Genomic DNA, 57671 nt, shown 5'->3' on the forward strand with positions numbered 1-57671 from the left:
TCTTCTTCCGTGCCCAGGTAGATGTCTTCCCAGCGATCCGCCCAGAGTTTTTCCCAGTAACGGCTGCGACGGCCATTCTCGAAAATATGAATGCTGGAACGGTGGCCATGGGCGATGCGCTGGCAATTGCCGTCGTGTTTTTTCAGGCCGTGAGAATAGTGATAGAAGGGCGCGGTGCCAGTATCCTCTTCGCGTAGTACCACGCGTACTTCCGCCACATTCTCCGGTACCACGGTCTGGATCAGATCCATCAGGTGCAAGGTCAGGCTGGCCTTGGATACTTCCGGGCCGGGCATCAGCAACAGGCTCTGGCTGGGGGCGACCATGCGGATGGTGCCGCCCCGGTACGCCCATTCCAGGCTGGTGTCGCTATCGCGTTCGGCGATTTTGGCTTGGTCATTGTCAACGGGTACCAGCAGGCGGTGATCGACGCTGTCATCAATGATCTGCTTGATCCGTTTCTTAATGTGACCAAAATCGAAGACCATGCCCTGATCATCCAGGTCGCCACTCAGTTCCAGGTCCACCAGCCACGACTCCCCCACCATGCCGCGCTTGGGGTGCAGGTAGGAAAAATCGGCGACGGTTAAATTTTCGACAAAAAGAGTGGCCATGCTGATCCGGTTGATAATGATGGGTTTGGACAGGTGCTATAATGCCATTATTCTGGGCTGCCGCTAAGGTGCAGACCGCCTACAGTGGATATTTTACGCGCAGTTATCGTACTAGCTGTGAACCGGGGCACACAGGATGCACACTAAAGTGCACATATTGTCCGATGCCCGGTGGCTTGTTCCTTTGTAGCCACGTTCATGCACTCCGACCGAGACCTGTTATGGCTGAAACGCTTTTCTCCAAGATTATCGACCGGGAAATTCCCGCCGACATCATCTTTGAAGATGATCAGTGCCTGGCTTTTCGCGACATCAACCCCCAGGCGCCCACTCACTTTCTGGTGATACCGAAAAAACCGATCCCGAAACTGTCGGATGCTGACAGCGGTGATCAGGCATTGTTGGGACACCTGTTGCTGGTGGCCAGTCAGGTCGCCAAAGAGCAGGGCCTGGAAGACTTTCGTCTGAACGTGAATAACGGTGCCGGCGCCAGCCAGACGGTGTTCCACCTGCATGTGCATGTGCTGGGCGGCCGTTCGTTCAGCTGGCCGCCGGGCTGACAGCCGTTCCGGCTGGAGGCGGTAATAATGAATTACCTGGCGCACTTGTCCCTGGCGCAATCGTCGGTGCCGTCCAAGGTGGGCAATGTGCTGGGGGATTTTATGCGCGGTGCGGTGGTCAGCGAGCTCAGTGAGCCGCTGCGCCGGGGGTTGGATAACCACCGGCTGGTGGACCGGTTTACCGATCATCATCCCTGGGTCATCGCGCAGCGTCGCGGGTTTTCACCGGCCCGTCGCCGTTTTGCCGGGGTGGCGTTGGATGTGCTGTTTGACCATTTTCTCTGGCGGCACTGGGCCACGTTTTACGGCGCGCCCCGAGCGCAGACCATCTTCAGTCACTACCGCGATCTGGAGCAGGGTTTGCCGCTGATGCACGCGCCCATGCGCCAGCGGGTGGAGCGCTTGATCGCGTTCGATCTGCTCAATCAGTACGGCGAGTTGGCCGGAGTGGGGGAGGCGCTGGATGTGATCGCCGGGCGGATTCGGTTTGCCAATGCGTTTGGCGGCATCATCGAGGAAATAGAGCCGCGTTATCGCGAGCTGGAGGACGGGTTTCTGCTTTTTTATCCCCAGCTACAGGCGAAGGTCAGGGAGGCTGGGCTGGAGTGAGGGCTTAGACGCAAGCCACAAGCTACAACGCGTCATGGGGCGTGGCATTTTCTAACGGCGAGCCACGGCCTGGTGCCGGGCGCGGCTCCGCCGGTTCAAGAGCTACCTTTCTTTCCGGCGTGTTGCAGCTGTCCTCTCCTCACAATGCCGGCATATTCAATTCCGCCATGGTGTCTTCGTACAACTCCTGGGCGCGCTTGTCGTTGCGGGCGCGGGGGGAGCGTAGCGCGGGTTTGTGATTGGCGAAGTACTCACCGGTGATATCCGCATACTGCTCATCCAGCGCCAGGCTTACGGGCAGGGTGGCCGCTTTTTCCGGGGTGGTGAGTGTGGGCCGGATCAGGGCCATGACGGCGCTGGGCACATGACGGAAAATTGGGGTGTCCACGCCGCCGGGGTGCAGGGCGTTGCTGGTAATGCCAGTCTCTTCCAGGCGCTCTGCCAGTACATTGCTGAACAGGATATTGGCGAGCTTGGATTGGCCGTAGGCATCCATGACCAGATAGGGCTTGCGACCCTTCCAGGTCTTGTTGTTGATGCGTCCCAGCCAGTGAGCCACCGAGGCAAGGTGCAGGATGCGGGGCTGAGTGCCTTTCTGCAGCAGCGGTAACATCAGGTGGGTGAACAGCACCGGGGCCAGGTAGTTGACGCCGAACTGCATTTCATAGCCGTCTTTGGTGAACTCCTGCTGGGTGGGCACTACGCCGGCATTGTTGATCAGCACATCAATATAGCCGAGCTCTTGATAGAGTTCGGCGGCGCAATCGCGGACTTGTTCAAGGTCTGCCAGATCCAGAGCAAACAGACGCACCTTGGCCTGCGGATGCGCATTCTTGATTTTGGCCACTGCAGCCTGACCCTTGGTCTGGTCACGGCAGGCGAGAATGACCTCGGCGCCGCGGCCGGCCAGCTGCTCGGCGGTACAAAAGCCAATGCCGGAATTACCGCCGGTAATCAGTACGCGTTTGCTCATGGTTGTGTTGCCCTTCTTCCCTGTTGATGTGTGGTTAGCTTAACAGGCCTGGCAGGATGGGGAGGGGCTGGTGAGGCCATTTTCGGTGTTTTTCTGTGCCAGGGCGAGCCACTGAAGGATGTCCTTGCTCACCTGTTGCCACTCCCTGCTTTGTAGTAGCAAGTGTGGGCCTTGCGGGTAGAAACGGTAATTGCCTTGCGCAGACAGATGGTCGCGCAAGTGGCGAATGCCGGTGTTAGGGACAGAGTGATCCTTGCCCCCGTACAGTAGCAGGCTGGGCACGTTAAGCTGGCTGGCCGAGTTGCTGGCGCTGTCCGCCAACTTGATCAAACCCCAGTACGCATCCATGCGCACCTCTCGCATGACACGGGGATCATTGGCCAGGCGCTGGGCGCTGGTGGGCGACAGGGTCGGGTCGTCGGCGCTGCGCTCCACGGTGAGGTGGTAGCCAGGGGCCAGGGTGGCGGCGGTGGCGATGGCCGTGTTCCAGCCGTAGCGAAAGCGAATCCCTTCGCGCACCGCCGGCCCGGCCAATACCAGCCCGGCCACTTTATCCGGTTCCTGCTGTGCCGCCAGCATGGCCACAGCACCACCCAGGCTTTCGCCAAGCACGAACAGGGGCTGCGGGTGGTCCTGGTGCAGGCGGCGGATTTGTATCACGGCGTCCTGTACCAGCGCCGCCTCGCCGGCCCAGCGCCCCTGTTCTTGCCGGTCGCCGAAGCCGGCCTGGTCATAGGCCACAAATATATAGCCGGCATCGGCGAACCAGGGGCCAAGCTGGTCGAACGCGGCGCCGAAATCCCCGAAACTGTGCAGGCCAAGGATGACACCTTGTGGGGTGCCGTCAGGCGTCCACTGCCGCACAGTGCTGGGGAGGGGCTCGGGTATACTGGTGGCCTCGGATTGTTTGCCGGAAAACGGGCTGCACGCGGTCATCAGAACCCCGGTAAAGAGAATAAGAACACAGCGAAAAAATCGGAGATTGTGGAGAGTCATGCCATGAGCGTAGCAGTGCCGTTGCAACGGCGAGTGAATGCGGGATTCTTTTCCCTGGTGTTGGTGATTGCCGCCGGGTTGGTGTCTCGCTGCGAGGCGCAAAAAACGCCAACGGTGGCGATGATGGAATTGGCCGTCACGGCGTCAGCTTATAACTCGTTGCACGGGCAGGGGGCGGGCCGCGACCATGCGCTGGCGGCCTGGGGGGATCGGCTTGAACCGGGGATGCAGGCCATCGCAGTGTCCCGCGATCTGATCCGCATGGGGCTAACGCACAATACCGAAGTTACGGTGGAGGGCTTGCCCGGCATCTGGGTGGTAAAAGACAAGATGCATCGGCGCTGGAAGCGAAAAATTGATATCTATATGGGCGAAGACCTGCAGGCTGCCCGTGAATGGGGTCGCCGTAAAATCAAAATCCGCTTTCCCCGCCCGCCGGAGAAACCCTGACTCTTCTGCCAAGGGCGCTCCGTCGGGCGCCCTTATTCCCGGCTAAGAAAGGTCATGGTCATGCGTGTGGAGCCGCTGGGCAGTACCTTGTCCATCAACTTGATGAACTTGAAGACGCCACCGACTGGGTTGTGCACGGGGACGTTTTCATTAGCGGCTTTCCATGCTTTGGCGGCGATGTCTTCGGCGGTCAGGTTGACCCCTAAGCGGTTCACTACCGGGGGGACAAAATCCGCATTGTCCAGCATGGGCGTTTTCACGAACGGCGGCATGATATCTACCACTCGAATGCCCTGGCGGGCCCACTCAATATTCAGGGCTTCGGTGAGCGCGCGCACGGCAAACTTGCTGGCGGAATAAGAGGCAAGGTGCGGTACCCCGTAGAGCGCCGATGCCGAACTCATGTTGATGACAGCGGGCTCTGTGCTCATTTGCAGATGCGATTGGGCCGCCAGGGTCATGTTGATTAGCCCAGTGACATTAATATCAATGATCTGCTTGTGCTGTGCGGCGCTGATGTCTTCGAAGTGCCCCATGCGCAGAATGCCGGCGCAGTTGAACAGCACGTCGAAGCCGGTGCCCTGGGAAAATGCCTCGCAGGCTTGCTGGCAGGCGTTGGCATCGGTCACGTCCAGCCGCTGATACCAGCTGCCGCCCAGTTCTTTGGCCAGCTTGGCGAGTGCGGTTTCGTTGATGTCGGTCAGGCCGACTTGCCAGCCCTTGTTGTGAAAAAGGGAGGCGGTGGCCAGCCCAATGCCGCTGGCGGCGCCGGTGATCAGGATGCGTTTCATGCGTTGGCACCTTTTTCTTCTTGATGGTTAGTGTGTTGGTGGATAAAACGGGCGCAGGTCATCAGTGCCTGGTCTGAATCTGCCAGGACGCCGGCATGCAGTTGAAAGTCGTGCCACCGCTGGGGGTGAACGTGTAGCCGTGTGGCGGTGCCGGCTTCGTTTAATGCGGCGCACAGGCGGTGGCTGTCATTGAGCAGAATTTCATCGCCGCCGACCTGAATCAGGGTGGGAGGCAAGTCACTCAAATCACCGAACAGCGGGGAGCATTGTGGGTTGCGAGTATCTTCGCCGGCGTAAGCTGCGGCGCCGCTGTCCAGCCAGGCATGGCTGAGCATGATGTCCCGGTCGGTGTCGAACAGTTGACCCAGCGTGAGGTCGACCCAGGGAGAAAACAGGATTGTCGCACTGGGCAGTGGTGTGCCGGCGGCTTTCAGGGCCTGCAGTGTGGCCAGCGCCAGCCCGCCTCCGGCGGAGTCGCCCATTAGCGTCAGTGACGCAGGGCTGACACCGTTTTCGAGCAGGGCCTGATAAACCGCCACGGCATCCTCGATGGCGGCAGGGCAGGGGTGCTCCGGGGCCAGCCGGTAGTCCGGCACCACCACATGGGCATTGGCAAACTTGGCCAGGTGCGAGGTGATTGCCTTGTGACTGTCAGGGTTGCCGGCCACGTAGCCACCGCCATGCAGGTAGAGCACGGTGCTCTGGGCGTGCAGCGGCTGATAGTGGCGGCAGGGCACATCGCCCACCGGGCTGTCGTGGCTGCCAATGCCGCGGGCCTTGAGTGTGCTCAGTGCAACGATACCCATCCAGCGACGTTGCAACGCAAAGCTGAAACGAGGGTTGGCGACGGGTTTGAATAGCAGGGCCAGGGACTGGCGCAGCACGCCTGCCAGCAGCTGTTGGAGTGTCGACTGGCTACGACTGATGCGATCTACAAACAGGCTCATAGGGTTTTGTACTCGTAGTCACTGAGTTCCAGGTGCTGGGTCTGCCGGCGGTAATCAAAGGTGAAGCCGGGCCAATTATTGGTGTTCTTGCCGCTTTCCGTCTTGTACCAGCTGTGGCAGCCTTTGTCCCACACGGTGTTACTGATTTTCCGTTGCACGTTGTCGTTGAAGCGTGCCTGCACGCTTTCGCGCACTTCCAGGGAATGAAGTTGCTGTTCTTCCATTTCCGCCAGGCATTGCTGCACGTAATGAATCTGGCTTTCCAGCATGTAGATAATGGAGTTGTGGCCCAGGTTGGTGTTGGGGCCATATAGCATGAACAGGTTGGGGAAGCCGCGCACGGTGATGCCCAGATAGGCTTCGGCGCCGTCCTGCCAGGTGCTATTCAGGTCCACGCCATTGCGCCCGGTGATGGTCATGGGCGTAAGGAAATCAGTGGCCTTGAAGCCCGTACCATAGATGATCACGTCCACATCGTGGTGGGTGCCGCTGCTGTCGGTGAGTCCGTTCTTGTCCACCGCATCAATACCGTAATTGATCACTTCCGCGTTCGGCTGAGAGAGCGCCGGGTAGTAATCGTTGGACATCAAAATACGCTTGCAGCCCATGGGGTAATCCGGGGTCAGCTTCTCACGCAGCGCAGGGTCGCTAATCTGTTTGTTCAGGTGCCGAGCAAACAGCCATTCGTAGACGGCCATGGCTTTCTGAAAAGAGGTGAAGCCAAGTGCCCGGGATTCATTGGTCGCGTAAATGCGCAGGCGATCCAGCGTCTGGGTCAGCGGCAGCTTCTTCAGCATCCAGTGTTCTGCTTTCTTGTAGGCGCGGTCTGGTTTGGCTATCACGTGCGCGGCGGAGCGTTGGAACAGCTTTACCTTGCCGGCTACCTTGGCCACTTCCGGCACAAACTGAATGGCACTGGCGCCGGTGCCGACTACGGCTACGGTTTTGCCGGTCAGATCTGCATCGTGATTCCAGCGGGCGCTGTGGAAGTGTGGCCCCTGGAAATCTTCGATCCCGGAAAGTGGCGGGTAGGCGGGCTGGTTGAGCTGGCCGGTGGCCGTGATCAGGGCGCGGCAGGTAATGACCTCGCCGTTGGTCAGGGTGACTTCCCACAGGCCGGCGTCGTCCAGAAAACGGGCTTCGCCCACTTCGGTGTTGAAGCGAATATGCCGATACAGATCGTACTTGCGTGCGCAGTATTGCTGGTAGGCAAAGATTTCTTTCTGCGGCGCGAAACGGCGACTCCACGGGTAATGCAGTTCAAAGGAGAACGAATACAGGTGAGACGGCACATCACAGGCGGCACCGGGGTAGGTGTTATCGCGCCAGCAGCCGCCCACATCACTCCCTTTTTCGATCAGCAGCAAATCGTCCTGCCCCTGGGCTTTCAGGCGAATGGCCATGCCCAGTCCGCCGAAGCCGGCGCCAATAATGACTACGTTGTGCGTTGCTTGCATGGGAAACAATCCGGTTAATAACGTTAGGTTCCACTCTAGCGATACATAAACGCCTTGTTTATGGCATTCTGGGACAGAAAATTGTGGAATACGGACATTGTCAGTGACAGTACAGCGAGCCATTACCAGCGTGCGTATGCAGGTGGCCTTTGCCGAAGAGCGAGGGCTGCCGGTAGCGGCGTGTCTGCAGGGGTCGGGTATTAACCCGGAGATGCTGGGCCAGGCCGACTGCACCATTGATGCGGAGCAGGAGCTCACCGTGGTGCGCAACCTGTGCCGGGGGCTGGGCAACCAGGCAGAGTTGGGCCTGGCCATGGGGCAGCGTTATCACCTGAGCAGCTATGGAGCTTGGGGGTTTGCGTTGTTGAGTAGCCCCACTTTCCGTCAGGCGGTGGAGCTGGGGGTACGTTACCTGGACCTGACCTTTGCGTTCCTGGATATCTCCCTGCAGAAAGAAGGCGATGATGCCCTGTTAATTCTGGATGACAGTGGTGTGCCAGAAGAGGTTCGCGAGTATTTGCTGGCCCGGGATACCAGTGCGGTGATGATGATCCAGGAAGAGCTGTTTGCCGGGCGGATTCCCCTTTTTTCGCTGGAAATGCGACTGCCGCCGCGGCCGGTTGCGCCTTTCGAGGCCATTTTCGGGCTGGCGCCGCAGTTTGATCGCCCCCGCAGCCAGGCAAGTTTTGCGATGGGCCTGTTGGATATGCCGCTACCCCAGGCCAACCCGGTGACCGCACGTTTGTGTGAAGAGCAGTGCTATCAATTATTAGTGCAACGCTACCGCAAGGGCGGTGTGGCAGCGCGGGTGCGTCGGCGGTTATTGCAGCAGCCGGGACGTTTTCCGGATATGGAGGCCATGGCGGCGGAACTGGCGATTACCAGCCGCACCCTGCGCCGACAGTTGCAGGCTGAGGGCACCGGCTACCGCGCTCTGCTGGATGAGGTGAGGCGGATGCTGGCGGAGCAGTGGTTGTTGCTGGGTATTCTCAGCCTTGCCGAAATCAGTGAGCGGCTGGGGTTTTCCGAAATTGCCAACTTTAACCACGCCTTCCGGCGCTGGACCGGGCAAACCCCCGGTCGCTTCCGGCGTGAACGGTAGGGTTGGACGCCTAACGCCTGATGCCTGACGGAATAACCCGGAACCGAAATCATCGGTACTCTTGCCGGTTGTTTTCAGTATGCCCTTGCGCCGAGTAAGCTGAACCGCGCTAATGGGGCGGTTTTCGCTTTTAGGCGTTGGGCATCAGGCTCCTGACAGTCAAGGCATTACCGGTAGTGTCATTTCGCCTTCCTTGTCGAAGGACAATGGAATCGGCACACCGGCAACTCTTGCCTTGCCGACCAGGCGGTATTGCAGTGGCTGGTCCTGGTTCTGCTGGATTTTCTGTAGCTGCTGCAGGCTGCTTAACAGGCTGGTGGTAATGGTGGTGGTGACCTGGGCATCGCCCATGGCAGGCAGGGTGATGCGTTTGTTGGTCAGTCCACGGGCAAATTTCTCCCCATTGACGTAGATCTCGTAATCCAGGCTGTTGAGGGTGAGTTCCCGGTCGTTGGGGTTGCGGGCCCGCAGGGTCAGCCCCCATTCCTGCTCGAACAGGTTGAAACTGTTCAGGTTAATGCCGGATACGCTGACTTCCGGGGACTCCAGGCCAGCCAGGCTCTGGCAGCCGCTCAGTATCAGCAAGCCCATGAACATCCACAGGGAAACCATTTTTTTCATCTGCTCACTCCATCCATAAGGCACAGGGGGCTACGGCGTGCCGGTTAGAAGCCAGCATAACGGGAAAGTTGCGAGTGTGAAGCAGAAGAGTGAGGAGGGAAATTAATGCGTGCCGAACGGCCCGATCGCCAGCCACACCACCGCGCCCCTTGCGGGGCGCCTGTGGTGCGGCATCCTGACCGGGCCGCCGGCACGAGGGCCGAATCACAGAATAATTCGGCTTTTTTGATAATCGCGTGATCGTCGGGGCAAAGGCAAGTACCAGATGTCGTAAATTTGTATCCGGCAGGCTGTGACAATCACAACAGTCAAAGCCGACAAGCTATGGTAGATTTCCTGAAAAGAACGTATCTGAAAACAATGTAGATAAACGCTAACACTGGGGGAGCGCACATGCGCCGCGCATTCATTTTGTTGTTGATGCTGGTCGCAGCCCAGCTGCACGGGGCCGAGTTGGACAAGGATCTGGCCGATTTCAAACGTGACGTGCTGGAAGTCAATAAACGCCTGCTATTACTGGAAGAAGAGCTGCTGTTCCCTGCTGATACCCAGGTCGGGATTTATGTGTCACTGGATGTGGGGCACTTTTTCCAGCCGGACAGCATCACACTGGAGCTGGATGGCGAAGTGCTGACCAGCCACCTCTACACGGAAAAGGAAATCCGTGCCCTGATGAGCGGGGCGGTGCAGCGCTTGGCGCTGGCCAACGTGAAGAACGGTGACCACGAACTCACGGCCTTCATTACCGGTACCGGGCCGTCCGGGCGGGAAATGCGCCAAGGGGTCACCGGCCACTTTGACAAAAACCACGGCCGGCATTTCGTGCAACTGCATATCGAGGACGATACCGCCAAGCAGCAGCCGCGTTTCCGTTTTCGCGATTGGCGCTGAGAGCGGTCTATGAGAATGCGCGGATGCTTGAAAGGACTGGCGGTGGGGCTGCTGTTTGTCAGTTCCTTGAGCTGGGCCCGGTTGGATGAACCTCACCAGGTGCAGGAGCTGGCCTACGGTGAGGTGGCCTATCTGTACCTTAAAGGAGATTACTTCGCCGCCCTGACCCGTGCGCAAATGGCACTGGAACGGGGGGAAGTGGATATTCACAAGGCGGACATGGAAGTGCTGCTGGGCGCCATGTACAGCGCCTACGGCATGCCCGAAGATGCCGAGAAGGTATTTAACCAGTTGCTCGGTACCCAGGTCAGCGGCGAAGTCGCCCATCGGGCCTGGATTCACCTGGCTGGGCTGTATTACCGCCAGCAGAAATACAGCAAGGCGTTGGCCATGCTGGATCAGCAGGTCGGCGAGCCGCCGGCAAAACTAGAAGAAGTGTATTTCAGTTTGCGGGCACGGCTGCTGATGCGCCTGCAGCGTTATGAAGACGCCGCTGAGCTGCTCGATGCGTTTTCCGAAGACCATCCGCTCAATGCCTACCTGCGCTACAACCTGGCGATCAGCTGGATCAATGGTAAGCACCCCGGGCTGGGACAGGAGTGGCTCTGGCAGCTGGCGAATTTGCCGCCCGGGAATGCCCAGGTAAATGCCATCAAGGAAAAGGCCATGCTGGCGCTGGCGATCTATATGTTGCGCAGCGACCAGGAAGACCGAGCCCTGGCCTTGTTGAAGGACGCTCGCCTGGAAGGTCCGTTTGCGGATATTTCTCTGCTGCTCTATGCCCGTGCGTTGCTGATCGAAAATCAGCCCCGCAAGGCATTGCCGGTGTTGCAGCAGCTGGATAAGAAATCGATTCAGCGGCTGCCGGTGCAGGAAGCCCAATTGGCGATTCCCTATTTGTATGAACAAATGGGCGATCAACGCTCTGCCAGGCAGGCCTTCGACACCGCGCTGGATCGCTTTGCGGGTTTGCAGCAATACCTGCTGGAAGTAGAAGCGGATATTGCCAGTGGTGAATGGTTCACGGCCATGGTGGGCGAGCCCCGTTGGTCCACCGCCATGGACCCGGTGCCGCCGTTCCTGCCGCGCCGGGTGGAAAGCTTTCCCACCTTTTATGAATGGTTCGCCACCACTGAATTTCAGCTGGGCTGGAATAATTACCATGAGCTATTACGCCAGACTAACCTGCTGACTCAATGGCAGGAGAAGCTGCCGGCCTTCGAGACATTGATGGCTGCCCATCGGCGCAAGCAGAACGAAACCCGGCCTGCGGCCAAGGCGTTACTGGACGATTTGTCGCAGCAGGATTTCCAGGGCCGCATGACCCGGCTGCAGCGCCGTTATGATGAGGCCGTGGCCAAACAGGACCCGTTACCCTTCGCCACGGACAAGGAGCGCAAGCTCTGGGAGGCGCAGCAGAATGCCCAGCAGCGCACCGATGGCTGGGGCAAGCGAAAGCGTCCGGATGTGACCGCCAAGCTGGATTTCTACAAAGGCTTGCTGCTGTGGGAAATGCAGGAAGATATCGTGCCACGCCAGTGGGAACGCCAGCATCAACTTAATGACATTGATGGGTTGCTGGAGCAGACCCGTGTGCTGCGCAGCCGTGTGCTGTTTGCCACATACCGTTCTGCGCGGTTGGAGGACTTCACCCAAGAACTGAATGAATTGACCGGCGAGCTGGAACGTTTGCAGCGGCGTGGCGCGCTCTTGATGCGTCGCCAGCAGTACGGGTTGCAGGCGTCCGCCTACCAACAGGTCACCGAAACCCGCAATCGTTTGAAGCGTTTCAGTGCCTCGGCCCATGAAGGCCTGGCCGATCTCTATCACCGCGCGTTGCGTCGCAGTCGCGAGCGAGAGCAGGCGCCGGACGATGCAGCGCCCCAATCACCAGACTTTCCCTTGCAGCCGCCCATGGGCTCGTCCCAGTGACGGCGCAATTGTTGGACTCCTTGCGCCACCGGGGCGAGGGGTTCGACCTGATCAGTGGCGCGACGTTTGCGCCGGCGGATTGGGACCTTTACCCCGATGGTGAGAGTTCCGATTGTTGGCGAGGTTACGTGTGTCATTACGCGATGGAGGATGGCGGCCTGTACCTGGCAGAGCTGGCCCTGTGCGCGCCACCGAGCGGGTTGCTCGGTGTGGATGAGCAGGGTGAGATAATCACCGTCCCGGCGCGCTGGCCCGCGCTCAACGGGGTGGCGGCGGAACGGGTCAGCGGCGGCATGCTGCCCTGGCGCTACCCGGCGTTGCACCTTTTCCTTGGTTTTACCGGCACGTTGTTGCTGGGCCAAACCCTGCGGGAAGACAGCCTCTACCTGGCCGGTGCGGCGGATTTCCCGCAGGAGGAGGATTACCACGAGGTCTGGCGTCTGCAGTTGGAACAGGGCCGGTTGTGTGGCGAGGAGCGGGTCGGGAGTGATGTTGGATTACGCCTTTCAGGCTAATTCAACCTACAAAACATTATTGCGTCAGGTTCCAGGCGTCAGGCGTGTACGCTTTCAGCCACCGGTCAGGTCATCGGAGTAAGTCACGTTACCCTTCCGGTCAATGATGATGGCCGAGGTGCCGGGCAGGCGGTTGATTAGCGCCAGGCCTTTTTCAACGCCCAGCACAAAGACGCTGGTGGACAGGGCGTCGGCATCAATACTGTTGGCGCACAACACGGTGACGCTGGCCAGGCCATCGATGCTTTTGCCGGTCTTCGGCGACAGGATGTGATGAATGCGGCGGCCATCCTGAATGAAGTAACGCTGGTAATCCCCCGACGTGGACATGGCCAGATCTTCTATGGGCAGTTTCATGGCAATGTCCTGCTTGCTGCGCGGATGTTGAATGCCCACTTCCCAGGGGCGGCCGCGGTGATCGCCCAGCACATAGCTGTCCCCGCCTAGTGACAGGTAGGCGTGTTCGACGCCGGCCTTCTTCAACAGAGCAATACCCTGATCAATCGCGTACCCCTTGGCGATACCGCCCAGATCGATACGGGTGCCGGGGTCACGGAAACGCACCTTGTCCGGCGCGGTCAGCTCAATGCGGTCGGCGCCGATATGCTGGTTCGCAGCGGCCAGTTCGGTATCGTTCGGCGCCTTGCCTTCGCGGTAATCGTAAAGGTGGCCGGCACTGGCAAAGGTAATGTCGAAGGCGCCGTCAGTGAGCCGGTAGTAATCCAGTGAGCGCGCCAGCAGCTGATAAAACTCTACGCTGATGGTTTGTGTCTTCTCGGCCGCATGGGCGTTGACCCGGGCCAGTTCACTGGTCTCGACCCAGGGGGACAGCAAGACGTTCAGGCGCGCCATTTCCTCTTTCAGTGCGTCGAACAAGGGCGCTGCATCCTGCTCTGACCATAGTGTGACGCTGGCTCGGGTGCCCATCACATCCCAGTCCTGTTGTTGCCACTGTGCCTGGGCCGGCACGGCCAGTAGCAGTAGCAAGGGCGCAATTATCAGCGCGTTCAGGCGCAGAGAAAACGGGAATAAAACCATGTCTATCGTCTTTGGGTTATCAGCAGCTGTGCGGTAGAGCAGTGTACCTGCCGGGACGGTTCTGTGCTGCCCCGGCAGGTTTGGTCAGGAGGAGGAAGGAAAGATGGGGCCGCTGACGATGGGGTTGAAGGCGGCCAGTTTATCCAGCGAGGCGGCGTTGCCCAGGCTGTGGTTGGGGAAACGGGCGCTGAAGTTGCCCAGCTCACCGTGCAGGGCCATGTAGTTCAGCCACACGGTTTCTGCCAGCAGGTTCACGTTATTGGCGGCCGGGGTCCCGGCGGTTTCCACCGAGGCGTCGCTGCGCATCCAGCCCAGTTGCTGATGGTTTTCGGCGCTGCCACCGTTGGTGTTCAGGGTCGGGCGGCCGTTGGGGTTGTAGACCAGGAAGAACGAGGCGGCGGTAGAGGAATTGTCGCCGGTCCATTCGCCTTTGCCGCGGCCATTGGTGGAATCATCGATGCGCCCGTTGCTGGACACGGAGCCGTCGCTGAACACATATATCATCAATGGCATGTTGCGGCGACGGGCGTATTCCAGGCAGGCGCCCATGCAGCGCCCGGCGCGCAGGTCGCGTTGTTCGCCTGTGCCTCGCTCACCGGTGTGGTAGTCGAAACCGCCCATGGATACACAGCCTGCGCCGGCGTAACCGTTAACCACCAGTTTCATGATGGACGCCGTTTTCTGAAATTCCCGATCATTCAATTCCGCTTCGGAGAAAATGCTGAGGATGTCTGTGTCCTGGCTAATGTTCAGGGCGGAGGGGTCGCCATAGCGGTCGGTAATATCCGCGGCCTCTACATAACCGCAACGCAGCAGATCGCGAAGGTTGGCACGCCGATTGGCCTCGGTGAGGCCACTGTCGATACGGTCGATGCGCTTGTGGCTGATGCGGGCAATGGATTCCATCACTGACACGGCATCGTCCTTGGAGAGCAGGCCCACCAGCTTGCCGGTGTCCACCAGGCCGGTTACGTCGGTGCCGCGGTCCACCTTGGTGGGGCGCGCGGAGGCAATGATGGAGCCGTCCGGGGACATGGAGTTACCGCCTGAGAGCGAGCTGCGTGAGCCGATCAGGGACAGCAGTTCGCCGTCAGCGCCGGCATTGAAGATGCCGTACATGGGGTTGTGAGGGTTATTGGCAGTATCGTTTTCGGAGCGCGCAGGAATGACGCAGCCATTCACGTTGCCCATGGCGCCGGGGGCTCTTTCCTGGATGCCGCGCAGAAAGGGTGAGTCACTGTGGAACGCCAGCCCCAGGTCGGTGTTGACCACGCCGGGGTTGTTGTTGGGCGCTATGTCGCCTGGCAGGCCCAGTTTGGAGTAGCCGGCACTGCTGAGAAAATCCAGCTGGCCTCCCTGGCCGCCCACCAGCACATTGGAGCCGGCGATATTGGCGCCGCCGGCCAGGTCGAAACAAATAAACGGAATCTTGCCGGCACCGGCACCGAGGATGCCGCAATCGGATTTGATGGTTTCCAGGTCGCCCTGCAGGGCCGCCATGGCCTCGCGGGGGTTACTGAACAAGCCGAACAGGCCCACGCTGCCGAAGGCCGCGCCGGATACCAGCCCGCGCCCGAGCATATCGCGACGGCTGATGGGTTTGCCGTGGCCCAGATTCAGCAGTGGGGCGTCGGGGTGCAAGGCCTGTGGTTTTTTCATCATTCTTTTCATGGTCGAGCCCCTTATTGAAACAGCATGGTGGCGCTGCCCAGCATGGCGGCACAGGCCGCCTTAGTGGCGGTGGCAGTGCGTTCCACACAGCCGCTGCTGCATTGGGTCAGGTTGGTATTAAACAGCAGGTCTTCCAGTTCGCTTTCGACGCCGTTGCGGTCTGGCTGGCTGTCCTGGCCGTTCCCGACCATGCGCTCAAACAGCGGTGAGATGACCCAGTCTTTCCAGTTCTGCTGGCTGAGCGTGTCGGCGCCGGCGTTATAGTTCATCCCCACGAATAGCGGTTCGATGCTGGTGTCATTGTTGCGCTCTGCTTCCACCAGTGCGTTGCAGTATTCGATGGCCAGCTGGGCTACCCCCACTTGATGTGCAGTCAGGAAGGCTTCGATATTTTCCTCGCTGGGCAATTGGGCGCGCAGGCGTTGGTAGGTGTCCGGCACCTCGCCGTAGCCTTCAGGTACGCCGGTGAGCTGGCTCATGGTGGCGTTGATTTCGGCAAAGTTACGCAGCCCGGGCATCGGTTGCTCTCCGTACTGGTTCGGTGTCAGCGGTAGGGGCTGCGGCTCGGTATGCACATTGGTGTGGCCTCCCAGACGCTCAAAGGTGAGGAAAAACTCATCGTTTTCCTGGCCTTGTTCTACCGGCAGCAGGGTGCCCAGACGAGACAGGGTTTCGCCCTGTTCGCTATAGCCCTCGCCGCCAACCAGGGTGTCCACCATGGCAAAGGACTGGGCCACGTCCGGGACGCGGCCGTTAACGCCCAGGCGCAGGCCCTGCAGGGCCACTTCCGTGTCCACGATGTCCTGCTCCAGGTTGATGAAGTAGGGGGCGGCGAACAGATAGCTGTAATTATCAAAGCGGGAAACTTCGAACACCAGGTAGGCACCGGGCTGGTCAATCAGATGGCCGATGTAGAAGGGCAAGAAGTAGCGTTCGCCCACCCCGGCGGCAAAGTTGGTGCGGATCTGTTCGCCAGTGAGCGCGCGATTATGGATGGCGGCAAAACGGATCACCCCTTCCCAGGGGCGATCACTGGAGGCTTCGTTGCCGAGTACCAGGGCGAAGGTGTCGTCCCAGGTGTTGAGCAGGCCCGGGGTAACTGGATCGGTGGCAGCATTCAATTCGCCATTGATGTAGATCTGGCGACCGTTCACCGGGTCGAAGGTCATCGCCACATGTTGCAGGCTGGCTTGCAGCGGATCGTCAGCGGTGGCCAGTACCGGCTCGCCGTTACTGTCGGTGGCTTCACCGATGCGCTGGTAGGCCAGGTAATTGCTGCCGCTCTGCGCCAGTGTCAGGTTGCGGGCCATGGTGCCGGCAGAGTAGCTGATGATATGAGCATCGTCCTGGCCGGTGCTGGCGGGAACCAACCAGGTTTCCAGGGTCAGCTCGCCGGTGGCGGCAATCAGGTCGGTGAGTTTTTTGCTGGTCTGGGTGCTGCCCTGGGCCTTGCCGCCGTTAAGACGGATACCCCAGCCGCCTTCCCAGGCGACGTCGCCACTGAATTGCAGGTGGATCGTCGGGTCCACGCCGGAGGAGTCGTAGGCGGTAAGGCCTTCGCCGGTTTTGAATTCATAGCGGGCGACCACGTTGCTTTCGTAGCGTCCGCCACCGGCGGCCAGAGTGCCGTCGTCCACGGTCAGTGCCTTGCTCAGCACCAGGTCGCCATCCGGGGCGGTAGCGGTAATGTTATTGGCCATGGCGCGAATGGCGTCTTCCATGGCGTCCGCATCGCTGCTGCAGCTGTCGCTCCAGCAGTTGTGGTTATCTTCGCGCAGACGCTCCACCAGGCGGCTGAGTGCCGGCTGATTCAGGTCAATCTTGCTTTGCGCGGCACTGTAAGCCTCGCCCACATCGTCGGAGGCCAGATAAGGCGCCTGCGGGGTGGCAGCATCGCTTTGGTGGCACTCGCTGCAGTGCGGTTCCAGTAGCGGGTAAACGGTGGTTTCGAACAGCCCGCTGTCCTCCGGGAAGTTTTTACTGTCGCCGGGGTCGTAAAGCGGTGGCTTGTCCAGTTCGGTAGTGCCGCCACCCAGGCCGAGAGTTTCCCCGGCCCAGGCGCTAATCCAGGTGCTGATCTGGTCGGCACAGACCTGTGGGTCCGCTTCCCAGCAGTTATGACCGCCGGCCACTTTCTGCACCATGCGGGACGCGGCTGGCTGGTTCAGGTTGATCAGCGGGTTGGCGGCGGCGTAGGCGTCGTTGATGTTGCCGGTCTGCACAAAGGCTGGCTGCTGGTTACGGTGGCAGGCGCCGCAGCGTTGTTCACTGACCAGGTTGTTCCAGATATAAATTTTGAACGCGGAGATGTCGGCGTTGCGTGGTGCGGGCCCTTTGTAGTTTACGCCGCTATTGCTGCCGCCGGTGTCCACGTTCGGTTGCGTATCCGCGCCACTGCCACTGCCGCCACAGCCACTGAGAAGAGTAACAATCAGGCTGAGCAGCAGGGCCGCTGTGCGAGGGTGAGTAAGCTGAAGGTAAGACATGCGTTACTCCCCCATGCAATAGATGGCCGCATCGGAAAACAGAGTTTTCATGCGGTAGTTATCGTTTTTGAAGTGGCTGGTCATGCTGGCCAGCTCGGCGGTGTCGGCACCGTCGGCGGGCTTGCGCAGGCACACGGCCTGGAACACTTTTTCGGTCTGGCAGGTGGCGAACACTTCACTGTGGGCCAGTTCCTTACCCATGCTGGCGGCGCCTTCGCCGCTGCCGGAAAGACTCGGGTCCCAGCCCAGGTTGGCATTAGGCCCCTTGCGCCAGTAGTTGTCCCAGCTGTTGTCGGGGGTGATGTAGCCCCAGGGGAAGTTGTTGCCGTTGATCAGGTATTTTCCCTGCACCCGGGTACCGGTCTCGGCGTCGTTGCCGCTGTTGTAAACCATACGGCCGCCATTACCTTCCTGTTCGCCTTCCCAGTCGTAGTAGGCAAAGGCCTGGGCCAATGGGTCCATGCCGCTGTGGCAGCCGATACAGCTGTTGCGGAAGATGCGGCTATCGCCACCGGGGCTGCGGCTCACGTCCTGGCGGATGCGGTCGGAGGGGCGGGTGGTGTCCTTGACCTGTTCCAGGTCCCGGCACATGTGGTTCATCATCGTGAAACGCAGCATGGCCCGGTTGGTACCGGCATAGAAAAAGGCGTTGGCGGCGGCGCGGGAGGTAAGTACACCCGCCACGGCTTCGGCAGGCGTGCCGTACTGGCTGGCCTGGCTGCTTTCGGTAAGCACCGTGCTCAGGTCGGCGTGCTGATCTTCCAGCGCCTGGTAATGGGCGTTGCTGGAGGGGGACGCCGCCGGGTTGGTGTTGCCCACATAGAGCAGGTCGCTGTAGAGGATACGACGGAAGTCCACGTCGTCACGGACCACGCCGATGATGGTGGCGGTGTAGTCGTTGAGCGGGGCGAACACATCCTGGGCTTCGTTGGTCCAGGGGGTGGCGAACTGCTTGATGGTGACGTTGTAGAAGGCCGGATTGTCCATGGCCAACTCGGCGGCGTCGGCTGCCTGGTTATTATCGATCAGGTTTGCCATTTCGGTCAGCGTTGCGGCATCGGCCGGTACGCCGGCAAGTCGATTGTGAATGCGCTGAGCCTGATCCCGGCTGTTTGCCGTTGCGGTGGCAGGCACCGCCATGACAAGCGCGATCAGTATGATCCCCCGGTAGCCTTTCATGGGCTTGGTCCTTGTTGTTCTCTATGAGCACCGCGCCCGCATTATGCGTTCGCCGGCAAGCCAGTAGTGATAATGATATTACCGTTTAACAGATTTCCCGTATCCCGTGAGTATTCTGTATGACATTCTGCGTCACTCTCTGTGATGTGACGCCCAGAAATTTAAGAAGATATTCGTGATACTGATGTAAACCTACGAAATACGGATGAACGGGTGAAAATAATAAAGCGTATTGGGGGGCTTGGCCTACTGGGGTTGCTGGCAACGCTGGTTGGCTGTGGAGGCCTGGATGGAAGCGAGCAGACGCAGGACCCGACCGTGACCGCGATCCCGGTGGCCTACGTGCAGCGTACTCCGCCCCAGTCTGACATGGACGAGATGGCACAGGAGACCCTGGAAGACCCGGCGGTGTTCCAGGCCGGTGCCCGCTTGATGGTGCGCGACAGCGCATCGTCCCGAGCCGAGGCCCGGGATGTGACCACGGCGCGGCTGGGTGTTGGCCACGATGTCCGTGATCTCAGTGTCAGCCCGGATGGGACGCGACTGCTTTTTGCTGCCCGCGCCCCGGAGATTCCTGATGCGGATGACGACGAACAACCTACCTGGAATGTTTGGGAATACGATTTCCAGAGCGGGGCGATCCACCGCCTGATCAGCAGCGACCTGCTGGCTGAAGAGGGCCAGGACCGTTACCCCGCCTATCTGCCCGATGGGCGCATTGTCTTCTCTTCTACTCGCCAGCGTCAGGCCCGGGCGCGCCTGCTGGATGAAGGCAAGCCTCAGTTTTACCCTCTGGAAGAAGGGCGTGACGTGAGTGCCTTTGCGCTGCACGTGATGCAGCCGGATGGTTCCGATATTCAGCAGATTACCTTCAATATGAGCCACGATGTGGCGCCGCTGGTGAAGGCGGATGGCCGGGTGGTCTTTCTGCGCTGGGACAACAAGGACAATGAAGACCGTTTTGACCTGTACCGGGTGAACCCGGACGGAACCGCGCTGACACCTCTGTATGGGGCTGAGAGCCATGAGCTTACCGGTAACACCCGTCGTGAGTTCCTGCCGTTATCCTTCATGGGCGATGGTCGTTTGCTCACGGCTATTCGGTTGCGTGAAACCGCCGCCGGGCAAATGGAACCGGTGGCGATTGATATCGATAACTTCGTTAACCGGGACGGCCCCTTGTTCGGCCGGGTGGCAGGGCAGGCGGAGCAGTCTCTGCCTGGCCCGGATGCCACGCTGACCGGCGACATTTCGGTGACCGGACGTACGGCGGACCTGGTCAGCCTGAATGATGGCACCGGGCGTTACCTGATGGCCTGGTCGCCATGTCGCCTGCTGGACGGCGCGGTGTTGCGCCCTTGTACCGACGAGTACCTGCAGCAAGGCCTGCCGGAAGCCGAGCCGGCGTTCGGGCTGTGGATTCTGAATCCATCAGAAGGGACGCAGTTGCCGGTGGTGCAGCCCCAGCAGGGGTTGTGGATCACCGAACTGGCGGTGGCCACCCCCGGTAACTTGTCGGCGGTGGTGCCGGCCTCGGATCGGGACGAGGATCTGGCCGATGCCAATATGGCGCGTATCGACATCCGCAGCGTTTACGATCTGGATGGTGGTTTCTCCAGTTTCATGAACCCGGGCCTGCCGGGAATCAATTCGATTGCCGATTTCAGTGACCCGGCCCAGGTAACGCCGGACGAGCGGCGGGTGCGCTTCCTGCGTATTACCAAAGGTGTGCTGATCCCCAACGAAGACGTGCGTGATATCAGTGGCGCCCAGTTTGGCCGGACGGCCAATTTTGGCATGCGCGAGATTGTCGGCTATGTGCCAGTGGAGCCGGATGGCTCCGTGCGTGCCAGGGTGCCGGCGGATGCGCCGCTGGGACTGCAACTGGTGGATGCAGAGGGCAAAGCCGTGTTCAGCCGTCATGGCGCCTGGTTGAACCTGCGTCCCGGAGAAACGCTGCAATGCCAGGGTTGTCATCTGACCAATAACCCCCAGCCCCATGGCCGCACCGATGGCATGGCGCCGTCGATCCATGCTGGCGCGCCCTTTACGGGGCAGCCGTTCCCCAATAGCCGGGCGGATGTGGTGCCGTTTGCCGATGCCGGGGAAACCATGGCCCAGGCTCTGGCCCGTTTCCTGCCAGACAGTGAATGGCCGGACACCAATATGCAGGCCTTTGACGCCTGGAGTGATCCGGCGCCGGACCCGGCGGATGAGCTGCGGCTAAGCTATGACGATCTGGAAACCGCTGCCCCCGCCACGTCGGCCTGCCAGACCCAGTGGCAGCCGGAATGCCGGACCGTGATTCATTATGAAGACCATATTCAGCCGATCTGGGATCTGCCACGGGTGGTGGATGTGGGGGGGGTGATGGACGATCGCACCTGTTCGTCGTGCCATAACCGTCGCGATGCCATGAATGCCCTGCAAGTGCCACCTGCCCAGCTTGAGCTCACTGGTGAGGCGTCACCTGCCCAGCAAGAGCAGCCCACCAGTTACCGGGAATTGTTGTTCAACGACAATGAACTGGTGCTGGAAGACGGCGCTTTGGTGGACAACCTGGTCATCCTCACCGATGGTGAAGGCAATGTCGTTTACCAAACCGATGAAGACGGGGAGTTGATTCTGGATAACAATAGTAATCCGATTCCCGTCACGGAGACGGTGGCTGTGTCTGCGACCCTCCGGGCCGGGCAGGCACGCAACTCCGGCGCCTTTTTTGATCGGTTCGCCACTGGTGGCGTTCATGAAGGCTGGCTGAGTGCGACGGAGCAGCGCCTGATTGCCGAATGGATCGACCTGGGGGCGCAGCTGTATAACGACCCCTTCCGGGTGCCGGAAAACTGAGCGGGCTTTCCCGCACTTTGAAATGTATTGGAAAGGAGACGCACCCGGTGCGCCTTGTTGTAGTTTTTTTATCACTGATTGCGGTACTGCCGGCCTGGGCTGAGCCAGAGACCAGACCAGAAGACGCCAAAGCAGATACCGCGCCGGTGCGCGTAAAGGTGTCGGAGCCCTTTGTGGAGATCCACACTGGTCCGGGCCGCGGCTATCCGGTGTTTCATGTTGTGGAGCGCGATGCCCCGCTGACCCTGGAATATCGCCGTGCCGGCTGGATCAAAGTCAACACCGTGCGTGGTCGGGTAGGCTGGGTGCCCCGTGAGGCCCTGCTGGCGACCCTGGATGGCAGCGAACAAACCCCCGAGATGAAAAATCTGGGCCAGGAAGCATTCCAGTCCGGTCACTGGCAGGCATCGGTGCTGATGGGCGAGCTGGATGAAGTGACCTCACTGGCGTTTGCGCTAGGTTACCGGATGACGGAAAACCTGTCCGCCGAAGCCATGTTTACCCAGGCCAGTGGCCCTTTCGCCAATAACAAACTGATCGACATTAACTTGCAGCACGAGATGTTCCCGCGCTGGCGGGTCTCTCCCTATGTCATGCTGGGCACCGGGCGCGCCAAAATTGAGCCCCGGGCCACGGTGGTGACACCGGAAAACCGTGATGAGGATTTTGCTTTCGCAGGGGCGGGCCTGAAGGCCTACCTATCGCGAGGGTTTGTTCTTCGCGGCGAATACCGAAGCTACGTGCTGTTCACCCAGGAAGACGACAACCGGAATTTAGAAGAATGGAAACTCGGTTTCTCTGTACTGTTTTAACGGCGTCCCTGTTGCTGCCGCTACAAAGCCTGGCGGCAGAACAAGGTGACGATAACAAGACCACCGTCCGGGATGCGGATGCGGAATCCGTGCTCGATCCGCGCATCGAACGCCGCCATATCAAAGAGGCGGACATCGACGCGGAAAATTTTGAAATTGGCCTCTACACCGGCATCCTCTCCATTGAGGATTTCGGCAGTGACCCGGTGCTGGGCCTGCGACTGGATTATCACTTGTCTGAGGATGTGTTCCTGGAAGGTAGTCTGGGCCGCTCCAAGGCCGGGGAAACCAGTTTTGAAACACTGAATGCGGGTGTGAAGCTGCTCACTGATGATGAGCGAGAATACTCCTATTACCAGGTGGGTGTGGGTTACAACCTGCTCCCGGGTGAGGCGTTCCTTTCGGAAAATCGGGCCTACAACAATGCCTTGTATTTACTGGGCGGTGCCGGCATGACGGATTTTGCCGGTGACGACCAGTTCACCTTGAGCCTTGGCGTGGGCTACCGCTTGTTGATTAATGACTGGATGGCGGTGCGCGTGGACATGAAAGATCACATCTTCAATCTAGACGTGCTGGGTGAAGACAAAACCACCCATAATCTGGAATTAACCGCAGGTATCGGTGTGTTTTTCTGATCACGCAGAACGAACGCACGCGGAATAAAAAAAGCAGGCAAATACAGTGAGGGGAAGCACAATGAAGAAATGGCTATCGGGGGTGCTGTGTGGCGCGCTGTGCGTGTGGAGCCTGGGGGCGAACGCGGATGTCACCGGCCCGGCTCCGGACTTTACCCTGAAATCCAGCAGTGGCGAGAACGTCAAGCTTAGCGAGTTGCGCGGCACGGTAGTGCTGCTGAACTTCTGGGCGTCTTGGTGCGGCCCATGCCGGACGGAAATGCCCTTGTTGGATGAGCTCTATCAGGAATACCGGGATTACGGCTTCACTATATTGGGTGTGAATCTGGACGAAAATCGTGATCAAGCGAACCTGCTGCTAGACAAAATTCCGGTGGCCTTTCCGGTGCTATTTGATCCGACTAATAGCACCAGTGAGATCTACCAAGTGGATGCCATGCCGACCACGGTCCTGATTGATCGCAACGGCAAGGTGCGCTATCACCACCGTGGCTACAAGGACGGCTATATGGATCACTACCGGACCGAGGTGAAGGAACTGGTGCTCGAATAATGCGACAGACCGCGCTGATTTCCCTGTTGATTGCTGCTGCTCTGAGCAGTGGCTGTTCATCCGTGCAGCCCTGGCTTAAGCCTTACGAGCGTGCCCGGCTGGCCGACCCCGTGATGAATCCTGCGGCTAACCCTGCATCGGATAACTACATGCACCACGTACATCAGGCCCGTGAAGCCATGCGAGGAGCAGAAGGTAGTGCCGGCGGAGGCTGCGGATGCAATTGATGTGGGGGCTGCGAGTCGGGGTACTGTGGTTGCTGACCGCCAGTGCGTTCGCGGCGGTATTGCCGGAAGATCGCTTGGACGTGTTGCGCCATGCTTACGATGGCGGCGGTATGGATATCAAAGGCCCGTCGGTGTTAGTGCGCAAGTCTTTTGCTGACAAATTGTCGGTGCGTGCCAATTACTATGTGGATAAGGTGTCGGCGGCCTCCATTGATGTGGTGACCAGTGCCAGCCCGTATTCAGAAGAGCGTACCGAGAAAAGTGTCGGCATCGATTACCTGGCGGGCAAAGCCATTTATTCACTGAGCTACGGCAACAGTGAGGAAAGTGACTTTGAAGCCAACTCGGTGCACTTTGACATGAGCCAGGATTTTTTTGGTGACCTGACCACCCTGAGTCTGGGGTATTCAAAAGGATGGGATGAAGTATTTCGTACCGGCGACAACAGCTTTGCTGAAGAAGCCGATCGACAGCACTTTCGCATTGGTTTGAGTCAGGTTCTTACCAAAAACCTGATCGGCAGTATTGGCCATGAATTGATCACCGATGAGGGCTACCTGAATAACCCCTATCGGTCGGTGCGCTACCTGACCTCACCGAACAGCTATAGCTTTGAGCCAGAGCGCTACCCAAATACCCGCACCAGTGAAGCCACTGCTATCCGGTTGTCCTATTACCTGCCGTGGCGCGCCGGTTTGCACGGCGAGTACCGGGTTTACAGTGATTCCTGGGGGGTCGATGCGAATAGCTGGCAGCTACAGCTAATCCAGCCTATTGGCCAGCGCTGGACCGTGGAAACTCGTTACCGGAGCTATCAACAGGGCGATGCGGATTTCTATGCGGACTTGTTTCCGTTCCAAAATTCCCAGAACTTTCTGGCCCGCGACAAGGAGCTGAGTGAGTTCTCGTCCACGGTGCTTGGTGTGGGTGTGGGGTTCCAGTTCAGCAAACCCAATTGGGGCACCATCGATAAAGCCGGCCTACACCTGTGGGTGGATAAATTCAGCTTTGACTATGACAACTTCCGCGACATCCGCGTGCAAACCACGCCGGGCACAGAGCCGCTGTACAACTTCGATGCCACGGTAACGCGATTACTGTTTACGTTGTGGTATTAGGTTCGCACCACGCACCATGCTGGCACCTCCGTGTTGCATGATGCGTGCAGCGTGCTGCGTCTCTATAAGCAGCGTCTCTTATAACGAATCCGTCAACAAAATCCCGAAGCTGTAGCGGTTTTCATAATTGTCGTAGTTAATTAGCGAATCTCCGTAACCGGTAAATACCTGCACCAAGCCCTTGAAACGTTTGCTGAGCGGGAAGGAATAGTTGATGCGGGCGGCGCCCTTGTTTTCGGAGCGCAGATTATTGCGCAGCATCAGTTCCACCACGTGGTTGCCGAACGGGCGTGCGACTTCCAGTTCAAAGTTACCCATGTACTTTTCAATATCCGGGTTGTCGTCACCACGAGGATCTAGCGGCTCGTCTTTTTCATCTTCAGGTATGCGATACCAGGGTTTGAAGGACCAGTAATAATCGTTGGTCTTGAAAATATAGTTCAGGAATACCCGGTTCCAGCTGCGCGATACCGGTACATCCTGGCCGTTGGATTCATGCGCCACACCCACGGCGAGCAACTCCGAATCCAGCGGGCCGAACTGCCAGTCGATGGGCTTGGTAATGAACAGCTCGGGCTCGTAATTGGCTTCGCGGAACGGAGCGGACAGGTCACTGTTGTAAGCCTGCCAGTAGAAGGTGCCGGTGAAGGCCATCCACAAGGTAATGTCATCAACGATCTTTTCCTTGATCGGCGCTTTTAGTGAAAGTTGAAACTTGACCTCGGTGGGCTGCAGGTCACTGTCGTTCTTGGTGGGATCGTTCCACTGCCGGTTGGACCAGTAACTGTAGGGCAAGAGGTAGTTGCGCCGATGAGGCGTGATGACAAACGGATTGCCCTGGGTGGTGTTTTCCAGCGCCAGCCTGGCCCGTAACGCGTCTTCATGGGCGCTGATTTTTTCCTGTTCTTCGCCGTTGGTGCACCAGCCCCGCATTTCCTGCAATGTTACTTTGCCGTTGGCGGTTTGGGCGCTGCGCAGCAGACAGTTATTGAGCTTTTGCTCTTCGGTCATGCTGGTGGGGGCGGTATCCGGAACTGGAGTGTCGTTGCTGGCGGCTTCTTGCGCGGACAGCGGCGAACTGGCCAAAGCCAGGGCGAAACAAAGCCGTTTATGCATACAGGCCTTCCTGTGGCGAATTGTTATGTGGCGAGGTGCGATTTATGGGGCCAAGTATTACAGCGATTGTGCTTCTTCATCACTCATGGAGCGAGCTTGCTCTTCCAGCATGACAGGGATGCCATCGCGCACCGGGTAGGCCAGGCCGCTGGCCTTGCACTTCAGTTCGGCGGCTTTTTCGTCGTAGATCAGCGGCGCTTTGCTCACCGGGCAGACCAGGATGTCCAACAGATTCGGGTCAATCATTTCGCTATTCCTTAACAGGCGGTTAAACCGTAATCCCGCGAGTATACCGAAACCCGAGGGGCTTGAGAGGCCACCGGAGGCAGACCGACGCTTTTTTACGGTTGCCGGGTAAATGCCTTTTAAATCAGCGCAGTTAGCTGGCAAACGGTAGTTTCAAACGCTTGTTTGACTTGCGGGTCACAAATAGGGGTGGAGACGTGCCGGAGGCCTGACCTAAGATTAGCGTCCCAAGGAGTACTACAGAGACTCCCCCAACACTGGCGAGCCGCGGCCCGCCTCATTGTCACCGGTTATTTAGGGAGATTTGAGATGCCGGATTACAAGGCTCCCCTGCGCGATATGCGCTTTGTCCTGAATGAAGTACTGGATCTGGATGGCCACTACGCCAGCCTGGGTCTGGAAGAAATCAACAGCGAACTGCTGAATGCTTTCCTGGAAGAGGGCTCTAAATTCTCAGAAAACGAGCTGGCTCCCCTGAACCGTTCCGGTGATGAGGAAGGCTGTGGTTTCGATAACGGTGTGGTAACTACGCCGAAAGGCTTTAAAGAAGCCTACGCTAAATACGTGGAAGGTGGATGGCCGGCCATGGGTGGCGACCCGGAATTCGGCGGACAAGGCCTGCCCGGTTCTGCCAGCATCGCGATTTCCGAAATGACCGGTTCCGCCAACTGGTCCTGGAGCATGTACCCGGGCTTGTCCCACGGTGCGGTTGCGACCATTGAAGAGCACGGTACCGACGAGCAGAAAAACGGCTACCTGCCCAAGCTGACCAGCGGTGAGTGGACCGGCACCATGTGCCTGACCGAGCCGAGCTGTGGTTCCGACCTGGGTATCCTCAAGTCCAAGGCCGAGCCTAACGACGACGGTTCTTACAGCATCACCGGCACCAAGATCTTCATCTCCGCCGGTGAGCACGATATGGCTGAGAACATCGTTCACATCGTGCTGGCGCGCCTGCCGGGTGCGCCGAAAGGCACCAAGGGTATCTCCCTGTTCATCGTGCCCAAGTTCATGACCGACGGTAACGGCGGTGTGGGCGAGCGTAATGCGGTGACCTGTGGTTCCATCGAACACAAGATGGGCATCAAGGCGTCCGCCACCTGTGTAATGAACTTCGACGGCGCCACCGGCTACCTGATCGGCCCGGAGAACAAAGGCCTGAACTGTATGTTCACCTTTATGAACTTCGCCCGTCTCGGCACCGCTATCCAGGGTGTTGCGCATGCTGAAATCGGTTTCCAGGGCGGCCTGACCTACGCCAAGGACCGTCTGGCCATGCGTAGCTTGTCCGGCCCGAAAAACCCGGAAGGCCCGGCGGACCCGATCATCGTTCATCCGGACGTGCGTCGCATGCTGCTGACGTCCAAGGCGTTTGCCGAAGGCGGTCGTGCGCTGGTTTACCTGTGTGCCCAGCTGGGTGACAAGGTGAAGCTGGAGAAAGACGAAGCGGCTCGTAAGGAAGCTGACGACCTGATGGCGCTGCTGACACCGATCGCCAAAGCGTTCGTGACAGAAGCCGGTCTGGAAGCGGCCAACCACGGTGTGCAGATCTATGGTGGTCACGGCTTTATTCGCGAGTGGGGCATGGAACAGAACGTGCGTGATGCGCGTATCTCTACCCTGTACGAAGGCACCACTGGCATCCAGGCGCTGGATCTGCTGGGCCGCAAAGTGATGATGACTCAGGGTCAGGCCCTGCGTAACTTCACCAAAATTGTGCACCAGTTCTGTGAAGCCCATGCAGACAATGCCGACCTGAAAGAGTTGCTGGAGCCGCTGGCTGCCTACAACAAGGAATGGGGCGAAGTGACCCAGGCCATTGGTATGGAAGCCATGAAGAGCCCGGAATACGTGGGCGCCGCCTCCGTGGACTACCTGATGTACTCCGGTTACGTCACCTTGGCTTATCTGTGGGCGCGTATGGCGTCTGTGGCTCACGCTGCACTGGAATCCGGTGCCGGTGACGAGGACTTCTACAAGGCCAAGATCAGCACTGCACGCTTCTACTTCAAGCGTATCCTGCCACGCGTGGCTGGCCATAAAGGCGCCATCGAAGGTGGTCTGGACTGCATGATGGATCTGGATGCAGAACACTTTGCATTCTGATTTTTCCTGTAGATAAAAAAGCCCGCCTTTCATGGCGGGCTTTTTTTTGGTTTTTTTTTGGGTTCAAGATAACGCCAGCCGGGTGAGGAACAACGCCCGGCTGGCGAGAGATGACGCGCCTGTGGTTGTTGGCGGGCTGATCGTTACTCCCGGTGTTTTTCCGCTATAGTGATGCACTTCAAAAAACGGGGTAACAAGGACGAAGGGGAAATACCCATGAAAAAAGGATTCGCGCTGTTTGTGGTGCTAGTTGTATTGCCGGTAGTGGCATGGCTGGCGGCTACCTTTTATGTGGGCCTGCGTGTTGAGCAGGTGGTTCGCGATGAAGTCGCGAAAATGGAAATTCTGCCGGGCGAGGACGATGTTCTGCTGGATGTGGTGCGTTATGAGCGGGGGCTGTTTTCCTCCACCGCACATACCTGCCTGATAATTCAGGGTGAGCTGGCTGCCATGCCGGAGGCCGCAGCGCTGTCTGGTCAGGTGTGTTCGCTAAGCACGATTCATCATGGCCCGCTGGCATTCACCGATGAGGGGCTGCGAGTCGGGCTGGCAAGCACTCGTGAAGTGCTGGATCTGTCAGCGTTGCCGGCCGAAGGGAAGGGGCTGATCGAGCAGCTGTTTCAGGGTAAGGCGCCTGTGGTCGGGCACACATTCTATGGCTTTGATGGCAGCGTCCGCATTCGGGTGGCGTTTTCCCCGGTGAATCTGGATTCCCCCATGGGCACGGTTGCGTTGGACCAATTGCAGTTGGACGTGTACCGCCCTGATATTCAAGGCTATCCGGTCAATAGTTTTGTGACCCTTAAAGGGCTGGATATCAACGCACCGCAAGGGCAAGTGGCAATTGAATCGCTGACTGGATCTGTGGATGTGGTGGCTATGTTGGGGGGCACGTTACCGTTAACTGACGTGAACCTTAACGGAGAGGGGCTGCGGTATGCGCAGCATGATCTGTCGTTGCTGGAATTCGATTTTACCCTGCAGGGCAGTAGCCAGAATAAGGGCGATACTCTGGCAGGGAAAAGCGGCCTGTGGTTGGAGGGCGTTGCCGGCGCGATGGTGCCGTTACTCATGGATAGCGCCTACCTGGGCGTGGAATATGGCGGCCTCGACAAGCAGGCGCTGATCAAGGTCAACGCGCTCAACAATGAACTGGACCAGCTGCAAACCAACCTACTGCTGGGGGCCATGGCGAACAATGAGCCTGCTGATCCGCAGGAAACGGTTGTCAGAATAAAGACCCTGATCGACGAGATGATGACCGTGATCGGTGAGCAGTTGCTGCACCCGGGGGAGAGCCAGTTGGCCATGACGTTGCTGGTGGATAATGCCGATGAGCGTCAGCTCAGCCTGGATGCCCGTACCCGCTATCTCGGGATTGAAGGGCGTAACTTGCCTCTGCAAGAGTTGCAGGCGCTCACCGAGCAGCAAATGAGCGAGATGCTGGATATCACTCTGCAAGTAGAGATGGACGAAGCGATTATTCCGCCGCCTCTCGCCATGCAATTGCCCGGCTTGGCATCCCAAGGCGTGGTCGTTCAGGACGGGAGTCGCTGGCGCTCTGTGTTGAATGCCAGCGGTGATGATGTGGTGCTTAATGGAGAGACGATCTCGGTTGCGGTGCTCAAGCAACGCCTTGAAGCGGCCGCCGGGCCTATGGTTGACGTTACGTTGCCAAATGGTGAGGGGGGCGTTCAGGTTGCCCCTCAGAAAGAGGGTCAGCCGGCAGAAAAGGGTTTCGCGGCTCACTAGCCCTCATCGGTCACGTCGTTGCTTTTTGTTGACGTCAGACATCAAGCCTTTGGCTCCTGTTGCCTTTTTCAATTCAGGCGTACTGGTGCATGCTGTAGTGACGCTTCAGGAGTGTGAGCAATGATTAGAGTTGTGGCCTGGCGATTACTGGCGGTGTTTTGCGTGGCTTTGGGGATGATCGGCGTGGTGATTCCCGGCCTGCCCACGGTGCCGTTTTTGTTGCTGGCCGCTTGGGCGGGGACACACGGCTGGCCGCGGCTGGAGGCCTGGCTGCTGGGGCACCCCAGATATGGCTCCAGCATTCGTGACTGGCGCGAACACGGGGCGGTCTCACGTCGGGCTAAAATTGCCGCCTCAGTGATGATGCTGCTTAGTGTGATGATTATTAGTTTTTCCGGTGCTCATGTGGCTGTGAAGCTGGGGGTTCCGTTGATATTGGCGGTGACAGTGGTTTGGCTGTGGGCACGGCCGGAGCCTTGGGGCGCGAATACCGAGCAGGAAAACAAACAGGCGGACCGGTAGTCTTGGTCGGCCTGTTTGTTGTGCCGGGGTCGGTTTCTACACCACGCCCTGTGCCAGCATGGCATCAGCCACTTTGACAAAACCGGCGATATTCGCACCTCGGACATAGTCGGTGGTGCCGTCGATTTTTCCGTACTCGAGGCAGGAGTGGTGGATACGCTGCATAATTGAATGCAATCGCTCGTCCACTTCACCGGACGTCCAGTTTAACCGCAAGCTGTTCTGACTCATTTCCAGCCCGGATACCGTAACACCGCCAGCATTGGCCGCTTTTCCCGGTGCAAACAGGGTGTCGGCGTCGCGGAAGATATCCATGGCTTCAAGGGTGCAAGGCATGTTTGCGCCTTCGGCAACAACCTGGCAATTATTCCTGATCAGGGTGCGGGCATTCTCGCCGTCCAGCTCATTCTGAGTAGCACATGGCAGAGCGATATCGCAGGGAATGTGCCAGGGGCGCTGACCTTCCAGGTACTCCGCATCCAGTTCCTGGGTGGCTTCGCTGAGCCGTGCCCGGCTTTCATTCTTCAGCTCGGTAATATAAAGCAAAGCTTCTTCTGTCATTCCCTGTGGGAAAAACAGCGTGCCACTGGAGTCGGAAAGCGTGAGCACCTTGCCACCCAGATCCAGTACCTTTCTGGCGGCAAACTGGGCGACATTGCCAGAGCCGGAAATCACGGTCGCTTTTCCTTCCAGTCCGCTATGGCGGGTTTTCATCATTTCTTCAACGAAATAAACGCAACCATAACCAGTGGCTTCCGGCCGGATACGTGAGCCGCCGAAGGAGAAACCTTTTCCGGTAAAGGTGCCGGTAAATTCGTTGGTGAGCTTCTTATACATGCCAAACATGTAGCCCACTTCCCGGGCGCCAACGCCGATATCACCCGCAGGAATATCCAGGTTCGGGCCAATGTGGCGATACAGTTCGGCAATGAACGCCTGGCAGAACCGCATGATCTCGGCATCGGACTTCCCTTTTGGGTCAAAATCCGCGCCGCCCTTGCCGGAGCCCATGGGCAGGGATGTTAGCGAGTTTTTAAAGGTCTGTTCGAAGGCGAGGAATTTGAGAATGCCCAGGTTAACGGAAGGATGGAAACGCAGCCCGCCTTTGTAGGGGCCGATGGCGCTATTCATCTGCACACGGTAGCCACGGTTGACATGAACCTGACCATTATCATCCTGCCATGCCACCCTGAATTGAATGACCCGTTCAGGCTCAACAAGCCTTTCCAGCAGCCCCATGGACCGATATTTCGGGTTTTGTTCCAGAAAAGGCCAGAGAGAGCGCAAGACTTCTTCGCTTGCCTGATGGAAAGCGGTTTGTTCCGGGTCTCGCTGTTTTATGTGCTGAAGAAAGTCCTGTAACCCTGGTGGCATAAGGGAGTCCTGAGCTTTGGGAGAATGATGTTGCATTAATTTGGTGCACCATAGTGCACCAAATTGACTCGTTACGGGAGTCCTGTTTCTATTCGGGGGGTCTGGGGTATTGGCTGCCCGTGTCGTGCTTCGCTCCTGCAGGGTGGGTGGGCGGCTGAAAGCGCCATAAAATGGCGAAATACGTGGTATGAACGCCGGGTCACAAATAAGCCTGTAACCCGGCCGCCGGGCTGCCTAAAATTCGCACCCTGCCAACTTTCGGGAGATGTGCAAATGGCGACCTATAAAGCCCCCCTCGAGGACATGCGTTTTGTTCTCAACGATGTGTTCAAAGCGGATCAGCTCTGGGCCTCCATGCCGGCCACCGCAGAGGTGACTCAGGACTTGTCCGATGCCATTCTGGAAGAAGCGGGCAAAATGACCGAAGGCCTGCTCTTCCCGCTGAATCGTAACAGCGATGAGCAGGGCTGCACCTGGAATGACGGGGCGGTGACCACCCCGGACGGTTTCAAGGATGCATTCAAGACGTTCGCCGAAAACGGCTGGAGCGCATTTTCCGGTAACCCGGAATTCGGTGGCCAGGGCATGCCTAAATCCCTGGCGGTGCTGTTCGAAGAAATGATGCATAGCGCCTGTTCTTCGTTTGCCCTGTACCCGGCGCTGACCAGTGGTGCCTGCCTGGCGGTCGACGCCCACGCCTCTGAAGAGCTGAAGGGCCAGTATCTGCCCAAGCTGTACAGTGGTGAGTGGAGCGGCACCATGTGCCTCACCGAGCCGCATTCTGGCACCGACCTGGGCATTCTGCGCACTAAGGCCGTGCCCAACGATGATGGCTCCTTCAACATCACCGGCACCAAAATTTTCATTACCGGCGGCGAGCATGACCTGACCGGTAACCATATCCACCTGGTGCTGGCCAAGCTGCCGGACGCGCCTGCCGGTTCCAAAGGCATTTCCCTGTTCCTGGTGCCCAAGTTCCTGCCCGACGCGGACAACAACCCGGGCGACGCCAATGGCGCCACCTGTGGTTCCATCGAACACAAGATGGGTATCAAGGGGTCCGCCACCTGCGTGATGAACTTCGACGATGCCAAAGGCTGGATTATCGGTGAGCCGAACCAGGGTCTGGCGTGCATGTTCACCATGATGAACTACGAGCGTCTGTCCATTGGTCTGCAAGGCCTGGGCCTGGGTGAAGCCAGCTACCAGAGCGCGGTGGAATACGCCCGCGAACGCCTTCAGGGCCGCAGCGCCACCGGTGCGAAGAACCCGGATGGCCCGGCGGATCCGATCATCGTGCATGGTGATGTCCGCCGCATGCTGATGAACATGCGTGCCATTAACGAAGGGGGCCGCGCCCTGGCCGCCTACGTGGGCATGCAGCTGGATACCTCCAAGTTTAGCGAAGACGCAGACGCCAAGAAAAAAGCGGAAGATCGCGTGGCGCTGTTGACCCCGATTGCCAAGGCTTTCTTCACCGACCGTGGTCTGGATACCACCATTACTGGTCAGCAGGTCTTTGGTGGCCACGGTTATATCCGGGAATGGGGCATGGAGCAGTTCGTTCGTGATTGCCGTATTTCCCAGATCTATGAAGGCACCAACGGCATTCAGGCACTGGATCTGGCCGGCCGTAAAGTAGCCCGTAATGGCGGCAAATCCGTGGACGCTTTCCTGGCCGATGCCCAGGCCTGGGTTGACGCCAACGCTGATAACGCCCAGCTGGCTGTGGTGAAAGACGATCTGCAATCCGCGCTGGCGCTGCTGAAAACCGCCACCGATGCGCTACTGGCACAGGCCGGCGATAACCCGGATGCGATCAGCGCCGGTGCGGTGGAATATCTGGATGTCTTTGGTTATGTGCTCTACGCATGGCTGTGGGCCCAGATGTTGGCGGCCACCGACGGTCGCGATGATGACTTCGTGAAAGCCAAGCGCGTCACCGGTCAGTACTACTTTCAGCGTGTCCTGCCAAAAGCCCAGTCACTGGTTGCCCAGCTGAACAGCGGTGCGGGTACCATGATGAGCCTGGACGCGGCGCAATTCTAAAGGCCGCTGCATGCGGCACGCACTACGCTGCACGCAATAAAAAAAACCGCACCTCTCGGGGTGCGGTTTTTTTATGTCTGTAAATTTTTCAGCGCGGAGGAAAGAGAAACACGATCCGTACGGCCTTGTTTCGTGTTGTCGCTTGCTGCGTCTCTTCTAGGGAAACTGCATATTCAGCGGCGAGCTGCCTTGCAGGCTTTGCGCGCGGTCCGGCTCGTCGATGAACGCATTGCGATTGCCCTGGAGCTGTTCGATAACGTTATTGCGGCGGCGCTCCTCGTCGGTGACCGGGTCTCCCCGATTCCAGCGCTGGTACATGTCCAAGGTGCCAAGCAAGGGCAGCTCATACCGTTCGTGGAGATATAGCATGGCTCTGGCCACATCCCCTTTGGCATTCACCGGGGGCTCAAACACCTGGAAAGACTGCTTGTAGCCGCATTTATCATCCTTGTCTGTGGTGTCGGGCAGATCACCAAACAGCGTTCGGCGGCGGTCCAGCTCCGCGCGGCGGGTGACAGGGAAGAGCGCGTGGCGATCTTTGCGAATATCAGAGAACTGCGTATTGCTTTCACAAAGGCGGCTACTCCGGCAGCCAAAGTGTTGCGCCAGACGGCGTTCATCGTAAATCTGCTCGACCGAAATGCGATCACCCGGCTGGAAGGCTTCCTGGCAATAAAGCGTTGAACCTCCGCCGGAGTACACCTGTTTGAGGAACAGTGAATCCATTCCGTCGGCATAGCTGGCCGCTATCGGCAAAAAACTTGCCAGACAGGCCAGTGTAATTTTATGCATATTGTGAATCCTGTCACATTTCCAATATTGCCATCTTAGCCCCCAAGGCCAGGGTGACAGATATCTACAATGTATACCGAGCAGACAGGCGGTGCCAATGGCGGGCTTAGCGGTTTTCCAACAAAAGCGTCACGCAGCTGCGAATGTGTTCGGTGATTGCTGCTGCGTTTGGAAGTTGTGTGGGGGCCAGTAGAGCGCAGAGCTGAAAATCGGCTTTTATCATGCCAAAAAACTGGCGGGCTGCATGGGGATCTGGCTGAGCGCCGGGGAGCTGTCCGCGGTCATGCAGGCATTGCAGGTATAGCTGTAATTGTTCCAGCAGTAAGTGCGGGCCTGCCTCATAGACGGTTTGTCCCAGATCGGCAAAAGCGGAGCCTTCAGCGATCAGCAGCCGATACAGTTCCAGATTGACCGGATCGGTTAAGGCCTTGAAGAAAGCATGTCCCAGTAACTCCAGGCCTTCCCGTGCGGGCAGATCCTCTACGTCCAGATTGCTTATGTCATGAACCATCTTCTGTGCGTGATGGGTGATGACCGCACTGAACAACCCTCGCTTGTCGCCAAAATACTCATACAGACTGCGCCGCGAACCGCCCGCTTCAGCAATGATCATGTCCAGTGTGGTGCGTTCGTAACCGTGCTGGAGGAATGTGTGGGTGGCGGCATCAAGCAGTGCCTGCCGTCGGCGCTGGCCGCGCTCGCTGAGCTGTTGGGTCATGAGGAAAGTCCTGTTCTATCACTGAATGGTATTGAGCGGGACACTTCTCGGCAATGGCGGGGCGCATCAATGTGTGGAGCAAAGCGGTAACGCGAAGCCATAGAGCAGAAAAAACACCGGTGAAGCAAAAACGGGATTAGGGGCACGAAAATAAGGTTGATATATAAATAAGAATCAATATCATTGCGATTCTCTTTATTGGCTCTTCTCTGTCCAAGGAGGCGGACACCCATCATGACCCTTATGGGCCTGTTATTTTCCCGTAGAAAGAAAGCCTTCGCGGCGGTGGCCGTGCTCAGTGTGGTGAGTGCGGTATTGAGTGTGGCGGTACTGGCCTTTATCAGTCAGCGGTTGCTTGCCGGTGGTGCGAATTTGCCGGTGGTGCTTCTCCAGTTCGCTCTGTTGTTGGTGGCGCTGTTGGCCACCGCCACCGCTGCCCAGGTCACCTTGCATGTGTTGGGACACCGGATGGTGTACGGCTTGCGCCGGGATCTGGTGCGCCGGGTGTTGGCTACAGACATCGAGCAACTGGAAAAGGTTGGCGGGCCGCACCTGCTGGCGGCGCTGAGCACCGATCTGCGTAACCTGACGATTGCCTTTGTGCACTTGCCGGAGCTGGTTTACGGCGCGGCACTCAGCGTGGCGGCCCTGGGTTGGCTGGCCTGGCTGGCACCGGGGCTGTTCGTTGTCACGGTGGCCTGGTTGCTGGGGACTGCGGTCATGGGCATCTGGCTGGTGGGGCGTATCAATTTCCATGTGGGCAAGGTGCGTGAAGGCGATGACCATCTTTATCAGGACTATCAATCCATGATTGATGGTCGCAAGGAGTTGGCACTGAACCGGCCCCGTGCGGCGCGTTTCTTCGATGAAGAATTTGATGGCCATGCCCGGGGTTATCGCGACCATGTGACCCGCGCTGACATTTGCAACGGACTGGCCGGCAACCTGGCCAACGTCTTGATGCTGGCACTGATCGGGGTGCTGTTCTATCTGGCTACCGGGCGGGGTTGGGCGGACGCCAATACCGCCTCCATTTTTGCACTGACCATTTTGTTATTGCGCACGCCTTTGATTGGTGCGGTGGCGGCATTGCCAACCTTACTGGCTGCGCGGGTGTCGTTGCGCAAACTGACCGGGCTTGAATTGGCCGATGAAACGGCGGACCTGCAGGCCGGCGGCGACACGCTGGCCGGCTTCAGCTCACTCAGCCTCCACGGCGTGCGGTACCACTATCCGGATCTGGACGGTGCGCCGGGTTTTGCCGTAGGGCCGCTGGACCTCACCATCCGCCGTGGCGAATTGATTTTTGTGCAAGGTGGCAATGGTAGCGGCAAGAGCACGTTTGCCCGCTTGCTCACTGGGCTGTATCGGCCTCAGCAGGGCGAGCTGCGAGTGGATGGTGAGCTTGTCACCGAAGCAAACCGGGTGGCTTTTCGGCAGCTTTTTTCGTCGGTGTTTACGGATTTCCATCTATTCAGCCGGTTGCTGAAAGGTGATGGTGCGGAAGTGGCGAGTGCAGACGTGGATGCCTGGCTGGCGACGCTGGGTATGCAGCACAAAGTGCGCCAGCAAGATGGCCGCCTCAGCGATATTCGTTTTTCCCAGGGGCAGCGCAAACGCCTGGCTTTGTTGATGGCGGTGATGGAAAGCCGGGACTGCTTGTTGCTGGACGAGTGGGCGGCAGATCAGGACCCGCAATTCCGGCAATTCTTTTATCTCGAGCTGTTGCCACGCCTGCAAGCCACCGGCAAAACCATTATTGCCATTACCCACGATGATCATTATTTCGATCGCGCTGATCGCCTGCTGAAAATGGAAAGCGGTGAGCTGGAAGAAATGGATGATCTGGCCGCTCGCGAGAGCGTCCAGGTGCTGCGCGAAGCGGGCATTTAGGGCGTCGATTAATAGCGCGTTGTGCGCTCCGGCTGTCTGCTCCGGCGCACTTTTCCCTCAGTTTTTTCTCTCAATCCTGTCAACGGCGAGGAAGCCATGAGTATTGATAATCCCGAAACGGAATTCACTGTCGTCATGAATGATCAGGAGCAGTACAGCATCTGGCCGACCTACCGTCCTGTCCCGGCGGGCTGGCAAGCCGTCGGTGTGACCGGCAACAAGAGCGAATGCCTTGAGCATATCAATCAGACCTGGACAGACCAGCGTCCACGCCGCCTGCGGGATGCGCAAGCGTCCTGATTCTTTCTCTTGCGTCTGCATTAACGGCAAGGAGCTGACATGACCGGGTCTGCCATCGAGAACGCACGCCCGGGGTCCGAGTGGACCCCGCTTTCTTCCTCCCAGCAGCGCCTGTGGCTATTTACGCGGCTTTCACCCCAGAGCACGGCGTATAACCTGGGTGGAATGCTGTGGCTGGACGGTGAGCTGAATCCTGAAGCGCTTGAGAAAACCATGAATTACGTGGTGGCACGTCAGGATATTGTGCGTGTGCAATTTGCCGAACGAGAGGGGCAGGGTTGGCAGCGCATCGCGCCGCACGTGGACAGGGCGTTGCAGGTTGAGGATGTCAGCAACACGGCAGACCCGGAAGCAGTAGCCTACCGGTTGGGCCGCGAGCACAATGCGGAACCGTTTGATCTGGAGGCAGACCCGCTATTGCGTTACCGGCTGGTCAAACTGGGTGGGCAGCGGCATGTGCTGTTGATCTCGTTGCATCATATTGTCGGCGACGCCTGGTCGTTGGGTGTGTTTATGCAGGAGTTTCTGTTTGCCTACAGTGCCTTGCGTGACGGGCTGACACCGAACCTGCCGCAGCTGCAAAATACCTATCTGGATCTGGTCAAAACAGAGGCTGAATGGCTCGCCAGTGACGATGCACGTGCGCAGCGAAATTATTGGGCCGATACACTGCAGCATGAGGGTGAGCCCCTGGCGTTACCTCGCCTGTCGCAACCGTCCAGCGCCACCAGCGGCGCCCGTTTTCAGGACTTCTCCCTGTCTGCAAAGCAGACGCTAACGCTAAAAAACTTTGCCATGGCGCAGGGCGTCAGCCGTTTTACTGTATTGCTTTCTGTGCTGCAGTACCTGTTGTTCCGGGTGTCGGGGCAGCCACAGATTCGCGTTGGCGTACCTAGCGCCAACCGTAAAGGCAGCAACCAGTTCCTGGTGGGATTTTTTGTTAACAATCTGGTGGTGCAGGGTCGTGTTTCCCCTGGATTGTCTATCAGCGATTGGATTTCACAGATTCACAGTGCCTTGACCGACGCCAAAAAAAATCGCGATATTCCCTTTGAAAAAATTGTCGATGCCTTGAGCGATTCCCGAAGTTCGGGCAGTCATCCCTTGTTCCAGGTGGCGTTCAATTATCGCCAACAGGGAAAAGGATTAAGTCTGAATCTGGGTGACCTGATGGCTCGGATGGAAGACCTGCCCGTAACGGAAACCCCGTTTGATTTGGTGTTGGATGCCTGGCCGGATGAGCATGGCGGCTTGGGGTTGCGACTGGTTCACGGTGAGGGCGTTCTTGATGATGCCTTTGCGAATCGCTTTGTAGCGTCGTTTGAGCAGGTTCTGAATCAATGGATGCAGTCACCGAGTTTGCCGCTCACGGAAAGTGCCGCGTTAACACAGGGTGACAACGCCTTGTTGCAAGAATGGGGGCAGGGCGAAGGCGATTGGCAGTCGGCCAGTTTCGTCTCCCTTTTTTCTCAGCAGGCCGCGGAGCGGGGCGATGCGATTGCACTCGTCCATGGCGAGACTCGCGTGTCGTTTGCTGAACTCGAGGCACGCTCCAACCAGCTGGCTCGTTATCTGATTGGGAAAGGGGTGCAATCAGATGAAGTGGTTGGCGTGTCTTTTGAGCGTGGCACCGCCATGGTGGAAGCGTTTCTTGCGGTGATGAAAGCCGGTGGTGCTTTTTTGCCACTGGATCCGGGATACCCCGCTGACCGTTTACACTACATGCTGCAAGACAGCGGCGCTCGCTTGCTGCTTACCTCGTCGGGTCTTGTGGATGCTCTGCCGGCGCTGGAAACCGTTCAACCGATTGCTGTCGATTCACTTTCCCTGGACGGTTTTGCTTACGGGATCCTCAACCAAGAACCGCACCCGGATCAGCTTGCCTATGTGATTTACACCTCCGGTTCCACCGGCAAACCCAAAGGCGTCTCACTGACCCATGCCGGCCTCACCATGCATGTACAAACTATCGGCGAGCGCTACGGCATGACCCCGGATGATGTGGAGCTGCAGTTCGCCTCCATCAGTTTCGATGGTGCGGTGGAGCGCTGGACGGTGCCACTGGCCTTTGGTTCGCGTGTGGTGATCCGTGACCAGCAACTGTGGAGCGCAGAGCAATGCTGTGAGGTGCTGAAAAACGAAGGCGTCACCGTGGCCTGTTTTCCCCCCAGCTATATGGGGCCGCTGCTGGACTGGATCGAACAGGACAAACCGGAACTGAAAGTACGTTCCTGGACCCTGGGTGGCGAAGCCTTTACCCGGGAAACGTTCGAGCGCATGCAGTCTGTGCTCAAGCCCAAACGTATTCTTAACGGTTACGGCCCCACCGAAACAGTCGTCACGCCGATGCTGTGGGCGGCCTATGAAGGCGACACCCTCACCAGTGCGTACGCGCCAATCGGTACCGCCGTGGGGCCACGAAAGCTGTATGTGCTGGATCAGGATCTTAACCGTGTTCCGGTTGGCGTTGCGGGTGAGCTTTATATCGGTAACGAAGTGGGGTTGGCCCGTGGCTACCATCAGCGTCCGGGTTTGACTGCTGAGCGTTTTCTCCCCGACCCGTTTGGCGCACCCGGTGAGCGCATGTACCGCACTGGGGATCTGGTGAAGTACCGCGATGACGGCGTGATGGAATACCTGGGCCGGGTGGATCAGCAGGTGAAGATCCGCGGCTTCCGTATAGAGCTGGGGGAAATTGAGAGTCGGCTGCTGGCGAATCCGCAGATTCGCGAGGCAGCGGTTGTGGCGCAGCCATCCCCGAGGGGTGATCGATTGGTCGGCTACATTGTCGCGCGCAGCGCTGTAGGAGCGACGGTTCCGTCGCGAACCGTGCGAAGCGAGGCGCCATTGCTGGACGTTACCGCTGTCCTCGATGACCTTTCCAAATCCCTGCCCGACTACATGGTGCCCAGCCAGCTAATCACGCTGGAAGCCATGCCGTTGACGCCGGCAGGCAAAGTGGATCGCAAGGCGCTGCCAACGCCGCAATGGCAAACCGCCAGTGCAGGCGATGCGCCGCAAACCGACAACGAGCACACGCTGGCATCCATCTGGCAGCAACTGCTGGGCCGGGAATCGGTGAGCCGCGATGATAATTTCTTTGCCCTGGGCGGCGATTCCATTCTTGCCTTGCAGGTGGTCAGCCGTGCCCGCCAGCAAGGGCTGGCGTTAACCCCCAAGGATTTGTTCGAACAGCCGGTGTTGAGTCAACAGGCGGCTGTGGCTCAGCCGGTGACCGTGAATGCCGCCAGCCAGGAGCCACTGGCCGGTTTGCTGCCCCTGTTGCCAATTCAGCAGCGCTTTATTGAGAAAAGAGGGCTGTCTGCCTGTAACCAGTATCTGCGTTTTTCCCTACAGAAACCGTTTGATGTGGCCGTTGTGGAGCAGGCTTTGCAGTTGCTGGTCGACCAGCACGATGCTCTTAGGCTGCAGTTCAATGTGAATGACGCGGCCAGCGCACATTGTGTGGCCACTGCCAGGGCGACAGTGCTGCAGACACTGGAAAGTAACGATAGCGCAGCTATTGAAGCACAGATGCTTGCTGTGCAGCGCAGCCTGAATCCGGCACAAGGCCGGTTGCTGGGGGCGTTGTATGTTACCGGCGGCACGACCCAGCGAGACAATCCGCAGCTGTTACTCACCATCCACCATCTGGCCGTGGACGGCGTGTCCTGGCGAATCTTGCTGGAAGATTTTTTTACCGCCTGCGAACAGATTGAGCAGGGTGGCAAGGCATCGCTACCACGTAAGACCCACAACCTGCGTGACTGGCGCGAAGCGCTGGATCAGCATTTTTTACCACCGGCGGATCTGGCGCTACCTTACTGGCAGGCTGCCTGCGAAGCGATGCCACCGTTGTTCACCGGGTTGCAGTCCGGCCTGCCGGGTCGCTTCGAACGTGAAACGGATGCGGATACCTTGCGCCGTTGGCAGCACAGTGCAGACCGATACGGCTCTCTGAATTTGGAAGAGTTTCTCCTTATCGGACTGTCGCAAGCCCTGGCGGAATATTGCGACCGCCGTGTGGTGCGCATTCATCGAGAAAGCCATGGCCGTGCGGGCAGCGAAACCGCACTGGATCTGAGTCGGACTGTGGGCTGGTTGACCAGCCTGTACCCGCAGCGTCTGGATAGCGCAGATGACCTGACGGCGACGATTAAGCAGCAGAAGGAACAACTGCGAGAGCCTGCTCATGGTGGGCTGGAGTACGGGTTGTTGGTCCAGCAGGGCAAGCTTGCGAGCGGGGAGCATCGCCTGGATGTGTTGTTCAATTATCTTGGGCAGTTCCGTCACGATGACCTGCCGGGAGTGTCGGTCATGGACGCGGGCCTGTGGCAGGAAACGGATGCGCCGGCGGATGCGCCGCTGGTGATTAACGCGGATCAGCAGAACGGAAAATTACGTATTCGCGTGGATGTGGATGGCGTTTCCCTGTCTCACGAGCAGGGCGCTGTGCTGGTGGGGCAGTGGCTGGAGCAGTGTGAGCGGTTGGCGCAACATTGTGCCTCCCAGGCGCCGATACTGACCCCGGCGGATGTGCCGCTAGCATCGTTGAAACAGGCTCAACTGGATTCGCTTGCACAACATCCCGAACAGATTCTGCCGTTGTCGCCCTTGCAGGCGGGGTTGCTTTTTCATTCGCAGCTAAGTGATAACAACAGCACTTATGTGAATCAGCTGGTGTTGCCGCTCACTGGGGTGCAACCAGCGCGGATGCGACAGGCGTGGCAGGCGCTGCTGGAACGTCATGGTGTGTTGCGTAACAGTCTGTTGCCAGCGGCACTGTCTGAAACGCGTCATCAGGTGGTTTGGTCCCTTGAGCAGGTGTCCTTGCCGTGGTCGGAGCAGGACCTGCGAGCTGACGGTGCGCCTGATCTGGAGACGTGGTGTCAGCAGCGCTTGAAGACAGGATTCGATTTACACTCAGCGCCCCTGTGGCGAGTGGACCTGTTGCGTACCAGTGAAAAAACATACCAGTGCGTGCTCACCCTCCATCACATCCTGATGGATGGGTGGAGCACCGGGGTATTGCTCACCGAATTGATGGCGCTGTATCACGGCAAGACACTGCCGGCGGCGCCAAAAAGTTATGCGGATTATCTGGGCTGGTTGCAGCAACAGGACCGCGGTGTTACCCGGGAATTCTGGCAGCAATACCTCTCCCCTGTGCAGGTGCCAACGCGTCTTGTGGAAGCTGTCGGTACGCCGGACAAAGGTGCATTCCGCCGTCACCCGATTGAATTTGATATCGCTACCAGCGATGCCCTACGCCAGGCGGCTCGCGACAAAGGGTTGACCATCAATACCCTGGTGCAAGCCGCCTGGGCACGAGTGTTAGGCCGTTTCACCGGTCAGCAACGGGTGGTGTTTGGCAACACCGTCGCCGGTCGACCGGCGGAACTGGTGGGCAGCGACAGCATGCTGGGCCTGTTCATTAATACCTTGCCCATGACTGTGCCTCTGAACGGTGAGCAACCTGTCGCCGACTGGCTGGATCAGTTGCAGGCTGATAATGCTGCGCTGCGCGAACAGGGCCATGCGCCGTTGTTTGATGTGCAGCAGGACGCTGGCTGGGGCGGCGAAGGCTTGTTCGATACCTTGTTGGTTTTTGAAAACTACCCGCTGGATGAATCCCTGTTGGGCAGCGAACAAAGTGAATTGCAGCTGGGCACGCCCACCAGTCATGAGTTCACCCATTACCCGCTGACTGTAGCAGTGTTGCCCGGTGAACATTTGCAAATGCTGTTCGCCCATGACAGCGGTGCCTTGCCAGTGGCGCTGGTGGAGCGCATGGCCAGTGCGTTTAAACGCACCTTGCTGGCATTGTCTCAACAGGACGACTTGCTGCTGGCCGAGCTGGATGCCCTGGGCGACGATGAGGCGGTATTGCAGCGGTGGGGGCAGGGTGAAGGCCGGTGGCGTGCAGACAGTTTTGTTTCCCTGTTTTCCCGGCAGGCTGCTGAGCAAGTCAATGCGATTGCACTGGTGCACGGTAATGCCTGGGTGTCATTTGCCGAGCTGGAAGCGCGTTCCAATCAACTGGCCCGCTACCTGATCGAGCAGGGTGTGCAATCCGACGATGTGGTCGGTGTGTCTTTCGAGCGTGGTGTCACCATGATCGAAGCCTTCCTTGCCGTGATGAAAGCCGGCGGTGCGTTTTTGCCGCTGGATCCGGGTTATCCTTCTGATCGTTTGCACTACATGCTGGAAGACAGCGGCGCGAAACTGTTGCTGACCTCTTCAGATCTGATGGAAACCTTGTCCCGTGTTGATGCCGTTAAACCGATTGCGGTGAATGAACTGTCGCTTGATGTTTTCTCTGTGCAGTCTCTCGACAGCGAACCGCACCCGGATCAGCTCGCTTATGTGATCTACACCTCCGGTTCCACCGGCAAGCCCAAGGGCGTCTCGTTAACCCATGCCGGTCTCACCATGCATGTGCAAACCATCGGTGAGCGATACGGCATGACCCCGGACGATGTGGAGCTTCAGTTCGCCTCCATCAGTTTCGATGGGGCGGTGGAACGCTGGACGGTGCCACTGGCCTTTGGTTCCCGTGTGGTGATCCGGGATCAGCAATTGTGGAGTGCGGAGCAAACCTGTGAGGCCCTGCAAAAAGAAGGCGTCACCATCGCCTGCATTCCCCCTAGCTACATGGGCCCGTTGCTGGACTGGATCGAACAGGAGCAGCCAGCGTTAACGGTGCGTTCCTGGACCTTGGGCGGCGAAGCCTTTACCCGGGAAACGTTCGAGCGCATGCAAACCGTGCTCAAACCCAAGCGCATCTTAAACGGTTATGGCCCCACGGAAACCGTGGTCACCCCAATGCTGTGGGCGGCATACGAAGGCGATACGTTGACCAGCGCCTATGCTCCCATCGGTACCGCCGTGGGCCCGAGGGCGCTTTATGTGCTGGATCAGGATCTCAATCGGGTGCCGGTCGGTGTGGCAGGCGAGCTGTATATCGGTAACGAAGTGGGGCTGGCTCGTGGCTATCACGGCCGTCCTGATCTAACGGCCGAACGTTTTTTGCCCGACCCATTCGGTAAGTCAGGCGAACGCATGTACCGCACCGGGGATCTGGTGAAGTACCGCGATGACGGCGTGATGGAATACCTGGGCCGGGTGGATCAGCAGGTGAAGATCCGCGGTTTCCGCATCGAACTGGGTGAAATCGAAAGCCAGCTGCTCGCCCATCCCCAGGTGCGTGAAGCCGTGGTGCTGGCGCAGCCGTCGCCGGGTGGCGATCGTTTGGTGGGGTATGTCGTCGTGCGCAACGCTGTAGGAGCGACGGCTCCGTCGCGAACCGAGTGTAGCGAGGCTCCATTGCTAGACGTTACCGCCATCCTCTCTAACCTGGCCACTGTCCTGCCTGACTACATGGTGCCCAGTCAGTTGATGACACTGGAAGCGATGCCGTTAACCCCGGCGGGCAAGGTAAATCGCAAGGCGTTGCCGCAGCCCCAGTGGCAGACTGGCCGCGACGGTGAGGCGCCGCAAACAGACAATGAAAAGATTCTCGCGGTGATCTGGCAATCCTTGTTGGGGCTTGAGGACGTGAGCCGCGATGATCACTTCTTCAATCTGGGCGGCCATTCGTTATTGGCGGTGCAGATGGTTAATCGGCTGCGTCACCAGCATCAGTTGGACCTGCCGCTGAACCGGATTTTCGAACAACCGGTGCTAAAACAGTGCGCGTTGCTGTGTCAGCCGGTGGATGCCATGCCGGCGATTCAATCTGTGCCGCGCCACGGCGACTTACCGTGTTCTGCCGCCCAGCGTCGACTCTGGTTCGTGCAGCAGCTGGAACCGCAGAACGGCGCCTACCATATGCCGTTGGGATTGGAGGTGCGTGGTGAGCTACATCATGGTGCCTTGCAACAGGCAATGCATATTCTGGTTGCCAACCATGAAAGTCTGCGCACCCGTTTTGTGGAGGTGGGGGGCGAGCCGCGTCAGCGGATTCTCGATACTGGCCATGTCGATATTCAGTGGCAGGATTTGTCCCAGCAAAATGATCCGGAGCAGGCCGCCAAAAAAGCACAAAAAGCGCTGCTGACAGCGCCTTTCGATCTTGCCCACGATAACTTGCTACGGGTGTTGGCCATCAAACTGGCCAACCATCGCTATCACCTGTTGCTGGTGCAGCATCACATCATCGGTGATGGCGTTTCCATGCAGTTGCTTCTCACGGAACTGAGCGAACTGTATCAGCGTGCCCACCAGGGCGACGCGATGGGGGCGACACCGGCGGCAATCCAGTACGCAGACTATGCTGCGTGGCAGCAGCAGTGGCTGGACAGCGACGATGCCGTGGAGCAGACCCGCTGGTGGGTGGAGCAGTTGGGTGAGGGCGGCGAGCCGCTGGCACTACCCACGGATTTCCCCCGTGGCGGACGGTCTGGTGAGCCGACGGGGGGCGCTCGCCTGTCCATCCCGTTCACTGATGAACAGCTGGCTGCGCTTAAGCAGCGGGCCAGCGAGCTGGGCTCCACTGTCTCGACGCTGCTGCTCAGTGTCTGGCAGACCCTGATGCATCGCTACAGTGGTCAGTCACAGGTGCGGGTCGGGGTGCCGGTGGCGGGGCGGTTGCTGGCTGAAACGGAAAATCTGCAGGGCTGTTTCATCAATACCTTGGTGATTCCCGCGTCTTACGAGCAGCCGCAGACGTTTGCGCATCAGGTGGCCGCTACCCAGCAGTTTATTGGTGAAGCCCAGGGGCGTCAGGCGCTGCCCTTCGAGATACTGGTGGATGCCCTCGGGGTAGATCGTAATTTGGATCGCCACCCGTTGTTCCAGGTGGTGTTTAACCACCAGAGGTTAAGCCAGACGTTTGCACCGCAGTGGCCGCAAGCCCTGGTGACACCGTTTGATCCCGGAGCCGCCGGCGCCCAGTTCGAGCTGGCGCTGGATATTCTGGAAGACGATGAGCAGTTACAGGGCTATATCGGTTACGCCACCGCCCTGTTCAAGCCAAACACCATTGCGCGGCTGCGTGACCACTTCGTCATCTTGCTGAAGGCACTGCTTGATGAACCGCAACAGCGGTTGGCGGATGTAAATCTGTTGAGCGATGAAGAAGTGGTGGCGCAACAGCATTTCAACGCGACCGAAAAAAACTGGGGGCCGTTTGTTGCGGTGCCCGAGCGTCTTAGTTTGCAGGCCCAGGCCACCCCGGATGCCATTGCCCTGAGTATGGGCGATGAACAACTCAGTTATGGACAGCTTGATCGCAAGGTGAATCAGCTGGCGAATCGCTTGCGCAGTGCCGGCGTCCGTGAAGAGGTGCGCGTGGCCATTGGCTTGCCGCGCTCGCTGGAACTGGTCATCGGTATTCTCGCGATCACTCGGGCCGGCGGTGCGTATGTGCCGCTGGACCCGAGCTACCCGCAGGATCGGCTCGCTTACATCCTGGAAGCGTCGTCTCCGGCCTTGTTGCTGACGCACAGTGAGTTGTTGGCAAGCTGGCCGCAAGCCGTGCCCATGTGGTGCCTGGATGAACTGGATGTGAGCGACCAGGGCGACACGCCGCCGGCGGTGCAGTGGCACCCGGATCAGGCCGCTTATGTGATCTACACCTCCGGTTCTACCGGCAAGCCCAAAGGGGTGTTGAACACCCAGGCGGCTCTGGAAAACCGGCTGCAGTGGATGCAGGACGCTTACCCGTTGGATGACAGTGACTGTGTACTGCAAAAGACCCCGTTCAGTTTTGATGTGTCGGTGTGGGAATTTTTCTGGCCGCTGATGGTGGGCGCTCGCTTGGCGGTGGCTCCGACGCAAGCCCATGGTGACCCGCAATGGTTGCAGCAGGTGATGGTGCAAGAGCGGGTGACCACGTCGCACTTCGTGCCGTCCATGCTTAATGCGTTTGTGTCGGCCACCGGCCTACAGAGTTTGCCGCAACTGAAGCGTTTGATCTGTAGTGGTGAAGCGTTGGACATGGCGTTGCAGAAAGCGGTTTTCGCCGTCCGCGACGATATCGAACTGCATAACCTTTATGGCCCAACCGAAGCCGCCATTGATGTGAGTTTTTGGCAGTGCCTTTCTTTAGAGAGGCACGAAAACGAAGAGCCGGAAGGTGGCCACACGATCCCCATTGGTGCACCGATCAGCAATATCCAGCTCCATGTGTTGGATACGGATCTGAATCCGGTGCCTCGGGGTGTGCCTGGTGAGCTGTACCTGGCGGGCGCGGGCCTGGCCCGTGGTTACTACGGTCGCCCAGACCTGAGTGCAGAACGGTTTGTGCCCAATCCTTTCGGCGAGCCGGGATCGCGCATGTACCGCACAGGGGACCAGGTGGTGCAGCGCGCCGATGGTGTCGTCGATTACTTGGGGCGTCTTGATCATCAGGTGAAGATTCGTGGCCTGCGCATTGAATTGGGCGAAATTGAGCAGCAGCTGAAGCAATTGCCGGAGATAGGTGATGCGGTGGTGGTCGCTCATCACAGCGAGGCTGGCGACCAGTTGGTGGCCTATGTGGTGGCCGCAACGGATAACCGTGATAGCTGGCAGCAGGCGCTGTCTTCGGCGTTGCCGGACTACATGGTGCCCGCCTTGATCATGGTACTGGAACAGATGCCGTTATCCCCTAACGGTAAGCTGGACCGCAAGGCGCTGCCGGCCCCGCAATGGCAAGCGCGGGAATATCGCGTCCCGCAAAGCGACACCGAACAGCAGCTGGCGAGCCTGTGGCAAGAGTTGCTTGGGCTCGATCAGGTTGGGCTGGACGATAACTTCTTTGCTCTGGGTGGGCATTCGCTATTAGCCACACGCGTGGTGGCGGCCCTGCGGGATCGCTGGGGCATGGATGTGCCCCTGCGTGCGCTGTTTGAGGCCGACACCTTGCAGGCGCTGGCGGCTTTAGTGGATGAGCATAATGGCGACGCCAAACAGCAGGAGCAGGAGGATCTGTCCGCTATGGCAGACCTGCTCGATGACCTGGAAGATTTATGATCCGGAGTGAAGGATGAGTCTGGACAAGGCGGCACTGGCCCAGCGCTTTATGGCGTTGGAAGAAAGCAAGCAGGCACTGTTTCTGCAAAAACTCGGCGACAAAGGGATTCCTTTCGAGCGTTTACCTATCGTTGCCGGTCATCGGCCAAGTGTTATTCCTCTGGCGCCGGCCCAGCAGCGGTTGTGGACGATTCATCAACTGGAACCGGATAACACGGCCTACCATCTGACGGCCGCTTTTGCATTGAGCGGGCCGCTGGATGTGTCGCGTTTGTTGCGTGCCATGGAGGCGGTAGTGCATCGGCACGAAAGCCTGCGCACCCGTTTCGTGGAGGTAGACGGTGAGGGGCAGCAGCGCATTGATGATGATCCGCTGACGATGACCGGCACCATTGAGCAGCGCGATGTCCGTGCGTTAGATGACAATGCCCGACAAACCTTGGCGGATGAGCATGCCCGTCGGTTTTTTGCACTGGACAGTGATTCGCCCTTGCGCGTGCAGCTGCTGCAATTGTCTGAACAGCGCTGGCGGTTGCAGCTGGTCATGCACCATCTGGTGTCCGATGGTTGGTCCATGGACGTGTTCTTTGCGGATCTGGCTCGAGCCTATCATAGCGATATGCCGCTGCCTGAGTTGGCGATTCAGTATGCCGATTACGCACTGTGGCAGAAGGCCTGGCTGGATGCAGGAGAGCGTGATCGCCAGTTGGCTTATTGGCGCGAACAGCTGGGTCATGATCAACAGGAGAAGGTGCAGCCACCGTTGCTGATTGCCCACGATCGGGTCCCGGCGCAGGCTGCCTTGCGTTCTGCTGCCAGCGTGCAGTGGACTGTGCCTGTTCATTTGCAAGTGCCGTTGCAAGCACTGGCGCGGGATAACGACACCACCCTGTTCACTGTGGTGCTGGCGGCATGGCAGTGGGCGCTGGCTGCTGTTGGCGGTCGCCGTGATATCGCGGTGGGGGTCCCGGTCGCCAATCGTGAGCGTAGCGAAGTGGAAGCGCTGGTGGGCTTTTTCGTGAACACTCTGGTGGTGCGCGGTCAGCCGCAGGCGGCGCTGACGGTAAACCAGTGGGTGGCTCAATTGCACCAGACCATGCTGGATGCCCAAGCGCATCAGGCGCTGCCGTTTGATCAGCTGGTGGCGGCGTTGTCGCCACGGCGTGAGCCGGGTGAAACCCCGTTATTCCAGGTGCTGTTTAACTATCAACGACGCGATAGCGCGGCAAGAAATCTTGACGATAGCGTCACCATTACACCGTTGGCCCAGGGCGTGCCCCATGCCCTGTTTGACCTGGCTCTGGATGCCCATGAAGGGGACAGCGGGTCGTTATTGTTGACGCTGACCTATGCGGCAGACCGCTTTCATTCGGACACGGCCGTGCGATTAAAGCAGGCCATGGGCCAGGTGTTGGCCGCATTTAGCCAGGGGGCTCGTGCGCTTGGCACCATCGATGTCACGGAATCTGACCTGCCCCGGCTGGAACGCTGGGGGCAGGGTGATGGCCAGTGGCGCGCGGACAGTTTCGTGTCCTTGTTTTCCCAACAGGCCGCTGAGCGGGGCGATGCGATTGCGCTGGTGCACGGAGATACCCGCGTGTCTTTTGCCGAGCTGGAGGCGCGTTCCAATCAATTGGCCCGTTACCTGATCGAGCAGGGTGTGCAGGCGGACGAGGTGGTCGGTGTTTCTTTTGAGCGCGGCGTTACCATGGTGGAAGCGTTCCTTGCGGTGATGAAAGCCGGCGGTGCGTTTTTGCCTCTGGACCCAGGTTATCCTTCTGATCGTTTGCACTACATGTTGCAAGACAGCGGTGCAAAAGTTCTGCTCACGTCTTCTGATCTGGTTGAAACCTTACCGAGCATTGATGCGGTTACACCGATTGCTGTTGATGCGTTGTCCTTGGATATCTTTTCTGCGGGTTCTTTGGGCAACGAACCGCACCCGGATCAGCTTGCCTATGTGATCTACACCTCCGGTTCCACCGGCAAACCCAAAGGCGTCTCACTGACCCATGCCGGCCTCACCATGCATGTACAAACTATCGGCGAGCGCTACGGCATGACCCCGGATGATGTGGAGCTGCAGTTCGCCTCCATCAGTTTCGATGGTGCGGTGGAGCGCTGGACGGTGCCACTGGCCTTTGGTTCGCGTGTGGTGATCCGTGACCAGCAACTGTGGAGCGCAGAGCAATGCTGTGAGGTGCTGAAAAACGAAGGCGTCACCGTGGCCTGTTTTCCCCCCAGCTATATGGGGCCGCTGCTGGACTGGATCGAACAGGACAAACCGGAACTGAAAGTACGTTCCTGGACCCTGGGTGGCGAAGCCTTTACCCGGGAAACGTTCGAGCGCATGCAGTCTGTGCTCAAGCCCAAACGTATTCTTAACGGTTACGGCCCCACCGAAACAGTCGTCACGCCGATGCTGTGGGCGGCCTATGAAGGCGACACCCTCACCAGTGCGTACGCGCCAATCGGTACCGCCGTGGGGCCACGAAAGCTGTATGTGCTGGATCAGGATCTTAACCGTGTTCCGGTTGGCGTTGCGGGTGAGCTTTATATCGGTAACGAAGTGGGGTTGGCCCGTGGCTACCATCAGCGTCCGGGTTTGACTGCTGAGCGTTTTCTCCCCGACCCGTTTGGCGCACCCGGTGAGCGCATGTACCGCACTGGGGATCTGGTGAAGTACCGCGATGACGGCGTGATGGAATACCTGGGCCGGGTGGATCAGCAGGTGAAGATCCGCGGCTTCCGTATAGAGCTGGGGGAAATTGAGAGTCGGCTGCTGGCGAATCCGCAGATTCGCGAGGCAGCGGTTGTGGCGCAGCCATCCCCGAGGGGTGATCGATTGGTCGGCTACATTGTCGCGCGCAGCGCTGTAGGAGCGACGGTTCCGTCGCGAACCGTGCGAAGCGAGGCGCCATTGCTGGACGTTACCGCTGTCCTCGATGACCTTTCCAAATCCCTGCCCGACTACATGGTGCCCAGCCAGCTAATCACGCTGGAAGCCATGCCGTTGACGCCGGCAGGCAAAGTGGATCGCAAGGCGCTGCCAACGCCGCAATGGCAAACCGCCAGTGCAGGCGATGCGCCGCAAACCGACAACGAGCACACGCTGGCGTCCATCTGGCAGCAACTGCTGGGCCGGGAATCGGTGAGCCGCGATGATAATTTCTTTGCCCTGGGCGGCGATTCGATTCTGGCCTTGCAGGTGGTTAGCCGAGCGCGCCAGCAAGGCTTGGCGTTAACGCCCAAGGATCTGTTTGAGCAACCGCTGTTGAGGGGGCTGGCGGAGCAGGCAGTGAGTGCCCAGGCGTCGGTGATTTCACAGCAGCCTTTGCAGGGAGCGGTGCCGTTGTTGCCGATTCAGCAGCATTTTTTTTCCCTGAATCCACCCAGCCCCAGCCACTGGAATCAGCATCTGTGGTTGGCGCTGGATGCGCCAATGGATCGAGAGGCGTTGAATGCCACTTTGCAGGCCTTGTATCAACAGCATGATGCTCTGCGGTTGCAATTCGTGCGCGAGAAAAATGGCTGGTCGCAAACCTGTTTGCCGGCTGATGCGCCGAGCGGTGAACTGTTGTGGTGGCGACAGGCGGACAGTGAATCGGCGGTAGCCGAACTGTGTGAACAAGCCCAGCGAAGCCTGAATATCGAAAATGGCGAGTTGCTGCGTGCGTTGTATGTGCAAAGCCCGGGAGAGCCGGACCGGTTGCTGCTGGTGATCCATCACCTGGCGGTGGATGGGGTGTCCTGGCGTATTTTGCTGGACGATTTGCTTGGTGCGTATGGGCAAGCTTTGGCGGGGCAGGCGATTACCCTGCCCGAGCGCACTCATACGCTGAGTGATTGGCACCACGCGCTGGAGCAATGGGTGGATGCTAACAGCGAAGAGCGTTTGCCATTTTGGCAGGCGCAACAACCCGGAAAGACACAAAATATTCGGCCTGCTTATGCCGAAAAGCAAAGCATTTCCCTGGCGCTTAACAAGGAAGACACCCGCCGGCTGTTACAGGATACGCCCACCAAACTGGGGGTCAGTGTGCCGGTTTTGCTGCTCACTGCGCTGACACGCACCTTGCAGAACTCTTCCGTAGGAGCGGCGCTTGAGCCGCGAACCGGCTTGCGAGAAACCGACCCAAATGCCATTCGCGGCTCAAGCGCCGCTCCTGCAGAAGATAAAAATCTGGTTATCAATTTGGAGGGCCACGGCCGTGAAACCCGTCTGGCGCCGGGCATGGACTTGAGCCGAACGCTGGGTTGGTTCACCAGTCTGTATCCGGTATCGCTCCCTTTCTCTGACGACCCTCGCGAAAATTTGTTTGCGGTGTCGCAGCAGTTACAACACACCGAACCGGATGGTGGTGTGGGTTACGGTGCCCTGCGTTTTCTTCGCGACGCGCCATTATACGGCTGCCCAGACGCCCCCGTTACGTTTAACTATCTGGGGCAGTATCACGACGAGGCATTGATTCAGGGCTTTACGCCACTGCAAGGCGGCGGCACGGCACAAGCGGGCGATAACCCCATGGCCGCGCCATTGGCGATCAACGGGCAAGTCGTTGCTGGGCAGCTGGAGTTAGTCTGGGATTTTGCACGCAGTGTTTATAACGAGCAGCAAATCGCGCATTTGTGCGGTCGTTACCGGCAGGCATTGCTGGCGTTGTTGGCCCTGGCGGATGCCCCCCGTGAAGCGTGCGCGGACCTGGCACTGGTAACGCCTTTGAACCGGGGGGCGGATCTGCCCGTGTTGTGGTGTCCGCATCCCGTCACCGGGCGCACCACTGGTTACCAGGCCATGGCGGCACGCCTTGAAGGGCAGTGGCAGGTGCGCGGTCTGCAATCACGCAGTTTTCTGGAGCCGGGTTGGTTTGATCCGTCGCTGGAAGAAATGGCGGAGCGTTATTACCGCACCGTGCGCCAGGCGCAACCTGAAGGTCCGTATTTTTTGTTGGGCTGGTCGTTGGGTGGAGCCTTGTCCATGGCGCTGGCCCATCGACTGGAAGAGGCCGGTGAAAGGGTGGCCTTTGTGGGGCTGCTGGATACCTATGTACCGGGCAACGAAGTGGCAGAAGATCAATGGTCGTCGCCACAGGCGCAGCAGACGTTGCGGGAACATCTGGGCATGTTGCTGGTATCCGCGTCCCCCACGGCGCTGGACAACTGTATTGCCCGCTTGCGTGACAGCAAACCCGCGCAGTGGCCGCAACAGTTTTCGCAATGGCTGGCAACACAGTCTGTCGAAGGGGCAGTGGCAGACAGCGCTGCGCAGTTGTTGCACGCCTGGGCCGTTGAGCAGCATCTGCGCGAGCTGTGCTGGGGTTACCAGCTGCCGGCGCTGCATGTGCCGGTGCATAGTTGGTGGGCCAGCGAGCCGGCAGGGCGCGCTCAGGCCCTTGAGAGCGGGTTGGCCGCGTGCGTTGAATTCGCCCACAGCGAGACCCTGGCGGCGGACCATTTGACGATTGTGCGAGAGCCCTCCTTTTTGCAGAGACTGCCTGCCTTACTCGGGCGGAGAAAGGCTCGCGACTGATTGACTGAAATGCCCGGCTGAGCATTTTTTTTGTGCACTAGTCGTAAGGTTCGTAATCTGTATAATGCAGTTGCGAATCATTCCTATTACTATAGTTTTTACGATTGCTAGGAGAACGACCATGGGGAATCGGACCGAGAGCGGGCTGATCCGGGGGCTGAAGTGGGGCCGTAATCCGCTGGCGCTGGCAATAGCCGCGACATTGGCGGCGTCACCTGTTTGGGCAAAAGAGCAGCAAGACGAAAGCGAACTGCAGACTATTGAAGTAAATGCCAAGCAGTCAGAAGACGTGTATGGCGGGGACGACTTCGGTTATGTGGGACAGAGAAGCTTGACAGCTACCAAGACCGATACGCCAGTGAGCGAAACCCCTCGTTCTGTGTCGATCGTAACCCGTGAGCAGATGGATGACCGGGCTGCCGTCAGTATTAGTGATGCTTTGCGTTATACCCCCGGTATGCAGGCTGGCTTTTACGGGGAAGATAACAAGCAAGACTGGTTTATTGTTCGTGGTTTTAAGCAAGCGAACAATGGCTTGTACCGGGACGGAACCCGCACTTATTCCGATGGTTTCTACAGCTGGCAGCTTGATCCTGCTAATCTTGAGAGAGTTGAAATTCTCCGTGGCCCTGCTTCTGTGCTGTATGGACAGACTCCCCCTGGTGGCGTGATTAATGTAATCAGCAAGCGCCCTAAAGATTATTCTTTCGGCTCTGTTACTGCTGAGTACGGCACTTGGGATAGAAAGCAGCTGACGGTAGATGTTGGTGCTCCCATCGGTGATGGTCATGCTTTTCGCGTTGTGGCCCTTGGTCGTGAAAATGGCACTCAGGTCGATGACCTTGAAGCTAAAAGAACGCTCTTTGCTCCCTCTCTGAAACTGAATCTTGGCGAAGCGACAGACCTCACATTGTTGGCCACCTATCAAAAAGATGATTCCGACCCTTACCTTCAGTTCTTGCCATCCGAAGGGACGCTGACTGCCAACAAGAATGGCTACATTCAGGATGATGTGGCCGTGGGTAATCCTGATTATGAATATTTCAAGCGTACCCAATATATCTTTGGGTACCAGCTTGAGCATGAAATCAATGATAGCACCCGTTTTGATCAGAGCGTCCGGTATGGGCATATCGATATTGATCTGAAGCAGATGTACTCACTTGGGTATGTGCGGGATCTTTCGCCAGCGGCTCTCCCTGCCGCAGGACAAATTCTTGATCCGACCAATGCGCGTCGAGATATTTATCGTGGTATTTCCACCGAAGATGGTTCAGCAAGCACCTGGACGGCGGATAACCGGTTGACACATAAATGGACGTTTAACAACATTGAGCACACCTTGTTGGCTGGGGTGGATTACCAAAATCTGTCGATTGAGAGCAAGGACTTTGCTAATGATCCTCTGGTGGCGGATGGGAATACTCTCAATGGTTTGGGAACGCCGGACATCAATTTTGATATTTATAGTCCTTCGTACACAAATAACGTCGTGCTTTTTGATATTAATACCTTTTCTGTAGTTGATGACTCAGATCGTCAAAAGGAAACCACGGATAGCTACCAAGTTGGCGGTTACCTTCAGGATCAAATGAAAATTGGTGAAAACCTTGTTGTCATGCTCGGTGGTCGTTTTGATAAAACCCGGACCGAGTTTGATAACAAGGCGACCAATGTTGAGCGGAAAATAGACAATGAAGAATGGACAGCCAATACCGGTGCTGCCTGGTTGTTTGGTAATGGTGTAACGGCTTACGCAAGCTATGCCCAGTTCTTCCAGCCGATCCTTCAGCTTGACGACGACAATAATCCGGCTAAACCTGAGCAAGGTGACCAGTTTGAAGTGGGTATGAAGTATCAGCCGGAAGGGTTTGATGGTTACTTCAATGTCGCTGTTTTTGACATTACTCAAGAAAATTTGAGTCGCAGGGATCCGGCTACGCAGGATTTCAAACAGATTGGCGAGGTTGAAAATCAGGGTGTTGAACTTGAATTTGTTTCCAATATCACTACGTCGTTCAGCCTGATCGCAAATGCCAGCTTCATGGACCCTGAAATCAAGAATGACGTTCGAGGAAGTGCCGTTGAAGGGAATCGCCCGAACCAGGTTGCTGACACAACCGCTTCCGTATGGGGTAAGTACGCCTTTCTTCAGGGGCCGTTGGGCGGATTCTCTGTGGGAACAGGTCTGAGTTATACAGGCGAAACATTCGGTGATGATACCGAAACCCTGGAAGTGCCCTCGTACACTCTCTGGGATGCGACGGTGAGTTATCGCTGGCAAGACTTTAAGTTCCAAGTTGCTGCCAAGAATCTAGCAGACAAGGAGTATGTCGCTACTTGCAACTACTACTGCTGGTACGGCAATGGCCGCAACGTTATCGGCAGCGTGACCTATGCTTGGTAGGAGTCATCATCAATCCATTCCGCTGCCTTCCGGGCAGCGGCTGGATGTCTTCGAGCAGGCACTGGCAACGCAGTGGCGGTGCCAGTGGGATGATCAGGACTTGCTCACGGTAGAGCTGATCGGCGGCACCGCCCGCGCGGTGCAGTTTTGTCAGGAGCCGGCACAGCTGCTTCGTGCTGCCTGGGCGTTCTTTGTGTCGAAGCCTGATGAGAAAACCCTGCATTTTGAGGGCGGATTTAATGCCGACTTCATGATTCAGGGAGAGAATCAGATGGCACGACTGGAACGCGACATGTTCTGGCAGTTGCCGTGGGGCTGGATAAGGCAGGGCGATCCCTTGCCGTACCCGGTCACCATGGTCATGGATGAATCCGGCCGGCGTCACCCTCGACGCCGCGCCAAGCCGGTGGGGGAAGTGTACCGCCGTTTTGACACAGGTATTCAGGCGTGGGTGTCCCTGCGCACGCTGAATATCGAGGAAGATCTGCACCGTTTCATGCGCTGGCAGAACAGCGAGCGTGTGGCCGCCTTCTGGGAACAGAGCGGCACACTGGAAGAGCACCGCACCTACCTGGAAAGCCAGGCGAAGGATCCACGGGTACTCAATCTGATCGGTTGTATTGATGATGAGCCATTCGCGTATTTTGAAGCGTACTGGGCAAAGGAAGACCGCATCGCTCCCTATTACGATGCACAGAATTTTGATCGCGGGATTCATATGTTGGTGGGCGAAGCCCATCACCGTGGCCCGCACAAGGTAAAGGCATGGCTGAACGCGCTTTGCCACTACCTGTTTCTCGATGATTGCCGCACTACGCGGATCGTATCCGAGCCCCGTTCGGATAACGACAGGATGATTCAACACCTTCAAGCCAGGCGATTT

39 protein-coding genes (2 of these 39 running past the window's edge) are annotated in these 57671 nt (G+C 58.3%); 23 read left to right on the forward strand and 16 right to left on the reverse strand.

Annotation, left to right across the window (positions count from 1 at the left end):
• Positions 1–614, reverse strand: partial view of a 6-pyruvoyl trahydropterin synthase family protein gene (locus ABNH18_RS12940; RefSeq protein ID WP_349383208.1) — the 5' portion only. Its footprint begins 295 nt before the window's first position; only the first 614 of its 909 coding nucleotides appear in the window; the start codon lies at positions 612–614; its stop codon lies beyond the left edge, outside the window.
• Positions 615–835: 221 nt separating this feature from the next.
• Here ABNH18_RS12940 and ABNH18_RS12945 point away from each other — a divergent pair, with 221 nt between their 5' ends.
• Together ABNH18_RS12945 and ABNH18_RS12950 are read left to right on the forward strand one after the other, a co-directional pair.
• On the forward strand, positions 836–1174 hold the full coding sequence (locus ABNH18_RS12945) for a histidine triad nucleotide-binding protein (RefSeq protein WP_349383209.1): 339 nt from the start codon (positions 836–838) through the stop codon (positions 1172–1174).
• A gap of 27 nt (positions 1175–1201) precedes the next feature.
• Entirely contained in the window at positions 1202–1783 is a 582-nt protein-coding gene (locus tag ABNH18_RS12950; protein ID WP_349383210.1) for an acyl carrier protein phosphodiesterase, read from the forward strand.
• Positions 1784–1922: 139 nt separating this feature from the next.
• Here the strand turns inward: ABNH18_RS12950 and ABNH18_RS12955 are convergent, their stop codons facing one another.
• The gene (locus tag ABNH18_RS12955) at positions 1923–2756 is read right to left on the reverse strand and encodes an SDR family oxidoreductase (RefSeq protein ID WP_349383211.1); all 834 of its coding nucleotides are present in this window, start codon (positions 2754–2756) and stop codon (positions 1923–1925) included.
• Between the two features lie 39 nt (positions 2757–2795).
• Positions 2796–3692 carry an alpha/beta fold hydrolase gene (locus tag ABNH18_RS12960; RefSeq protein WP_349383212.1) on the reverse strand — a complete coding sequence of 299 codons (897 nt, stop codon included), beginning with the start codon at positions 3690–3692 and terminating at the stop codon, positions 2796–2798.
• Between the two features lie 63 nt (positions 3693–3755).
• Between ABNH18_RS12960 and ABNH18_RS12965 the strand changes: the two genes are divergently transcribed.
• Positions 3756–4202: a 3D domain-containing protein gene (locus ABNH18_RS12965; RefSeq protein WP_349383213.1), complete on the forward strand. Its 447-nt coding sequence runs from the start codon at positions 3756–3758 to the stop codon at positions 4200–4202.
• A 32-nt stretch (positions 4203–4234) separates the two neighbouring features.
• Here the strand turns inward: ABNH18_RS12965 and ABNH18_RS12970 are convergent, their stop codons facing one another.
• From ABNH18_RS12970 to ABNH18_RS12980, 3 genes are read right to left on the reverse strand one after another with little or no spacing between them, the layout of a single operon-like run.
• On the reverse strand, positions 4235–4993 hold the full coding sequence (locus ABNH18_RS12970) for an SDR family oxidoreductase (RefSeq protein WP_349383214.1): 759 nt from the start codon (positions 4991–4993) through the stop codon (positions 4235–4237).
• Positions 4990–5940: an alpha/beta hydrolase gene (locus ABNH18_RS12975; protein WP_349383215.1), complete on the reverse strand. Its 951-nt coding sequence runs from the start codon at positions 5938–5940 to the stop codon at positions 4990–4992. Before ABNH18_RS12975 ends, ABNH18_RS12970 begins: the two co-directional genes overlap by 4 nt.
• Positions 5937–7397, reverse strand: coding sequence for a flavin-containing monooxygenase (locus ABNH18_RS12980; protein WP_349383216.1), 1461 nt, complete (start codon positions 7395–7397; stop codon positions 5937–5939). The genes ABNH18_RS12975 and ABNH18_RS12980 overlap by 4 nt, the downstream gene beginning before the upstream one ends.
• 103 nt (positions 7398–7500) lie before the next feature.
• Here ABNH18_RS12980 and ABNH18_RS12985 point away from each other — a divergent pair, with 103 nt between their 5' ends.
• The gene (locus ABNH18_RS12985; RefSeq protein WP_349383217.1) at positions 7501–8499 is read left to right on the forward strand and encodes an AraC family transcriptional regulator; all 999 of its coding nucleotides are present in this window, start codon (positions 7501–7503) and stop codon (positions 8497–8499) included.
• Positions 8500–8658: 159 nt separating this feature from the next.
• Here the strand turns inward: ABNH18_RS12985 and ABNH18_RS12990 are convergent, their stop codons facing one another.
• Complete coding sequence (locus tag ABNH18_RS12990) at positions 8659–9120, reverse strand: LEA/WHy family protein (protein WP_349383218.1); 462 nt, start codon at positions 9118–9120, stop codon at positions 8659–8661.
• Between the two features lie 393 nt (positions 9121–9513).
• On the opposite strand from ABNH18_RS12990, the gene ABNH18_RS12995 reads away from it, so the two are divergent.
• From ABNH18_RS12995 to ABNH18_RS13005, 3 genes are read left to right on the forward strand one after another with little or no spacing between them, the layout of a single operon-like run.
• Positions 9514–10011 (forward strand): hypothetical protein, encoded by a 498-nt coding sequence (locus ABNH18_RS12995; RefSeq protein ID WP_349383219.1) that lies wholly within the window; start codon positions 9514–9516, stop codon positions 10009–10011.
• A gap of 9 nt (positions 10012–10020) precedes the next feature.
• Positions 10021–11943, forward strand: a complete 1923-nt coding sequence (locus ABNH18_RS13000; RefSeq protein WP_349383220.1) for a tetratricopeptide repeat protein — start codon at positions 10021–10023, stop codon at positions 11941–11943.
• Complete coding sequence (locus ABNH18_RS13005) at positions 11940–12458, forward strand: hypothetical protein (protein ID WP_349383221.1); 519 nt, start codon at positions 11940–11942, stop codon at positions 12456–12458. The genes ABNH18_RS13000 and ABNH18_RS13005 overlap by 4 nt, the downstream gene beginning before the upstream one ends.
• Before the next feature lie 54 nt (positions 12459–12512).
• Here ABNH18_RS13005 and ABNH18_RS13010 read toward each other — a convergent pair whose 3' ends face one another.
• From ABNH18_RS13010 to ABNH18_RS13025, 4 genes are all read right to left on the reverse strand, one after another.
• Positions 12513–13496, reverse strand: a complete 984-nt coding sequence (locus ABNH18_RS13010; RefSeq protein WP_349383222.1) for an FAD:protein FMN transferase — start codon at positions 13494–13496, stop codon at positions 12513–12515.
• Positions 13497–13580: 84 nt separating this feature from the next.
• Positions 13581–15167 carry a hypothetical protein gene (locus ABNH18_RS13015; RefSeq protein WP_349383223.1) on the reverse strand — a complete coding sequence of 529 codons (1587 nt, stop codon included), beginning with the start codon at positions 15165–15167 and terminating at the stop codon, positions 13581–13583.
• A gap of 11 nt (positions 15168–15178) precedes the next feature.
• Entirely contained in the window at positions 15179–17653 is a 2475-nt protein-coding gene (locus ABNH18_RS13020; RefSeq protein WP_349383224.1) for a LamG domain-containing protein, read from the reverse strand.
• A gap of 3 nt (positions 17654–17656) precedes the next feature.
• Positions 17657–18832, reverse strand: a complete 1176-nt coding sequence (locus tag ABNH18_RS13025) for a hypothetical protein (protein WP_349383225.1) — start codon at positions 18830–18832, stop codon at positions 17657–17659.
• Between the two features lie 213 nt (positions 18833–19045).
• Between ABNH18_RS13025 and ABNH18_RS13030 the strand changes: the two genes are divergently transcribed.
• The 6 genes from ABNH18_RS13030 (at position 19046) to ABNH18_RS13055 (ending at position 25027) form a co-directional block, all read left to right on the forward strand.
• On the forward strand, positions 19046–21679 hold the full coding sequence (locus ABNH18_RS13030; RefSeq protein ID WP_349383226.1) for an HzsA-related protein: 2634 nt from the start codon (positions 19046–19048) through the stop codon (positions 21677–21679).
• Positions 21680–21726: 47 nt separating this feature from the next.
• Positions 21727–22491 carry an outer membrane beta-barrel protein gene (locus ABNH18_RS13035; protein WP_349383227.1) on the forward strand — a complete coding sequence of 255 codons (765 nt, stop codon included), beginning with the start codon at positions 21727–21729 and terminating at the stop codon, positions 22489–22491.
• Positions 22461–23129, forward strand: a complete 669-nt coding sequence (locus ABNH18_RS13040) for an outer membrane beta-barrel domain-containing protein (protein WP_349383228.1) — start codon at positions 22461–22463, stop codon at positions 23127–23129. The genes ABNH18_RS13035 and ABNH18_RS13040 overlap by 31 nt, the downstream gene beginning before the upstream one ends.
• Before the next feature lie 61 nt (positions 23130–23190).
• Positions 23191–23682, forward strand: a complete 492-nt coding sequence (locus ABNH18_RS13045) for a TlpA family protein disulfide reductase (protein WP_349383229.1) — start codon at positions 23191–23193, stop codon at positions 23680–23682.
• Entirely contained in the window at positions 23682–23909 is a 228-nt protein-coding gene (locus tag ABNH18_RS13050; protein ID WP_290493150.1) for a DUF4266 domain-containing protein, read from the forward strand. Before ABNH18_RS13045 ends, ABNH18_RS13050 begins: the two co-directional genes overlap by 1 nt.
• Positions 23900–25027, forward strand: a complete 1128-nt coding sequence (locus ABNH18_RS13055) for a DUF3570 domain-containing protein (protein WP_349383230.1) — start codon at positions 23900–23902, stop codon at positions 25025–25027. The genes ABNH18_RS13050 and ABNH18_RS13055 overlap by 10 nt, the downstream gene beginning before the upstream one ends.
• A 78-nt stretch (positions 25028–25105) precedes the next feature.
• On the opposite strand, the gene ABNH18_RS13060 is transcribed toward ABNH18_RS13055, so the two are convergent.
• A complete protein-coding gene (locus ABNH18_RS13060) occupies positions 25106–26143 on the reverse strand; it encodes a phospholipase A (protein ID WP_349383231.1) in 1038 nt (345 codons plus the stop codon).
• Positions 26144–26200: 57 nt separating this feature from the next.
• The gene (locus ABNH18_RS13065) at positions 26201–26389 is read right to left on the reverse strand and encodes a Trm112 family protein (RefSeq protein ID WP_349383232.1); all 189 of its coding nucleotides are present in this window, start codon (positions 26387–26389) and stop codon (positions 26201–26203) included.
• A gap of 309 nt (positions 26390–26698) precedes the next feature.
• Between ABNH18_RS13065 and ABNH18_RS13070 the strand changes: the two genes are divergently transcribed.
• The 3 genes from ABNH18_RS13070 (at position 26699) to ABNH18_RS13080 (ending at position 30769) form a co-directional block, all read left to right on the forward strand.
• Entirely contained in the window at positions 26699–28495 is a 1797-nt protein-coding gene (locus ABNH18_RS13070) for an acyl-CoA dehydrogenase C-terminal domain-containing protein (protein ID WP_349383233.1), read from the forward strand.
• 216 nt (positions 28496–28711) lie between these two features.
• Positions 28712–30247, forward strand: a complete 1536-nt coding sequence (locus ABNH18_RS13075; protein WP_349383234.1) for a DUF945 family protein — start codon at positions 28712–28714, stop codon at positions 30245–30247.
• Between the two features lie 120 nt (positions 30248–30367).
• Positions 30368–30769 (forward strand): YbaN family protein, encoded by a 402-nt coding sequence (locus ABNH18_RS13080; protein ID WP_349383235.1) that lies wholly within the window; start codon positions 30368–30370, stop codon positions 30767–30769.
• Positions 30770–30805: 36 nt separating this feature from the next.
• On the opposite strand, the gene gdhA is transcribed toward ABNH18_RS13080, so the two are convergent.
• A complete protein-coding gene (gene gdhA / locus ABNH18_RS13085) occupies positions 30806–32143 on the reverse strand; it encodes an NADP-specific glutamate dehydrogenase (protein ID WP_349383236.1) in 1338 nt (445 codons plus the stop codon).
• A 273-nt stretch (positions 32144–32416) separates the two neighbouring features.
• Between gdhA and ABNH18_RS13090 the strand changes: the two genes are divergently transcribed.
• Positions 32417–34192, forward strand: a complete 1776-nt coding sequence (locus ABNH18_RS13090; protein ID WP_349383237.1) for an acyl-CoA dehydrogenase C-terminal domain-containing protein — start codon at positions 32417–32419, stop codon at positions 34190–34192.
• Between the two features lie 156 nt (positions 34193–34348).
• Here ABNH18_RS13090 and ABNH18_RS13095 read toward each other — a convergent pair whose 3' ends face one another.
• Together ABNH18_RS13095 and ABNH18_RS13100 are read right to left on the reverse strand one after the other, a co-directional pair.
• Entirely contained in the window at positions 34349–34984 is a 636-nt protein-coding gene (locus tag ABNH18_RS13095; RefSeq protein WP_349383238.1) for an endonuclease, read from the reverse strand.
• Between the two features lie 106 nt (positions 34985–35090).
• Positions 35091–35702, reverse strand: coding sequence for a TetR/AcrR family transcriptional regulator (locus ABNH18_RS13100; protein ID WP_349383239.1), 612 nt, complete (start codon positions 35700–35702; stop codon positions 35091–35093).
• A 234-nt stretch (positions 35703–35936) separates the two neighbouring features.
• Here ABNH18_RS13100 and ABNH18_RS13105 point away from each other — a divergent pair, with 234 nt between their 5' ends.
• The 6 genes from ABNH18_RS13105 to ABNH18_RS13130 all read left to right on the forward strand — a co-directional run.
• Positions 35937–37595, forward strand: coding sequence for a multidrug ABC transporter permease/ATP-binding protein (locus ABNH18_RS13105; protein ID WP_349383240.1), 1659 nt, complete (start codon positions 35937–35939; stop codon positions 37593–37595).
• A 96-nt stretch (positions 37596–37691) separates the two neighbouring features.
• Entirely contained in the window at positions 37692–37895 is a 204-nt protein-coding gene (locus ABNH18_RS13110) for an MbtH family protein (RefSeq protein ID WP_007151409.1), read from the forward strand.
• A 39-nt stretch (positions 37896–37934) separates the two neighbouring features.
• A complete protein-coding gene (locus ABNH18_RS13115; RefSeq protein ID WP_349383241.1) occupies positions 37935–48851 on the forward strand; it encodes a non-ribosomal peptide synthetase in 10917 nt (3638 codons plus the stop codon).
• A 13-nt stretch (positions 48852–48864) separates the two neighbouring features.
• The gene (locus ABNH18_RS13120; protein WP_349383242.1) at positions 48865–54381 is read left to right on the forward strand and encodes a non-ribosomal peptide synthetase; all 5517 of its coding nucleotides are present in this window, start codon (positions 48865–48867) and stop codon (positions 54379–54381) included.
• Between the two features lie 121 nt (positions 54382–54502).
• Positions 54503–56788, forward strand: a complete 2286-nt coding sequence (locus ABNH18_RS13125; protein WP_349383243.1) for a TonB-dependent siderophore receptor — start codon at positions 54503–54505, stop codon at positions 56786–56788.
• Positions 56778–57671: the 5' portion of a GNAT family N-acetyltransferase gene (locus ABNH18_RS13130; protein WP_349383244.1), read on the forward strand. It continues 93 nt past the right edge of the window; only the first 894 of its 987 coding nucleotides appear in the window; its start codon is at positions 56778–56780; its stop codon lies beyond the right edge, outside the window. The genes ABNH18_RS13125 and ABNH18_RS13130 overlap by 11 nt, the downstream gene beginning before the upstream one ends.

This window comes from Alcanivorax sp., assembly GCF_040118815.1.
In the GTDB taxonomy this organism is placed as follows: domain Bacteria; phylum Pseudomonadota; class Gammaproteobacteria; order Pseudomonadales; family Alcanivoracaceae; genus Alcanivorax.

Coding starts and splice junctions, on each gene's coding strand:
- ABNH18_RS13090 (WP_349383237.1), top strand. CDS start 32,417: ATGGCGACCTATAAAGCCCCCCTCGAGGACATGCGTTTTGTTCTCAAC.
- ABNH18_RS13055 (WP_349383230.1), top strand. CDS start 23,900: ATGCAATTGATGTGGGGGCTGCGAGTCGGGGTACTGTGGTTGCTGACC.
- ABNH18_RS13045 (WP_349383229.1), top strand. CDS start 23,191: ATGAAGAAATGGCTATCGGGGGTGCTGTGTGGCGCGCTGTGCGTGTGG.
- ABNH18_RS13025 (WP_349383225.1), bottom strand. CDS start 18,832: ATGAAAGGCTACCGGGGGATCATACTGATCGCGCTTGTCATGGCGGTG.
- ABNH18_RS13060 (WP_349383231.1), bottom strand. CDS start 26,143: ATGCATAAACGGCTTTGTTTCGCCCTGGCTTTGGCCAGTTCGCCGCTG.
- ABNH18_RS13115 (WP_349383241.1), top strand. CDS start 37,935: ATGACCGGGTCTGCCATCGAGAACGCACGCCCGGGGTCCGAGTGGACC.
- ABNH18_RS13020 (WP_349383224.1), bottom strand. CDS start 17,653: ATGTCTTACCTTCAGCTTACTCACCCTCGCACAGCGGCCCTGCTGCTC.
- ABNH18_RS12965 (WP_349383213.1), top strand. CDS start 3,756: ATGAGCGTAGCAGTGCCGTTGCAACGGCGAGTGAATGCGGGATTCTTT.
- ABNH18_RS12980 (WP_349383216.1), bottom strand. CDS start 7,397: ATGCAAGCAACGCACAACGTAGTCATTATTGGCGCCGGCTTCGGCGGA.
- ABNH18_RS13015 (WP_349383223.1), bottom strand. CDS start 15,167: ATGAAAAGAATGATGAAAAAACCACAGGCCTTGCACCCCGACGCCCCA.
- ABNH18_RS13000 (WP_349383220.1), top strand. CDS start 10,021: ATGAGAATGCGCGGATGCTTGAAAGGACTGGCGGTGGGGCTGCTGTTT.
- ABNH18_RS13010 (WP_349383222.1), bottom strand. CDS start 13,496: ATGGTTTTATTCCCGTTTTCTCTGCGCCTGAACGCGCTGATAATTGCG.
- ABNH18_RS13050 (WP_290493150.1), top strand. CDS start 23,682: ATGCGACAGACCGCGCTGATTTCCCTGTTGATTGCTGCTGCTCTGAGC.
- ABNH18_RS12970 (WP_349383214.1), bottom strand. CDS start 4,993: ATGAAACGCATCCTGATCACCGGCGCCGCCAGCGGCATTGGGCTGGCC.
- ABNH18_RS13070 (WP_349383233.1), top strand. CDS start 26,699: ATGCCGGATTACAAGGCTCCCCTGCGCGATATGCGCTTTGTCCTGAAT.
- ABNH18_RS13065 (WP_349383232.1), bottom strand. CDS start 26,389: ATGATTGACCCGAATCTGTTGGACATCCTGGTCTGCCCGGTGAGCAAA.
- ABNH18_RS13120 (WP_349383242.1), top strand. CDS start 48,865: ATGAGTCTGGACAAGGCGGCACTGGCCCAGCGCTTTATGGCGTTGGAA.
- ABNH18_RS12955 (WP_349383211.1), bottom strand. CDS start 2,756: ATGAGCAAACGCGTACTGATTACCGGCGGTAATTCCGGCATTGGCTTT.
- ABNH18_RS13080 (WP_349383235.1), top strand. CDS start 30,368: ATGATTAGAGTTGTGGCCTGGCGATTACTGGCGGTGTTTTGCGTGGCT.
- ABNH18_RS12950 (WP_349383210.1), top strand. CDS start 1,202: ATGAATTACCTGGCGCACTTGTCCCTGGCGCAATCGTCGGTGCCGTCC.
- ABNH18_RS13040 (WP_349383228.1), top strand. CDS start 22,461: ATGGAAACTCGGTTTCTCTGTACTGTTTTAACGGCGTCCCTGTTGCTG.
- ABNH18_RS13125 (WP_349383243.1), top strand. CDS start 54,503: ATGGGGAATCGGACCGAGAGCGGGCTGATCCGGGGGCTGAAGTGGGGC.
- ABNH18_RS13075 (WP_349383234.1), top strand. CDS start 28,712: ATGAAAAAAGGATTCGCGCTGTTTGTGGTGCTAGTTGTATTGCCGGTA.
- ABNH18_RS13105 (WP_349383240.1), top strand. CDS start 35,937: ATGACCCTTATGGGCCTGTTATTTTCCCGTAGAAAGAAAGCCTTCGCG.
- ABNH18_RS12960 (WP_349383212.1), bottom strand. CDS start 3,692: ATGACCGCGTGCAGCCCGTTTTCCGGCAAACAATCCGAGGCCACCAGT.
- ABNH18_RS12990 (WP_349383218.1), bottom strand. CDS start 9,120: ATGAAAAAAATGGTTTCCCTGTGGATGTTCATGGGCTTGCTGATACTG.
- ABNH18_RS12975 (WP_349383215.1), bottom strand. CDS start 5,940: ATGAGCCTGTTTGTAGATCGCATCAGTCGTAGCCAGTCGACACTCCAA.
- ABNH18_RS13100 (WP_349383239.1), bottom strand. CDS start 35,702: ATGACCCAACAGCTCAGCGAGCGCGGCCAGCGCCGACGGCAGGCACTG.
- ABNH18_RS12945 (WP_349383209.1), top strand. CDS start 836: ATGGCTGAAACGCTTTTCTCCAAGATTATCGACCGGGAAATTCCCGCC.
- gdhA (WP_349383236.1), bottom strand. CDS start 32,143: ATGCCACCAGGGTTACAGGACTTTCTTCAGCACATAAAACAGCGAGAC.
- ABNH18_RS13095 (WP_349383238.1), bottom strand. CDS start 34,984: ATGCATAAAATTACACTGGCCTGTCTGGCAAGTTTTTTGCCGATAGCG.
- ABNH18_RS13110 (WP_007151409.1), top strand. CDS start 37,692: ATGAGTATTGATAATCCCGAAACGGAATTCACTGTCGTCATGAATGAT.
- ABNH18_RS12995 (WP_349383219.1), top strand. CDS start 9,514: ATGCGCCGCGCATTCATTTTGTTGTTGATGCTGGTCGCAGCCCAGCTG.